The 57,671-nt window shown below is 72.5% G+C and carries 52 protein-coding genes (1 of these 52 running past the window's edge); 33 read left to right on the forward strand and 19 right to left on the reverse strand.

Going from position 1 to position 57,671, the window contains the following annotated elements:
- Positions 1-146: 146 nt before the first annotated feature.
- The 3 genes from IEZ08_RS32975 to IEZ08_RS32985 all read right to left on the reverse strand — a co-directional run bounded on the left by IEZ08_RS32975 (position 147) and on the right by IEZ08_RS32985 (position 5,276).
- Positions 147-1,769, reverse strand: a complete 1,623-nt coding sequence (locus IEZ08_RS32975; RefSeq protein ID WP_141703593.1) for an acyltransferase family protein — start codon at positions 1,767-1,769, stop codon at positions 147-149.
- A gap of 210 nt (positions 1,770-1,979) precedes the next feature.
- Positions 1,980-3,572 (reverse strand): LCP family protein, encoded by a 1,593-nt coding sequence (locus IEZ08_RS32980; protein WP_068921417.1) that lies wholly within the window; start codon positions 3,570-3,572, stop codon positions 1,980-1,982.
- A 213-nt stretch (positions 3,573-3,785) separates the two neighbouring features.
- The gene (locus IEZ08_RS32985; protein WP_229803772.1) at positions 3,786-5,276 is read right to left on the reverse strand and encodes a glycosyltransferase family protein; all 1,491 of its coding nucleotides are present in this window, start codon (positions 5,274-5,276) and stop codon (positions 3,786-3,788) included.
- A 115-nt stretch (positions 5,277-5,391) separates the two neighbouring features.
- Here IEZ08_RS32985 and IEZ08_RS32990 point away from each other — a divergent pair, with 115 nt between their 5' ends.
- The 8 genes from IEZ08_RS32990 to IEZ08_RS33025 all read left to right on the forward strand — a co-directional run bounded on the left by IEZ08_RS32990 (position 5,392) and on the right by IEZ08_RS33025 (position 12,548).
- On the forward strand, positions 5,392-7,608 hold the full coding sequence (locus IEZ08_RS32990; protein WP_068921418.1) for a hypothetical protein: 2,217 nt from the start codon (positions 5,392-5,394) through the stop codon (positions 7,606-7,608).
- A gap of 7 nt (positions 7,609-7,615) precedes the next feature.
- Entirely contained in the window at positions 7,616-8,557 is a 942-nt protein-coding gene (locus IEZ08_RS32995) for a permease-like cell division protein FtsX (protein ID WP_068921419.1), read from the forward strand.
- A gap of 263 nt (positions 8,558-8,820) precedes the next feature.
- Positions 8,821-9,093: a type II toxin-antitoxin system HicB family antitoxin gene (locus tag IEZ08_RS33000; RefSeq protein ID WP_068921420.1), complete on the forward strand. Its 273-nt coding sequence runs from the start codon at positions 8,821-8,823 to the stop codon at positions 9,091-9,093.
- On the forward strand, positions 9,090-9,497 hold the full coding sequence (locus IEZ08_RS33005) for a PIN domain-containing protein (protein ID WP_068921421.1): 408 nt from the start codon (positions 9,090-9,092) through the stop codon (positions 9,495-9,497). The genes IEZ08_RS33000 and IEZ08_RS33005 overlap by 4 nt, the downstream gene beginning before the upstream one ends.
- Positions 9,498-9,545: 48 nt before the next feature.
- On the forward strand, positions 9,546-9,731 hold the full coding sequence (locus IEZ08_RS33010) for a hypothetical protein (RefSeq protein WP_068921422.1): 186 nt from the start codon (positions 9,546-9,548) through the stop codon (positions 9,729-9,731).
- Positions 9,732-10,031: 300 nt separating this feature from the next.
- On the forward strand, positions 10,032-10,331 hold the full coding sequence (locus IEZ08_RS33015) for a permease-like cell division protein FtsX (protein WP_268249389.1): 300 nt from the start codon (positions 10,032-10,034) through the stop codon (positions 10,329-10,331).
- 153 nt (positions 10,332-10,484) lie between these two features.
- Entirely contained in the window at positions 10,485-11,414 is a 930-nt protein-coding gene (locus IEZ08_RS33020; protein ID WP_141703597.1) for a glycosyltransferase family 2 protein, read from the forward strand.
- Positions 11,415-11,417: 3 nt separating this feature from the next.
- On the forward strand, positions 11,418-12,548 hold the full coding sequence (locus IEZ08_RS33025) for a glycosyltransferase family 4 protein (RefSeq protein ID WP_084779581.1): 1,131 nt from the start codon (positions 11,418-11,420) through the stop codon (positions 12,546-12,548).
- On the opposite strand, the gene IEZ08_RS33030 is transcribed toward IEZ08_RS33025, so the two are convergent.
- Entirely contained in the window at positions 12,446-13,447 is a 1,002-nt protein-coding gene (locus IEZ08_RS33030) for a lysylphosphatidylglycerol synthase domain-containing protein (RefSeq protein ID WP_068921425.1), read from the reverse strand. The genes IEZ08_RS33025 and IEZ08_RS33030 overlap by 103 nt on opposite strands.
- 67 nt (positions 13,448-13,514) lie before the next feature.
- Here IEZ08_RS33030 and IEZ08_RS33035 point away from each other — a divergent pair, with 67 nt between their 5' ends.
- The 7 genes from IEZ08_RS33035 (at position 13,515) to IEZ08_RS33065 (ending at position 19,759) form a co-directional block, all read left to right on the forward strand.
- Complete coding sequence (locus IEZ08_RS33035) at positions 13,515-14,354, forward strand: class I SAM-dependent methyltransferase (RefSeq protein ID WP_141703599.1); 840 nt, start codon at positions 13,515-13,517, stop codon at positions 14,352-14,354.
- Positions 14,351-15,436: a lysylphosphatidylglycerol synthase transmembrane domain-containing protein gene (locus tag IEZ08_RS33040; RefSeq protein ID WP_189243728.1), complete on the forward strand. Its 1,086-nt coding sequence runs from the start codon at positions 14,351-14,353 to the stop codon at positions 15,434-15,436. Before IEZ08_RS33035 ends, IEZ08_RS33040 begins: the two co-directional genes overlap by 4 nt.
- A gap of 90 nt (positions 15,437-15,526) precedes the next feature.
- A complete protein-coding gene (locus IEZ08_RS33045) occupies positions 15,527-16,648 on the forward strand; it encodes a glycosyltransferase family 4 protein (protein ID WP_068921426.1) in 1,122 nt (373 codons plus the stop codon).
- Between the two features lie 17 nt (positions 16,649-16,665).
- On the forward strand, positions 16,666-17,760 hold the full coding sequence (manB, locus tag IEZ08_RS33050) for a mannose-1-phosphate guanylyltransferase (RefSeq protein WP_084779583.1): 1,095 nt from the start codon (positions 16,666-16,668) through the stop codon (positions 17,758-17,760).
- Between the two features lie 7 nt (positions 17,761-17,767).
- Complete coding sequence (locus IEZ08_RS33055; RefSeq protein WP_229803775.1) at positions 17,768-18,694, forward strand: DNA-3-methyladenine glycosylase family protein; 927 nt, start codon at positions 17,768-17,770, stop codon at positions 18,692-18,694.
- A gap of 59 nt (positions 18,695-18,753) precedes the next feature.
- Positions 18,754-19,359 (forward strand): cysteine hydrolase family protein, encoded by a 606-nt coding sequence (locus IEZ08_RS33060; protein ID WP_068921428.1) that lies wholly within the window; start codon positions 18,754-18,756, stop codon positions 19,357-19,359.
- Positions 19,360-19,522: 163 nt separating this feature from the next.
- Positions 19,523-19,759, forward strand: coding sequence for a hypothetical protein (locus IEZ08_RS33065; protein WP_068921429.1), 237 nt, complete (start codon positions 19,523-19,525; stop codon positions 19,757-19,759).
- 22 nt (positions 19,760-19,781) lie between these two features.
- On the opposite strand, the gene IEZ08_RS33070 is transcribed toward IEZ08_RS33065, so the two are convergent.
- Together IEZ08_RS33070 and IEZ08_RS33075 are read right to left on the reverse strand one after the other, a co-directional pair.
- Positions 19,782-20,585, reverse strand: a complete 804-nt coding sequence (locus IEZ08_RS33070; RefSeq protein ID WP_189243729.1) for an alpha/beta fold hydrolase — start codon at positions 20,583-20,585, stop codon at positions 19,782-19,784.
- Positions 20,586-20,705: 120 nt separating this feature from the next.
- A complete protein-coding gene (locus tag IEZ08_RS33075; RefSeq protein ID WP_189243730.1) occupies positions 20,706-20,909 on the reverse strand; it encodes a hypothetical protein in 204 nt (67 codons plus the stop codon).
- A 169-nt stretch (positions 20,910-21,078) separates the two neighbouring features.
- Here IEZ08_RS33075 and IEZ08_RS33080 point away from each other — a divergent pair, with 169 nt between their 5' ends.
- Together IEZ08_RS33080 and IEZ08_RS33085 are read left to right on the forward strand one after the other, a co-directional pair.
- Positions 21,079-23,676: a bifunctional FO biosynthesis protein CofGH gene (locus IEZ08_RS33080; protein ID WP_084779584.1), complete on the forward strand. Its 2,598-nt coding sequence runs from the start codon at positions 21,079-21,081 to the stop codon at positions 23,674-23,676.
- A gap of 76 nt (positions 23,677-23,752) precedes the next feature.
- A complete protein-coding gene (locus IEZ08_RS33085; RefSeq protein WP_068921433.1) occupies positions 23,753-25,513 on the forward strand; it encodes a substrate-binding and VWA domain-containing protein in 1,761 nt (586 codons plus the stop codon).
- Positions 25,514-25,604: 91 nt separating this feature from the next.
- Here IEZ08_RS33085 and IEZ08_RS33090 read toward each other — a convergent pair whose 3' ends face one another.
- Together IEZ08_RS33090 and cofD are read right to left on the reverse strand one after the other, a co-directional pair.
- Entirely contained in the window at positions 25,605-26,927 is a 1,323-nt protein-coding gene (locus IEZ08_RS33090) for a coenzyme F420-0:L-glutamate ligase (protein ID WP_068921434.1), read from the reverse strand.
- Positions 26,924-27,943 carry a 2-phospho-L-lactate transferase gene (gene cofD, locus IEZ08_RS33095; RefSeq protein ID WP_229803776.1) on the reverse strand — a complete coding sequence of 340 codons (1,020 nt, stop codon included), beginning with the start codon at positions 27,941-27,943 and terminating at the stop codon, positions 26,924-26,926. The genes IEZ08_RS33090 and cofD overlap by 4 nt, the downstream gene beginning before the upstream one ends.
- Positions 27,944-28,244: 301 nt before the next feature.
- On the opposite strand from cofD, the gene IEZ08_RS33100 reads away from it, so the two are divergent.
- From IEZ08_RS33100 to IEZ08_RS33115, 4 genes are all read left to right on the forward strand, one after another.
- Complete coding sequence (locus tag IEZ08_RS33100; protein WP_189243731.1) at positions 28,245-30,329, forward strand: hypothetical protein; 2,085 nt, start codon at positions 28,245-28,247, stop codon at positions 30,327-30,329.
- 246 nt (positions 30,330-30,575) lie between these two features.
- Complete coding sequence (locus IEZ08_RS33105) at positions 30,576-30,836, forward strand: WhiB family transcriptional regulator (RefSeq protein WP_084779585.1); 261 nt, start codon at positions 30,576-30,578, stop codon at positions 30,834-30,836.
- 414 nt (positions 30,837-31,250) lie between these two features.
- The gene (locus IEZ08_RS33110) at positions 31,251-34,196 is read left to right on the forward strand and encodes a glycosyltransferase family 2 protein (protein ID WP_189243732.1); all 2,946 of its coding nucleotides are present in this window, start codon (positions 31,251-31,253) and stop codon (positions 34,194-34,196) included.
- Complete coding sequence (locus IEZ08_RS33115) at positions 34,193-35,614, forward strand: DUF5719 family protein (RefSeq protein ID WP_189243733.1); 1,422 nt, start codon at positions 34,193-34,195, stop codon at positions 35,612-35,614. The genes IEZ08_RS33110 and IEZ08_RS33115 overlap by 4 nt, the downstream gene beginning before the upstream one ends.
- A gap of 81 nt (positions 35,615-35,695) precedes the next feature.
- On the opposite strand, the gene IEZ08_RS33120 is transcribed toward IEZ08_RS33115, so the two are convergent.
- Positions 35,696-36,154: a metallopeptidase family protein gene (locus IEZ08_RS33120; protein ID WP_084779586.1), complete on the reverse strand. Its 459-nt coding sequence runs from the start codon at positions 36,152-36,154 to the stop codon at positions 35,696-35,698.
- 189 nt (positions 36,155-36,343) lie between these two features.
- Between IEZ08_RS33120 and IEZ08_RS33125 the strand changes: the two genes are divergently transcribed.
- From IEZ08_RS33125 to IEZ08_RS33145, 5 genes are all read left to right on the forward strand, one after another.
- Positions 36,344-36,712, forward strand: a complete 369-nt coding sequence (locus tag IEZ08_RS33125; protein WP_068921439.1) for a DUF3499 domain-containing protein — start codon at positions 36,344-36,346, stop codon at positions 36,710-36,712.
- 65 nt (positions 36,713-36,777) lie between these two features.
- The gene (locus tag IEZ08_RS33130) at positions 36,778-38,154 is read left to right on the forward strand and encodes a phosphomannomutase/phosphoglucomutase (RefSeq protein WP_068921440.1); all 1,377 of its coding nucleotides are present in this window, start codon (positions 36,778-36,780) and stop codon (positions 38,152-38,154) included.
- 4 nt (positions 38,155-38,158) lie between these two features.
- On the forward strand, positions 38,159-38,332 hold the full coding sequence (locus IEZ08_RS33135; RefSeq protein WP_084779587.1) for a Trm112 family protein: 174 nt from the start codon (positions 38,159-38,161) through the stop codon (positions 38,330-38,332).
- Positions 38,329-39,435: a bifunctional phosphoglucose/phosphomannose isomerase gene (locus tag IEZ08_RS33140; protein WP_068921441.1), complete on the forward strand. Its 1,107-nt coding sequence runs from the start codon at positions 38,329-38,331 to the stop codon at positions 39,433-39,435. Before IEZ08_RS33135 ends, IEZ08_RS33140 begins: the two co-directional genes overlap by 4 nt.
- 44 nt (positions 39,436-39,479) lie before the next feature.
- A complete protein-coding gene (locus IEZ08_RS33145; protein WP_068921442.1) occupies positions 39,480-40,415 on the forward strand; it encodes a cation diffusion facilitator family transporter in 936 nt (311 codons plus the stop codon).
- A gap of 59 nt (positions 40,416-40,474) precedes the next feature.
- Here the strand turns inward: IEZ08_RS33145 and IEZ08_RS33150 are convergent, their stop codons facing one another.
- From IEZ08_RS33150 to IEZ08_RS33160, 3 genes are all read right to left on the reverse strand, one after another.
- Entirely contained in the window at positions 40,475-41,113 is a 639-nt protein-coding gene (locus tag IEZ08_RS33150; RefSeq protein ID WP_229803788.1) for a response regulator, read from the reverse strand.
- A 107-nt stretch (positions 41,114-41,220) separates the two neighbouring features.
- A complete protein-coding gene (locus tag IEZ08_RS33155) occupies positions 41,221-42,414 on the reverse strand; it encodes a sensor histidine kinase (protein ID WP_084779589.1) in 1,194 nt (397 codons plus the stop codon).
- A gap of 34 nt (positions 42,415-42,448) precedes the next feature.
- Complete coding sequence (locus IEZ08_RS33160) at positions 42,449-42,859, reverse strand: MerR family transcriptional regulator (RefSeq protein ID WP_068921444.1); 411 nt, start codon at positions 42,857-42,859, stop codon at positions 42,449-42,451.
- 102 nt (positions 42,860-42,961) lie between these two features.
- On the opposite strand from IEZ08_RS33160, the gene ahcY reads away from it, so the two are divergent.
- Both ahcY and IEZ08_RS33170 read left to right on the forward strand, forming a co-directional pair.
- On the forward strand, positions 42,962-44,389 hold the full coding sequence (gene ahcY, locus IEZ08_RS33165) for an adenosylhomocysteinase (protein WP_068921445.1): 1,428 nt from the start codon (positions 42,962-42,964) through the stop codon (positions 44,387-44,389).
- 97 nt (positions 44,390-44,486) lie between these two features.
- Positions 44,487-45,728: an adenosylhomocysteinase gene (locus IEZ08_RS33170; RefSeq protein WP_068921446.1), complete on the forward strand. Its 1,242-nt coding sequence runs from the start codon at positions 44,487-44,489 to the stop codon at positions 45,726-45,728.
- 29 nt (positions 45,729-45,757) lie between these two features.
- On the opposite strand, the gene IEZ08_RS33175 is transcribed toward IEZ08_RS33170, so the two are convergent.
- The gene (locus tag IEZ08_RS33175; protein ID WP_068921447.1) at positions 45,758-46,414 is read right to left on the reverse strand and encodes a DUF305 domain-containing protein; all 657 of its coding nucleotides are present in this window, start codon (positions 46,412-46,414) and stop codon (positions 45,758-45,760) included.
- A 351-nt stretch (positions 46,415-46,765) separates the two neighbouring features.
- On the opposite strand from IEZ08_RS33175, the gene IEZ08_RS33180 reads away from it, so the two are divergent.
- Entirely contained in the window at positions 46,766-48,118 is a 1,353-nt protein-coding gene (locus IEZ08_RS33180) for an LVIVD repeat-containing protein (protein ID WP_068928394.1), read from the forward strand.
- Positions 48,119-48,240: 122 nt separating this feature from the next.
- On the opposite strand, the gene IEZ08_RS33185 is transcribed toward IEZ08_RS33180, so the two are convergent.
- Positions 48,241-49,167, reverse strand: coding sequence for an RDD family protein (locus IEZ08_RS33185; RefSeq protein ID WP_229803778.1), 927 nt, complete (start codon positions 49,165-49,167; stop codon positions 48,241-48,243).
- Positions 49,168-49,247: 80 nt separating this feature from the next.
- Here IEZ08_RS33185 and IEZ08_RS33190 point away from each other — a divergent pair, with 80 nt between their 5' ends.
- The 3 genes from IEZ08_RS33190 to IEZ08_RS33200 all read left to right on the forward strand — a co-directional run bounded on the left by IEZ08_RS33190 (position 49,248) and on the right by IEZ08_RS33200 (position 51,018).
- Positions 49,248-50,240 carry a stage II sporulation protein M gene (locus tag IEZ08_RS33190; RefSeq protein ID WP_068921449.1) on the forward strand — a complete coding sequence of 331 codons (993 nt, stop codon included), beginning with the start codon at positions 49,248-49,250 and terminating at the stop codon, positions 50,238-50,240.
- Positions 50,241-50,377: 137 nt separating this feature from the next.
- Complete coding sequence (locus IEZ08_RS33195; RefSeq protein WP_068921450.1) at positions 50,378-50,653, forward strand: type II toxin-antitoxin system RelE/ParE family toxin; 276 nt, start codon at positions 50,378-50,380, stop codon at positions 50,651-50,653.
- Positions 50,650-51,018, forward strand: a complete 369-nt coding sequence (locus IEZ08_RS33200) for a helix-turn-helix domain-containing protein (protein ID WP_068921451.1) — start codon at positions 50,650-50,652, stop codon at positions 51,016-51,018. Before IEZ08_RS33195 ends, IEZ08_RS33200 begins: the two co-directional genes overlap by 4 nt.
- A 60-nt stretch (positions 51,019-51,078) precedes the next feature.
- On the opposite strand, the gene IEZ08_RS33205 is transcribed toward IEZ08_RS33200, so the two are convergent.
- The 5 genes from IEZ08_RS33205 to IEZ08_RS33225 are packed head-to-tail and all read right to left on the reverse strand — an operon-like array spanning position 51,079 to position 56,770.
- Complete coding sequence (locus IEZ08_RS33205; RefSeq protein WP_189243736.1) at positions 51,079-52,401, reverse strand: DUF58 domain-containing protein; 1,323 nt, start codon at positions 52,399-52,401, stop codon at positions 51,079-51,081.
- Positions 52,401-53,429: an AAA family ATPase gene (locus IEZ08_RS33210; RefSeq protein WP_189243740.1), complete on the reverse strand. Its 1,029-nt coding sequence runs from the start codon at positions 53,427-53,429 to the stop codon at positions 52,401-52,403. The genes IEZ08_RS33205 and IEZ08_RS33210 overlap by 1 nt, the downstream gene beginning before the upstream one ends.
- A 52-nt stretch (positions 53,430-53,481) precedes the next feature.
- Positions 53,482-54,732 (reverse strand): DUF4350 domain-containing protein, encoded by a 1,251-nt coding sequence (locus IEZ08_RS33215; protein WP_229803782.1) that lies wholly within the window; start codon positions 54,730-54,732, stop codon positions 53,482-53,484.
- A complete protein-coding gene (locus IEZ08_RS33220; protein ID WP_229803784.1) occupies positions 54,729-55,358 on the reverse strand; it encodes a DUF4129 domain-containing protein in 630 nt (209 codons plus the stop codon). The genes IEZ08_RS33215 and IEZ08_RS33220 overlap by 4 nt, the downstream gene beginning before the upstream one ends.
- Complete coding sequence (locus tag IEZ08_RS33225) at positions 55,355-56,770, reverse strand: DUF7847 domain-containing protein (RefSeq protein ID WP_189243737.1); 1,416 nt, start codon at positions 56,768-56,770, stop codon at positions 55,355-55,357. Before IEZ08_RS33225 ends, IEZ08_RS33220 begins: the two co-directional genes overlap by 4 nt.
- A gap of 341 nt (positions 56,771-57,111) precedes the next feature.
- Here IEZ08_RS33225 and mtrA point away from each other — a divergent pair, with 341 nt between their 5' ends.
- Positions 57,112-57,671, forward strand: partial view of an MtrAB system response regulator MtrA gene (gene mtrA / locus IEZ08_RS33230; RefSeq protein ID WP_030509347.1) — the 5' portion only. Its footprint extends 118 nt past the window's final position; the window shows 560 of its 678 coding nt (coding positions 1-560); the start codon lies at positions 57,112-57,114; the stop codon falls past the right edge of the window.

The following is a 57,671-nucleotide window of genomic DNA, read 5'->3' on the forward strand; positions in this document are numbered from 1 at the left end:
GGCTGGAGAACCCGCCCGCACAGCACGACCATGTCCCCACCGAAGCCCCACCGAAGCCCCCACCGGAGAAGCACCCGCCCAGCCCGAGCCGGGCACCGCACGGCGGCGCCGTGCGGTGGTGCTGTGGGGGGTGGGTGTGCCGGGAGTTATCGGGGTGCTGGTGCGCTTTCCTTGGCGGAGTCGGGGGTGTCCTTGTTGTCGGGGGGAGTGGAGGGGCGGCGGTAGAGCCAGACCAGGCGGGGCTCCAGCAGCCACTTGAAGGCCTTGCGGGTCTCCGGCAGGCACAGGACGATGGCCAGGGCCACCGAACTGGACATGATGGCCAGCACGCCCAGCGGGCCGTGCAGCCAGGAGAAGTTCAGCCAGCCCTGGTCCTTGGCGATGAGCACCACGACGCCGTGGAGCAGGTAGGCGTAGAGCGTGCGGGTGCCGAGGTCGGAGAACCAGGTCTCACGCCGGGGGACCAGCGCCAGCAGCGCGAACGCCAAGATCAGCGCGGCGGCCAGCAGGGCGCCGCGGACGCCCAGGCCGATCCACCAGTCCATGTCCATCTTCTTGAAGCTGTAGCGGAAGTAGACCGGCTTGAGGTTGACGTGCGGGGCGATGAAGATCGCAACGGCGGCGGCGCCCGCCATCACGACGCCCGCGGTGATCCTGACCCAGAGCGGCCTGAGCAGGTCGAAGTGCTCCGGCTTGAGCATCATGCCGAGCACGTAGAACGGGAGCAGCCCGAAGAAGCGGTCGAGGCTGAAGTCACCGGCGATCTCCGAGAACCCGGCCATCATGTAGATGATCACGGCGACCAGCAGGGGCTGCCGCATGCGGGTCCAGATGGGGGAGGAGATCCGCCAGAGCACCAGGGCCAGGAGATACCAGTTCAGCCAGGCCGGGTCGATGATCGTCAGGGTCCACTTCTGGCCCAGCCCGTAGCGGAGCAGCGCATAGCCGATCTCCACGATCACGTACGGCACCAGCATGGTGTCGACGAGCTTGTTGATCTTCGCGTTGGAGTTCCAGAAGTTCCGTCCCAGGTAGCCGCTGATCAGCACGAACGCCGGCATGTGGAACGTGTAGATGAACAGATAGGCGGACTTGGCCGAATGGGCGTCGAGGGTGGGCACCAGCGAGTGACCGGCCACGACCAGGGCGATCAGGACGAACTTGACGTTGTCGAGGTACGGCTCGCGCTTCTTCTTGACCGGAGGCGGCTCCGGCGCCTCCTCGGGGCGCTGGTCCTCCTCGGGGAACCGCCCCCAGGCGCTGCCCCACGAGGAGCGCTCCGGCTCCCGTGCCTGGCCCCAGAACGAGGGCTCGGCCTCCCGTGCGGCGCTCCGGTGCGTGGGAGCCGGCGCGGGCGCGGGTACGGGCGCAGCGGGCGCGGGTACGGGCGCAGGTGCGGGCTCCGAGGCCGGGGAGCTCTCCCAGTAGGAGAAAGGCCGTTCCTGCTGCCGGCCGGGGAGGTCTCCGACGTCCAGCGGGCCGGACGGCCGGGGCTCCTGGTAGACCGGGTAGCCCCAGGCGGTGACCTCGCCGGGCGCTTCCTCGTCGAGATCCCGGTGACGCTCCCGGCCGGAGACGGCCGGTCCGGCGTCCGGCAGCTCCGGCCAGGAGGGCTGGGGCGGCCGGGGAGCCGGGGGCTGCGCGTGCTCGGGCATCGGCCACGGGGCGGGTGTCCGGCCCGGCCCGTCGGCGGGCCCGCCCCGGGGGGCGCCGGATGAACCGTCGTCCCAGGGGGCCGGAACCGGGAAGGGGGATCGGGGGTCGCTCACGAGGGAAACGCTCAGCTATCTGTCGGAGATTGAAAAGGTCGTCGGACACACAGGCGAGGACGGCCCGGGACGGCCATGCGGAGTTCGCGGCACCGACCTGACCACCTTAAACCGACGGCGCCGCGGCTGTCGCACGCGTCCGGAGGTTTGAGCCGGTTATCGGGAAATTGTGATTCTCCGATTGCCGGATCCCGCCACCGCCGGGTGGCGTCACTGGCAGGGGTTGGTCTTGGTGTCGACCACGGAGTCCTTGATGGAGTCGGGGATCTTGGTGGGAACCCGGACGCCCTTCCAGTCGTCGCCGATGACCAGCTGGATCACGGGACCGGTGGGGGTCTCGGTGATCGGGGTGGCCGGGGTGTACGCCGTGGTGTTGAGCGGCTTGATCTTGCCCGAGGTCGGGGGGAGCTTGTCGCCGGAGAGCCGCGCGGCCAGCGCGTCGGCGTAGGCCGGGCCCTCGGTGTCCTTCTTGGCGTGGCGCACCGTGGTGTTCGGCAGGTTGCCGGTGGCGGGGCGCGCGTCACCGACGTGGGTCACCACGAATCCCTGGGCGGCGAGCTTGCCGGCGACCTCCGTGGCCAGCCCCGCCTTGTCGGTGCCGTTGAGGACCTGGACCCGGACCTGCTCGTGCTTGACGGCCGGCTTGGCGGGGGCGCTGGCGCTCGGGCTGGGGGTGACCTCGACGTCGTTCTTGATCGCCTCGAAGAGCTCGCCCGCCTGCGGCTGCTTCCAGACGACGCGGTTCTTGTCCGCGGGGTCGGCGCCCCAGGGAACGGTGATGAACTTGACGCCGTTCGCGGTCAGCTCCTTGGCGCTGGAGGCGATCTCGATCAGGGTCTCGGTGTTCTTGGCCAGCTCCGAGTCCATGCGGACCGACTTGGCGGTCGCGGTGATGAAGGACCGGAGCTTGCCGAGGTCGGTGAGCAGCTCGCTGCTGGTGGCCTTCTGCACCACCTTGGTGAGGAAGACCTGCTGGCGCTTGATGCGCTGGATGTCGCTGTTGTCGCCGTAGTCGCGCAGACGTACGTAACCCAGGGCCTCCTCACCCTTGAGGGTGTGCCAGCCCGCGGGGAGGGTGAGCTTGGCCTTCTTGCTGTTCACCGGGTTCTTCAGGCAGATCTTGACGCCGCCGAGGGCGTCCACGATGTTCTTGAAGCCGGTGAAGTCGACCTCGACGAAGTGGTCGATGCGGATGTCGGTGAGGTGCTCGATCGTGGCGATCGTGCAGGTGATGCCGCCGTCGTTGTAAGCACTGTTGATCATGGCGTACCGCGCGGGGATCGCGGCGCCGGCCTCGCTCTTGCACGCGGGCATGTTCACCATGGAGTCACGGGGGAAGCTGACCAGCATCGCCTTGTCGCGGTTCGGCGAGATGTGCATGAGGATGATCGTGTCGGTGCGCTTCCCCCAGTCGGCCATCTTCTGTCCGTACTTGAGGTTGTCGCCCTCCCGGGTGTCGGAGCCGACGAGCAGCACGTTGAGCGCTCCGGTCTGGTTGACCGGGCGGCTCGCGCCGATCGTGTCGTCCGAGATCTTGACATCCCTGATGTCGCCGAAGGCGTCCCGGTAGACCTTGTAGCCGCCCAGGATGACGGCCACCATGACGATGGTCATCGCGATGCTGATCCAGCCGCCCACGCTGACCCGCGCGGCCGGGCCCCCCTTGCCGCGGGGCGAGCGGCCGGGGGCGTGGTCCGCCGGGGACGTCCCGCCGTCGCCGCCCACGCGTCGGGAAGCCCTGCGGCCCGGACTCGTCGTCTCGGTCCGGCGGTCCTCCACGGCGACATGCCGGTGGTCGCTCATGCGATCTCCTCGCTCGGCGGCGACGTGCTGCGTCGCCCAAGCCGGCTCATCGCCCCAGGAGAGGACGTGCCGCGCCGCTTGGGCTCGCTCATTGCGCCCAAAGAGTAGGTCACGTGGCGAGTTCGGGGTGCCAAGATGGGCTGAATTTGGCCATGGCGTCCCCCGCTGCCGTCGTGATGATCTGGCCGCCCAGCATACTCAAATTCGGACATTTCATGGAATCTTCTTGGGGGAAGCGTTGCCCGTGAGCAGAGCGAGAGCCAGGCAGGCAGCCGGTACGGCGGGCAGGACGTACCGGTAGTCGAACTCCGCCACCGCCGGCGGGACGGCCAGCAGCACCACCGCCGTGATCCAGGGCAGCGCCCACGCCGTGGAGCCCGTCTCCGCCGTGGAACTCGCCTCCGCCGTGCTCCTCCCGGCTCTCCACCGCCGCGGGCCCGTCTCCCCGCCGCCCTTCCCGGCCCGCCGTCGCCGCAGGCCCGCCATGACCGGCGCGGCCGCCAGGATCACCAGCAGCACCGTGCCCGGGAGCCGTACCGCGTCCTGGTAGGCCCGCATCCATCCGGCGTACGGCTCGACGATCGTGGTGGTGATCGGCCCCCGCTCGTAGCGCTGCGCGAACTCCGCCCCGACCGTGGCCGGATAGCGACCCGGAGGCGGGGGCGCAGTCGCGGGGAACCGGTAGTAGGCGTAGACCTCCGGGTCCGGGTAGACGGGGCGGCCCCAGGTGAAGGACCGGCCCAGCTCCGAGATCACCGAGCCCAGGTAGTCGAGGGGCTGACTCCGGATGGCCAGCGAGGCGAACCGTCCGGCGAGGGTGTCGGCCTCCTCGGTGAAGGTGATACCGGGCAGTTTCACCAGGGGGGAGTCCGGGCTCCAGATGTACTCCTGCGCCACCGGCCGCCGCTCCGGGGGCCGGGGATCGCAGAGCACGGCCAGGTCCGCAGGCGGGTCCATCACCGCGCAGTCGGCGAACGTCATCGTCTTGGAGTACAGGAACACCCCGTTCGCGCCCACCAGGCCGACCCGCTCGTAGGTGGCGTGGAACCAGGCCCCGTACCCCAGGATCGGGACCACGGCCGCCGCGAGCATCACCCCGGCCGTCAGGACCCGGCCGCGCTCCCGGTAGAGCAGCCAGGCCGCGAAGACCGCCACCATCGGCAGGCCGACGGTCCTGGTGAGCGTCGCCGCCGCGAGCAGCAGGCCGATCGCGCACGCCGTACGCCATCCCGGGCGGGGGGAGACGGCGAGACAGACCGCGGCCGTGACCAGCACGGTGAACAGGGTGTCGGAGACCAGCAGGTGTTCCAGCTCGATCTGGTAGGCGTCCAGCAGCGCGGGGACGGACGCGAGCGCCGCGGCCCAGCCGGGGGCGCGCAACCGCCGGGCGGTGAGGTAGACCAGCACGCCTGCCAGGAGCCCCAGCAGATGCTGCGCCAGGACGACGGCGGCGAAGCTGTGCAGCGGCTCCAGCAGCCGCAGGAACACCGAGTATCCGGCCGGGCGGACCAGGTCGGGACGGAGCTTCAGCGCGGTGACCACGTAGGTGTAGGAGTCGGGGAACCAGAGCGCGGGCCGGTAGCCCAGCATCGTGACGGCCCGCAGCGCGGCCGCGAGCGCCAGCACCCCGAGGAACCACCGGTGCTCGCGGATGCGCGCCGCCGCCCCCGCAACCGCCCGGAGCCCGCGTGCCTGCCCGCCCACCCGCCGCTCCCTTCGCACGTCCCGCGTACGTTATCGGCTTTCCGGCGGGCGGGGCGTCCGGCCGGGCGGATCGCGGTGAACCGCACCGGGGACTGCCGCTACCCTCGTGGCAATCATGGGAACCGGCCTGCTGGATCGCGCGCGGAGGCCCTCGGCGGGGCGGGTGCTCGCCGTGGCGTCGGCCGCGCCCGCGCTCATCCTGGCGGGCTGGCTGGCGGCGGGGCTCCCGCTGCTCCTGCTCGGCTGGTTCCGCCCGCTCGCCGCGGTCCCGCTGGGCCTGGCCGCCGCCGGACTGCTGTGCCGGTACGGCCTGCGCCGCCTGCCCGAGGTCCCCGCCGCGAGCAGGTGGCAGGCGGCCGCGGTGGTCGCGGCGGCCCTCGGCTCGGCGATCTTCAACCTGGTCTTCCACGGTGAGCAGCTCATCGTCCGGCGCGACCCCGCCACCTACACGCAGTACGCCGTCTGGCTGGCCACTCGCGGCTCGCTCCCGATCCCGTACGGCGAGGCCGCCTTCGGCGGTCCCGACCCGGCGCTCCGCTTCGACAGCGTGGGCTTCTACGACCACGACGGCGCGGTCGTGCCGCAGTTCATGCCGGGGCCGCCGATGGTCCACGCGATCGGCCACTGGCTGGGAGGCCTGCCGGGGCTCCTGCCGGTCCCGCCGGTGCTGGGCGCCCTGGCGGTGCTCGTGTTCGCCGGGACCGTCGCCCGGCTGGCCGGGGGCCGCTGGGCGGCGCTCGCGGCGCCGGCGTTCGCGGTGAGCCTGCCGATCCTCTACACCTCGCGGACCGCCTTCAGCGAGATCCCGTCCCTGATCCTGCTCTTCGGCGGGATGTCCCTGCTGCTCGACGCCCGCGCCCGGCTGCGCGCGGCCCGGGAGGCGGCGCCCGGAACGGCGGCCGGGGACGCCGGGGCCGGGGCGGCGGTGGCCGGGCTGGTCTTCGGCCTCGCCGTCCTGGTCAGGATCGACGGCCTGCGGGACGTGCTGCCCGTGCTGGTCTACGCGGGCGCGCTGGTCGCCCTGCGCCGGGTCGAGGGCCGGGCGGGGACGGCACCCGGTGTCCGGGAGGCGGAGGAATCCGGCGTCCGGGGGGCGGGGGCGCCCGACGCTTCCCCTCCGGAGGCGTCCGGTGTCCGGGGGGACGGGAGACTCGGCGCGCCGCTGCTGGCCGGGCTGCTGGCGGGCGCGGGTCTCAGCCTGCTCGCCGCCGTCCTGCTCGCCGCGCCGTACCTGGACTACCTCTCCGGATCCCTGGTCCCCCTGCTCGCCGTCTGCGCGGCCGTCCTGCTCCTCACCGCGATCGCCGCCGCGCTCGCCCCCCGGCTCGCGGACCCGCTGCGGCGGCTCGCCCGGATCCGGTGGCTGCCCGGCCTCGCGGGCGGCGCGGTCGTGCTCGTCATGGGCCTGTTCGCGGCCCGGCCGCTGCTGCAGACCGTGACCCGCCACGCGACCACCCCCGAGGACCTGCTGACCTCGGATTTCATCGAGAAGACCCAGGCGGCCAACGGGCTGCCGGTGGACGGCTCCCGGCTCTACTACGAGGACGCGCTGCACTGGGTGGCCTGGTACATCGGGCCCGCGGCCGTGGTGCTCGCCACGGTCGCCGGGGCCGTACTGGTGCGCGGGCTGATCCGGGGGACCGCGTCCGAGTGGCTGCTCCCGCTGATGATCATCGGCTGGACGACGGTCACCACGCTCTACCGCCCGGCGATCACCCCCGACCATCCCTTCGCCGCCCGGCGGCTGGTCCCGGTGATCATTCCGGGTCTGGTGCTGCTCGCCGTCCGGGGGCTGCGCTGGATCGGGGAGAAGGCCGAGAACCGGGCCCCCGCCCGCCTGCGCCGCGTCGCGACCCCCGCCCGGCTCACCGCCCTCGGCGCGGCGCTCCTGCTCGTCCCACCGGCCGTGACCTCCATCGGGACCGCCTTCACCCCGGTCGGCCGGGGGGAGCGGGCGGCGGTCGAGGCCATGTGCGCCGCCCTCCCGCAGAACGCCTCGGTCCTGCTCGCGGAGCGGGTCACCGCCGACCGGCTCACCCAGCTCGTCCGGGGCGTGTGCGGCGTGCCCGCCGCCCGGGTCGCGGTCGTCCCCGGCACCAGTCTCCCGGCACCGGCCGACGTCACCCGCCTGACCGGCCGCGTCCGGGCGGCGGGCCGGGTCCCGGTCCTGCTCGCCGCCGAGCCGGGCCAGCTGGCGCCGTACGGCACGCCGGTCCAGGTGATGACCCTGCGCACCCGCCAGGACGAGCGCTCCCTGGTCAAGGCCCCCGACGGCACCTGGTCCCTCTCGGTCAACGTCTGGATGGCCGTTCCGGGAGGGGATTTGGCATAGTCGCCTCATGTCCTTCCGCGATCGCCAGGAACCCGCTTCCGGGTACGAGGAGCTCTCCTTCGGCGGCGGTGACCCGGACCGGGAGCCACGGCTCCAGGTGTGGCTGAGGGCGCACGTCCGGTTGCTGACCGCCTGCGCCGTGGTGCTGGCGCTGCTCGGGGCCGCCGGGATCGGGGGCCGGTACCTGTACGAGCGCTCCCGCGAGCCGCTGCCCCCGCCCGACGTCCCGGCCTCCGCGCGGATGCGCATCGTGGTCCACCTCTGCGGCCAGTACGTGGAGGCGTGGAGCTGCATCGGCAGGGATGAGGCGACCGACGCCGACGGCAGGGCGATCGCCGCGCGGATGCGGGCCATGCCCGAGCTGACGGACGTCACCTTCGTGAGCAAGGAGGAGGACGGCCGCAGGGCGCTGGCCTACTACACCGCCATCGGTGAGCCGGAACGGGCGGACGAGCTGTTCTTCCATGCCAGCGTCGAGGCCACGCTCCGCCGTGGCGGGGACTTCGCGGCGGTGTCGGCCCGGTTGCGGGAGATCCCCGGTGTCGTGACGGTGCTCCGGGAGCTTCCGGACGTCTGGGCGGGGAAAGCCGATCTCGCCGTCGCCCTGTGCGCGGAGGAGGAACGGCAGCCGCGGGGATGCGGCCGGGAGGACCGGAGGGCGCTGGCCGGGGCCCCGGCCAGCGAGGCGGAGAAGAAGGCGGTCCTCGACCGGCTCTGGGATCTGCCCGGCGTCGAGAGGGTCTACCTGCGGGACCGGGAGGACCTCACCTGGCTGAAGCGCCAGTACGAGCCGCAGGACCCGGCCGAGCACGTGACCCCGAGGACGGAGCGCACACGCCAGACCTTCTACGTGAAACTCTCCGACCCCGCCGGTCTCGCCGCGGTCGCCGGGGCGGTCAAGCACCTGCCCGGTGTCGGGGGCGTGTTCCCCATCGGGCTCTCGGGATGACGCCCGCCCCGCCGGGGAGCTGAAATCCCTGCCCGATGTCGGGAGGGGCGCTTCCCGTACGGCACGCCGGTCCAGGCGATGGCCCTGCGCACCCGCCAGGACGAGCGCTCTCTGGTCAGGGCCCCGGACGGCACCCGGTCCCTCTCGCTCGCCGTCTGGATGGCGGTGCCCTGAGCAGAGAGGACCCACTTCTCGGGGAGGCGGGGAGTGATTTCCCGGAGTTCCCCCTCTCGTGATTCCTACCATGGTGGCATGATGGGAGTATGGCTGTAAGAAAAGTGTCGGTCTCCCTGCCGGAAGAAGTCCTGGAAGCGATCGGAGCCGCCGCTGAGCGGGAAGGGCTCAGCGTGTCCGCGTGGCTGGCCCGTTCTGCCGCTCACTCCATAAGGATCGAGGCGGGCCTGGCGGCGATCGCCGAGTGGGAGAGGGAGCACGGCGCCTTCACCGCCGCGGAGCTCACGGAGGCCGCCGCGGAGCTGGCGGAACTCGACGCCCGGATGCTCGGAGGTATCCGTCAGGACCGGCTCGCCGGATGAGAGCGACCGCGACGCGGCTGCCGTTGCTCTACGACGCGGGTGCTTTGATCGCAGCCGAAGCTGACGACCGCCTTTTCCTGCGGCTTCATCGCCAGGCGCTCGACGAGGGACGAAAGATCGTCGTTCCTGTTCCCGTGCTCGCGCAGGTGTGGCGCGGATCGGCGAAGCAGACGTCGCTGGCACGGATGCTCCACGGGTGTGAAGTCGTGGACATGACCGAGGCGATCGGTCGTGCGGCAGGTGCGCTCTGCGGGAGGAACGGCACGTGCGATGTCGTGGACGCGACCGTGGTGGTGATGGCGATCGATGCGGTGGCGGCTGTCGTGACCTCGGACCCCGAAGACATAACCGCTCTGATCGACTCCGCGAACCCCCCGATCCGGCCCGCGGTCAAGGTGGTATGAAGCGGCATCCGGATGGTCATCCCTGAGGGGATTTGACATAGTCCTCCCATGCCGTTTCCTGACCGTGCGGAGCCGTCTTCCGGGGACGAGGAGATCCCGCCGGAGCAGCTGTACGAGACCTTCTACGTGAAGCTCTCCCGCTCCGCCGGGCCCATGGAGACGGAGAGGACGGTCAGGTCGTTGGCGTCCCTGCCCGGCGTCGGAGAGGCGTTTCCCGTCACGCCCGCCGGATAGGCCCGGACGGGGTTGCCGGGCGAGGAGGAAGATCGGCATAGTCTGGCACGTGGAATCTGAGGAACGGCCCCAGAGAACAGCGGTGCGCAAGCGGGCCGGTGCGCTGCGGGCCGTTCTCGCCGTCGTCGCGGTGCTGGCCGTGGTCACGGGCGGGGTCGCGGGGATCGCCGGAGGCGGGCGCCTCCACACCCGCTCGCTCCAGCCGTCGCCGCCTCCGGCACTCCAGAGGGGCTCCCGGCCGTCGCGACCGCGTACTCGTTCGGAAACAGCTTCTGGCAGGGCAAGGCGGATGTGTCGATCGTGCTCTGCCAGGACGTGGACGGATCCGAAGCCTGCGAGGGGAGAGGCGCCGCGACCCGGGCGGAGAAGGACGCGGTGATGGCCGCGCTCCGGGCCGTGGACGGCATCGAGAAGATCTACTTCGAGGACGTGGCCCACGCCCGGCAGGTGATGTCCCACGCGTGGGGACACGGCAGGGACGAGGAGTTCCGTACCGCCCCGAGATCGGAGTCCTTCCACGTCAAGCTGGTGGATCCGGCACGGAAGCAGGCGGTCGCCGACGCGGTCGAAGGACTGCCGGGCGTGGGGGCCGTCCAGTAGGCGATCCGGCATGGTCGCCCCGCGCCGCTTTCCGATCATGAAGAACCGTCCTCCCGCCGCGAGGAACCGTCCTTCGTGGTTGAGACGTCCGCGGACGGCCGAACCCGGTGATGTGGGTACGGCTCCCGCCTGGGCAGAGTATCCTCGCCCGTCGTGAGCACGCCCGAGACCCCCGAGAGTGGATCAGCTGTGGACGCAACGCCGTACGTCACGATCGTCCTGCCCTGTTACAACGAGCAGGACCACGTCATCGACGAGGTCGAGCGCATCTGCCGGGCCATGGACGACAGCGGCTACACCTATGAGCTCGTGGCCGTGGACGACTGCTCCACCGACGAGACCCTCGCCCGGCTGAAGGAGGCCGCGCCGCGGTTCCCGAACATGCGGATCAGGGCGTTCCACCGCAACGGCGGCTCGGGCACCGTGCGCAGGATCGGCACGCAGGAGGCGCGCGGCGAGATCGTCGTGTGGACCGACGCGGACATGACCTACCCGAACGAGCGCATCCCCGAGCTGATCCGGATCCTGGAGAAGGACACCGCGGTCGACCAGGTCGTGGGCGCGCGGACCAGCGAGGAGGGCTCGCACAAGTTCCTGCGGGTCCCGGCCAAGTGGTTCATCCGCAAGGTCGCCGAGCGGCTGGCCGGGCAGAAGATCCCCGACCTCAACTCGGGCCTGCGGGCCTTCCGCAAGTCGGTCGCCCGGCCGTACCTCCGGCTGCTCCCGCCCGGTTTCTCGTGCGTCACGACGATCACGCTGTCGTTCCTGTCGAACCAGCACGACGTCTACTACCTGCCGATCGAGTACAGCAAGCGGGCGGGGAAGTCGAAGTTCAGCTTCGTCTCCGACGCCTACCGCTACATCCTGCAGGTGCTGCGGATGGTGATGTACTTCAACCCGCTCAAGGTCCTCATGCCGCCGGCGATCTGGCTGGTCGGCATCGGCCTGGCGAAGGGGGTCTACGACAACATCAAGACGCCCTTCTACCTGGCCAACAACACGATCATCATCTTCGTGACCGGGCTGCTGATCGGGTCGCTGGCGCTGCTGGCCGACCTCATCGTGCGCTCCAGGGGCGAGTAGCCCGTGCGGATCGCGATCGTCGGGCCGACCTACCCCTACAAGGGCGGCGGTGCCGCGCACACCACCGAGCTGGCCCACCGCCTGGCGGCCGCCGGGCACGACGTCGTCATCGAGTCGTGGAGGGCGCAGTATCCGTCGTTCCTCTACCCCGGCCGCCAGACCGCAGACAGCCCCGACGGCGAGCCGTACCCGAGGTCCTTCCGGCGGCTCGACTGGCGCCGTCCGGACGGCTGGGTCGAGTGCGGGCGCCGGCTGCGCACCGCCGACCTGGTGATCCTCGCGGTGCTCAGCCCGGTGCAGGTCCCGCCCTACCTCGGCATCCTGTACGGCCTGCGCCGCCGGACCCGGGTGGTGGCGCTCTGCCACAACGTGCTGCCGCACGAGCGCAAGCCGTACGACGCGCCGCTGATGAGGGCGCTGCTGCGCCGGGTGGACGGGGTGCTCGCGCACTCCGAGGCGCAGGCCGCGCTGGCCCGGGAGCTGGCGCCCGCGCCGGTGACCGTGGCCCGGATGGCCCCGCACCTGCCGGCCAGGGCCGTGAAGCGCCCGGAGCCGATCGGGGCGCGGGGGCGGCTGCTGTTCTTCGGGCTGGTCCGCCCGTACAAGGGGCTCGACCTGCTGATCCGCGCGCTGCCGGAGGGCATCTCGCTCCGGGTGGCGGGGGAGTTCTGGGGCGGCCTGGAGGAGACCGAGGCGCTCGTCGCCGAGTTGGGGCTCACCGACCGGGTGGAGCTGCGGCCCGGGTACGTCGCGGCCGAGGACGTGCCCGCGCTGTTCGAGGACGTGGACGCGCTCGTGCTGCCCTACCGGAGCGGTACGGCCAGCCAGCAGGTCTGGCTCGGCCACGAGCAGGGCGTGCCGGTGATCGCCACCCGCGTCGGGACGCTGGGCGAGCACGTCACCGACGGGGTGGACGGGCTGCTGGTCGAGCCGGGGTCGGTGGAGGCGCTGCGCGAGGCGCTGGCGCGCTTCTACCAGCCGGGCGAGCCCGAACGGCTGCGCGCCGGGGTGAAGGCCGTGGACCCCGAGCCCTACTGGGCGGCGTACGTCGAGGCGTTGGTCTCCGGGGGTCCCGGGGGTCCCGGGGGTCCCGGGGGTCCCGGCGGCTCCGCGGGCCCGGCCGCCGGGCGCTGAACCCCGCGGCCCAGCAGGAACCCGAGCCCGGCCCAGGCCACGTCGGCGAAGGTGAAGGCCAGCCGGGAGATCACGGCGGCGACGATGGCGTTGTCCATGCCGATCGACGGCGCGAGCACCAGGACCATCGCGCCCTCGCGCACCCCCACCCCGGCGGGGATGAACGCGAACAGCAGGCCGCCGGCCCACGCGAAGGCGTAGGCGCCGGCGCCGAGCAGGTAGAGCGAGAAGTCGCCGGTCAGGTCGCCGATGACCAGCCACAGGTGCAGGCCGTACACCAGCCAGCCGGCGATCTTCCACGCCGTGGTCTCCAGCAGGGTGCGGCCGGAGAGCAGCTCGTCGAAGGGCTCCCGGCGGGCGATCCGCAGCGCCAGGTTCAGGCCCCAGGTGAGGATCCTCGGGTGCAGGCAGACGATGATCACCGGAATGATCAGCGCGAGGTACCAGGTCTGCTCGGCCACCGCCCGGGCGGTGAACGGGAGGGTGGCGGCGGCGAGGGCGACCGCGCAGCCGAGCGAGATCACCAGGTCGATCGAGGTGCCGCCGAAGGTGCGCCTGGGCGGGCAGCCGTGGTCGCGTCCCAGCTCCATCATCGCGGCGTAGGCCCAGACCGACCCGGGGACGTACTTGCCGAGCTGGCCCACGAACAGTACGCGGGCGGCCGTGCGGAGCGGGAACGCTGAGCCGAGCCCGGCCAGGACCCGCTGCCAGGCGACCATCATGAACCAGATGCCGGTCATCACCGCGGCGACGGCCCCGGCCACCGACCACCACGACAGCCGGGCGAGCGCGGAGACCGTGCCGTCCCAGTTGCGGGCCAGGCCGTACCCGACGAAGGCGAGGGCGACCAGCGCCAGCAGGACGCGGAGCAGGCGGCTCGATCGCAGACGGCTGAGCATCCGCCAAGGGTACGACGTGACGGTTACCCGGCGGTAGGGTCATGCCGCGCCGGTACCCTAGGGCCCCGTGAGCACGAAACGAGTGGCGCAGCTTGAATACTCCGAGTTCCAGGCGGCGATGCTGGACGAGGAGAAGCGCCGCAGGAAGGCCGCGAAGATCGTGGCGGTGCTCGGCCACTTCCTCGGCCGGGACAAGGACGTCCTGGCGGGCCTGACCGTGGCCGACATCGGCTGCTCGGCCGGGTTCATCGCCGACGAGCTGGCGAACGCAGGCGCGGCCCGCACCTTCGGCGTGGACATCGACGTGCCGGGTCTGCGCAAGGCGTCCGCGCGCTTCGGCGAGCGGGTGGAGTTCCTGTGCGCCGACGGCACCGCGCTGCCCTTCCCCGACGGCTCGATCGACGTGCTGGTCTTCAACCACATCTACGAGCACGTGGTCGACCCCGACGCGATCATGGCCGAGATGCGCCGGGTGCTCGCCGACGACGGCGTGCTCTACCTGGGGCTGGGCAACCGGCTGGGGGTCATGGAGCCGCACTACAGGCTCCCGTTCCTGTCCTACCTGCCGCCCGCGCTGGCCGACCGCTACGTACGGCTCTCCGGCCGCGCCGACAGCTACTACGAGCGCTACCGGACCCGGCGCGGCCTGCGGAAGATGGCCCGGGGGTTCCGGGTGTGGGACTACACCTTCCCGGTGCTCGCCACCCCGGCGGCCTTCGCCGGGTCGGAGCTGTTCCCGGGCGTGGTCGGCCGCCTGGCCGGGGGCGTGCTGTCCCGGCTGCCCCGCGCCGTGCTGCGCGCGCTGCTGCCGGTGGTGCCGACCTACCTGTGGGTGGCGACCAAGGGCGCCCGCCGCCCGGCCGGTCCCGTCCTGCCCCAGCCTCCCGACCCCGTCCAGACCCTGTGAGCCCCGTCCCCCCGGATCCCGGGCCTCCCGCGTCCCCGGAGCCCACGCGTCCGTCCCGGGCCAGGCGGCTGGTCCGGGTCGCGTTCCTGCTGATCGCCCTGGGGTTCGGGACGTGGGCGGTGGCGGGCCAGTGGGACGCCGTGCGCGCCGGGTTCGCCCGGCTGTCCTGGCCGTCGCTGGCGCTCTCGCTGCTCGCCGTGGTGGCGGCGCTGGGCGGCGGCATGCTGACCTGGCGGGCGCTCCTTGCGGACCTCGGCTCGCCGCTCCCGCTCCGCCCGGCGGCCCGGGTCTTCTTCGTCGGCCAGCTCGGCAAGTACATCCCCGGATCGCTCTGGCCGGTCCTCGCCCAGATGGAGATGGGACGCGAGCTGGGCGTCCCCCGTTCACGCAGCGCGGCGGCGTTCTTCCTGACGATGCCGGTCCAGCTCGGCAGCGGGTTGCTGGTCTCGGCGGTGACGCTGCTGGCCGCCTCGGGCCCCGCGGCGGCGGCGCCGTACGCCTGGGTGTTCCTGCTCATCCCGGTCCTCGCTGTGGTGTTCGAGCCCAGGGTGATCAACGCGGTGATCGGGTTCGGACTGCGCAGGCTCGGGCGTGAGCCGCTGGAACGCCCGCTGACCCGGCGCGGCATGCTCACCGCGCTGGGCTGGGCGCTGCTCGGCTGGACCGCGTACGGCCTGCACCTGGCGGCGATCGTCCACGAGCTCGATCCCTCCGGCGTCTCCGGCGTCTCGACGGCGGTGTTCTCCGTCGGGGCGTTCGCGCTGTCGTGGTGCCTGGGGATCATGACCTTCGTGGTCCCCGCCGGGGCGGGGGTGCGCGAGGTGGCCATGGTGGCCGTGCTGGCGCCCGTGCTGGACAGCGGATCCGCCATCGTGGCGGCGCTCTGCTCCCGGGTGGTGATCATCCTGGGAGACCTGGCGTGCGCGGCCGCGGGAGGCGCGGCGGCCCGCCGCCCGGCCGGTCCCGGGCGCGGCCCCGCCGGGTCGCCGGCCGGGGACCCAGCGGGGGACTCTGTCGAGGACGCCGCCGGCGACCCGGACGCCGCCCGGGAACGGGATCCCGCCGATCGAGAAGGGGTGTGATTCGGCCCACGTTCCGGACCGTTCTGGCAATAGGGTGAAGTGGAGAGGGGACCGTCGGTCCCGCGTGGTCCTTGAGGGGAGCGATCCTTCGTGACGCCTCGTGTGCTCGTTGACGCGGCCGCGGTCCCGGCCGATCGCGGCGCGCTGATCAGGTATGTCGACGGACTCGTCGCCGCGCTCGGACGGGCGGGCGCGGACGTGGCGGTGGTCTGCCAGCGCGCCGACGCCGAGCGGTACGGACGGCTGGTGCCCTCGGCCCGGATCCTGTCCGGGCCGCCCGCCATCACCAACCGGGCCGCCCGGCTGGCCTGGGAGCAGACCGGGCTCCCGGTCGTCGCCCAGAAGGCCGGCGTCCAGGTGATCCACGCCCCCTACTACTCGATCCCGCTCGACACCCGCCTTCCGGTCGTGGTGACCGTGCACGACGTCACCTGGTTCACCGAGCCCTCGCAGCACAGCACGGACAAGGCGTCCTTCTTCAGGAACGCCACCCGCACCGCCGTCCGGCGCGCCACCCGGATGATCGTCCCGTCCAAGGCGACCAGGGACGAGCTGATCCGGGTGCTCGACGCCGACCCCACCAGGATCGACGTGGCCTACCACGGGGCGGATCCGAAGCTGTTCCACCGGCCGTCCGAGCAGGAGGTCAAGCGCGTCGCCGACCGGCTCGGCCTGCACGGCACGCCGTACGTCGCCTTCCTCGGGGCGCTGGAGCCCCGCAAGAACGTGCCGAACCTGATCCGGGGGTTCGCCAGGGCCGTCGCCGACATCGCCCGGCCGCCCGCGCTGGTGCTGGCCGGAGGGGTGCACGACACCGAGGTGGACGCCGCGGTCGCCGAGGTGTCCTCGCACGTGCGGGTGGTCCGCCCCGGCTACATCCCGTTCGGCGACCTGTCGGGTTTCCTCGGCGGGGCCCTCGTGGTGGCCTACCCCTCCCGGGGCGAGGGCTTCGGGCTGCCGGTCCTGGAGGCCATGGCCTGCGGCGCCCCGGTGCTCACCACGCCCTACGCCTCCCTGCCGGAGGTGGGCGGTGACGCCGTCGCCTACACCGAGCCCGACATCGAGGGAATCGCCGCCGGGCTGCGGGCGCTGCTGGAGTCCCCGGAGCGCCGCGAGGCGCTCTCCTCTGCGGGAATGGCCCGGGCCAGGGAGTTCACCTGGGAAAGTTCGGCCGAGGCACATATGCTGGCCTACCAGCGAGCCGCCGAATAGTGGGTTAACCTCACCAGGTGACAGAGACCTCTGTGCGGGAACTCGAGGCGATCCTCCTTGTCGGCGGGCAGGGGACGCGCCTGCGCCCGCTGACGATCGGCACGCCCAAGCCGCTGCTTCCCACGGCAGGGGTGCCCTTCCTCGCCCACCAGCTGGCGCGGGCCCGCTCGTTCGGGGTGCGCCGCGTCGTCTTCGCCACCTCCTACCGCGCGGAGATGTTCTCCGACGCGTTCGGGGACGGTTCGGCGTTCGGGCTCTCCCTCGAATACATGACCGAGGACACCCCGCTCGGCACCGGCGGCGCGATCCGCAACGCCGCCGAGGCGCTGACCTGCGGTCCGGACGCGCCCGTGCTGGTGCTCAACGGCGACATCCTGTCCGGGCACGACATCGGCGACCAGGTCGCCCGGCACGTCGCCCGGGAGGCCGCCCTCACCCTGCACCTGACCGAGGTGGAGGACCCCTCGCGCTTCGGCTGCGTGCCGACCGACGAGACGGACCGGGTGACCGCCTTCCTGGAGAAGACCCCCAACCCGGTCACCAACCGGATCAACGCGGGCTGCTACGTCTTCACCCGCTCGGTCATCGACACGATCCCGCAGGGCGAGGTCGTCTCGGTCGAGCGGGAGACCTTCCCCGGGCTGATCGAGGCCGGGGCCCTGGTGCTCGGCTACCCCGACGCCTCCTACTGGCTCGACGTGGGCACCCCGGCCGCCTTCGTCAAGGGCTCCTGCGACCTGGTCCTCGGCCGCCTGCCCTCACCCGCCCTGCCCGGCCCGACCGGCGACCTCCTCGCGCTGCCCGGCGCCGTGGTCTCGCCGGAGGCGAAGGTGTCCGGCGGGTCGGCGATCGGGGCCCGCGCGGTGGTGGAGGCCGGAGCCAAGGTCACCGGGAGCGTGCTGGGTGACGACTGCGTGATCGAGTCCGGCGCGACGGTGGCCGACTCGGTCGTCGGGGCCGGGGCGCGCGTGGCCTCGGGGGCGGTCCTGCGTGACGCGGTGATCGGTGACGGCGCGGTGGTCGGCCCCCGCAACGAGCTTGTCGAGGGCGCCCGCGTCTGGCCGGGCGTCACGCTGCCCGAGTGCGCGATCCGCTTCTCCGGCGACGTCTGAGACGCCGGTGAGCCTGGCGTACGGCCCGCCGCTCGCGGCCGGGGAGCGGCGCTGGCGGCCGGACGGGCCACTGGACGTTCTGCTCGTCCTGCGGCCGCACCGCCGCGGGAGCGGGGACCCCACCTGGCAGCGGACGCCCGACGGGGCGATCTGGCGGACCTGCCGGACGCCCGACGGACCGGGCACCCTCCGGATCGGGGTGCGGGACGGGCAGGTGCTGGCCTCCGCCTGGGGGCCGGGCGCGCGGTGGTTGCTGGAGACGGTGCCCTCGCTGCTGGGCGCCGGTGACGACGTCTCGGGGTTCACGCCCGGGCACGAGGCGGTGCGCCAGGCGGTCCGGCGCCATCCGGGCCTGCGGATCGGGCGGAGCTCACGGGTGCTGGAGGCCCTGGTCCCCGCCGTCCTGGAGCAGAAGGTCGTGCTCGCCGAGGCCCGGCGGGCGTGGCGGTGGCTGCTGATCCGGTACGGCGAGCCCGCGCCGGGCCCGGCTCCCGAGGGCATGCGGGTCTTCCCCGGGCCCGAGGTGTGGCGGTCGATCCCGCCGTGGGACTGGCACCGGGCCGGGGCGGAGGCCGTACGGGCTGAGACGATCATGAATGCCGCGTGGCACGCCGAGAAGCTGGAGGCGGCCGCCGGCAGCGCGGAGCTGGACCGGCTGCTGCGGGCCCTGCCCGGCATCGGGGTCTGGACGTCGGCGGAGGTGCGCCAGCGCTCGCACGGCGACCCCGACGCGGTCTCGGTGGGCGACTACCATCTGCCGTCGCTGGTCGGCTGGTCCCTGACCGGGCAGCGCACCGATGACGCGGGGATGTTACGGCTGCTCACCCCCTACCGCGGGCACCGCCACCGGGTCAGCCGGCTGCTCGCCCTGACCGGCCGCAGGCCTCCCGCCCGGGGTCCGAGGATGGCCCCGCGCGACTACCGTTCGTTCTGAGGGCCCGGGTGCGGGACCGCCGCCCGTTCCGGGGGACCGGGTCCCCGTAGGATCTGGCCATGGCTCTCGACGCACGGCGCACCGCCGTCCTGGCCCTGCACTGGCAGGTCAACGTGATCAAGCCGGAGGGATTCTTCGGCGGGATGCTGGCCGGGCCCGTGGCCCGCAGCGGCGTGGTGGAACGCGCCGTGCGCTTCCACGACGCGGTGGCCGCGCTGGACGTGCCGGTCGTGTTCACCCGGTTCACCGTGCCGGAGGGCGAGGGCGGCCTGGTGCGCAACACCCGGTTCATGCAGGCTGTGGGAGAGGCCCAGGAGGCCTTCCGGCCGGACGCCCCGGGCGCGCAGGTGATCCCCGAGATGCTGGGGCAGGCGGAGGCCGGGCACGTCGCCGACAACCAGCGGCTGTCCGGGCTGGCCGGCGGCGACCTGCCCGTATGGCTGGCCGAGCGCGGGATCGACACCCTGCTCGTCACCGGCGTCGCCACCAACCTCACGGTCGAGCAGACCGCCAGGCACGGCACCGACCTGGGCTTCCACGTGCACCCGGTCTCGGACTGCGTCGCGGCGGCGGCCGAGGACGTCCACGCCGCGTCGCTGGCGAACCTGGAACTGGCCACGGCGGGCTGCCTGACCGCCGATCAGGCACTCGCCGGTCTCGCCTGACCGCCGATCAGGCACTCGCCGGTCTCGCCTGACCGCCGATCAGGCACTCGCCGGTCTCGCCTGACCGCCGACGGGCGCCCGCCGGTCTCGCCTGACCGCCGACGGGCGCCCGTCGACCTTTCCTGACCGCCGGGCCGCCGTCACGTCAGCGTATATTGACGCCATGTCCGACGAAGCGCTTCACGACCTGCTGCGACGCAGCTCCGGGACCGACCCCCTGGACAGCCTGCGTGCCGTGGCGGAGCTGCGTCGCCATCTCGAACGCACGGAGGCGACGCTCGTCCGGCGGGCCAGGGTGGCGGGGGCGTCATGGACGCAGATCGCCGACTCTCTCGGGGTGACCAAGCAGTCGGCCCACCGCAAGTTCGGCGGCGGAGGGCTGTTCCGCAGCGAACCCTGACCGTCCGGTCACCCGGTGACGGTCACCGCGAGCGGGCCTGGACGGCCACGCGGGTGACGAGTTCGGCGACCTGTCCGGGACGGCGCACGGGGATGGCGTGGTCGCTGTCCAGCCACGTCACCGGGACGTGGGGCAGCGCGGCGGCGAGCCGGTCGCCTCCCGCGCGCCATCTGGCGTGGGCCGCCTGCGGGTCGGGCGCCGGTCCCGGACGCTCCCCGAGGGCGACCGCCACCGGGCAGGAGAGGGCGGCGTAGGCGTCGAGGACGTGCTCGCGCCGCCGGTCGACCTCCCTGCCCAGGTGCAGGAGCTGCTCGACGGGAACGCGGACGTCCATCTTCATTTTCCGGCTGATCCACTCCCCGATCCGTGCCACGACGCCGTTCATCCTGCGCCCGGCCCAGGCGTCGTCATCGTCGTCGGGGTCCACCGGCTCCGTCGGGATCGCGCCGTCGAGGGCGACGATTCCGGCGCACGTCTCCGGGGCGCGGGCGGCGTGCCAGACCGCCAGGTCGGCGCCGAGCGACCAGCCGCACAGGATCGGGCGTCCGCCCGCCGTCGCCCGCAGCACCGCCGACACGTCACCGAGGAAATCGTCGAAGGTGTGGGAGTCGGCGGGACCGGACCGCGCGTGGCCCCGGTAGTCGAAGGTGACGACACGGTAGTCGCCGACGAGGCGGGAGGCCACCCTGTCCCAGACCTGCTGGGGGGCTCCCAGCCCGGTCAGCAGCACGACCGTCCGCCTGCCGTCGTCGGGGCCGCTGCTGCGGACCGACAGGGTGACTCCGTCGTGGTCGACCGCCGTCCAGGTCCAGCGCTTTCGGCGCATGCCGGTGTGTCCTTCCGCGAGGCGTGCGTCAGCGCATGCTGACGACCGATGGCCGTCAGCATATGCTGACGGCCCGAGGTCTCGTCAACTCGTGCTGACGGAGATGCGGAGGAGTCCGGGTCACCCGGCTATCGGCCTGGGGTGGTGGGCGGCGACCCGTCCACGGGCGATGGGCGCGGATACGGGTGCGAGGCCGCGGTCCGCTCTGAGGTCGCCGAACGGGTCGGGCTCGCTGGGTTGCCAGTCACGACCGTCGCGCGTGTCGGCCCCGATCAGCGGGACGAGGACGGCGAGGGCGACGAGGGCGAGGAGGAACCAGATCATTTTCGTCTCCAGGGATGGGCTCCGGTGGGATGTCTCCAATCTATGTAGATGCAAGCATTTACGTCTATCGAGACTTTCTTCAGGGTTTCCTTTAGTAGATCTGAAACGTCGCGCTGTCCAGCGGGACCCGGATGCCCGGCCAGTGGACGAAGCACCGTAATGTGCGCACATGAGCGCACACCCCACCGACGCCGCGATGCGCCGAGCCCTCGCCCGGGCCCGCGACGGCAAAGCCCTCGACCAGGCCGAAGCCACCGTCCTGCTGCACGCCCGGGACGCGGATCTCGACGCTCTCATCGGCCACGCGGGGCGGGTCAGGGACGCGGGACTGGAGGCCGCCGGGCGTCCGGGGACCATCACCTACAGCCGCAAGGTCTTCATCCCGCTGACCCGGCTCTGCCGCGACCGCTGCGGTTACTGCACCTTCGCCACCGCCCCGCACAAGCTCGACAGCGCGTTCCTCAGCCCGGACGAGGTCCTGGAGATCGCCCGGCAGGGCGCCGCGATGGGGTGCAAGGAGGCGCTGTTCACGCTGGGCGACCGGCCGGAGGACCGCTGGCACCAGGCCCGCGAGTGGCTGGACGCGCACGGCTACGACGACACGCTCTCCTACGTGCGGGCGATGGCGATCCGGGTGCTGGAGGAGACCGGCCTGCTGCCGCACCTCAACCCGGGGGTCATGACCTGGCGCGACCTGCAGCGTCTCAAGCCGGTCGCGCCCTCGATGGGAATGATGCTGGAGACGACCTCACGGCGATTGTTCGAGGAGAAGGGCCTACCGCACTACGGCTCCCCGGACAAGGACCCCGCCGTACGGCTGCGCGTGCTGGAGGACGCGGGGCGGTCCAACGTGCCGTTCACCAGCGGCATCCTGATCGGCATCGGCGAGACCGTCGAGGAGCGTGCCGAGTCGCTGTTCGCGCTGCGGAAGGTCTCCCGGGAGTACGGCGGGCTCCAGGAGGTCATCATCCAGAACTTCCGCGCCAAGCCGGACACCGCGATGCGCGGCATGCCGGACGCCGACCTGCAGGAGCTGGCCGCCACGATCGCGGTGGCCCGCCTGGTGCTGGGACCGAAGGCACGCCTCCAGGCGCCGCCGAACCTGGTGGGGACCGAGTATGACCTGATGATCCGGGCCGGGATCGACGACTGGGGCGGGGTGTCCCCGCTCACCCCCGACCACGTCAACCCCGAGCGCCCCTGGCCGCAGATCGACGAGCTCGCCGAGCGCACCGCCGCCTCCGGGTTCACGCTGCGGGAGCGCCTGACGATCTACCCCGAGTACGTGCTCGCCGGCGAGCCCTGGCTCGACCCCCGGCTGAACGCCCACGTCGCCGCCCTCGCCGACCCGGAGACCGGGCTCGCCCGCCAGGACGCCGAGATCGTCGGCCGCCCCTGGCAGGAACCCGACGGCGGTTTCGCCTCCGAGGGCCGTACCGACCTGCACACGGCGGTCGACGCCGAGGGCCGCACCGCTGACCGCCGCGACGACTTCGACCACGTCTACGGCGACTGGGACGCCCTGAAGGACCGCCTGCCGGAGACCGGGGGGACGGTCGCGCTGCGGCTGGGAGAGGCCGGCGAGGCGCTGCGGCGGGCGGAGAGCGACCCCGCCGGTCTGACCGAGGCGCAGGCGCTGGCCCTGCTCGGGCTGGCCGGGGACCACAACGGCGCCGGAGCCGACGACGCGGCCCTGGACGAGCTGTGCCGGATCGCTGACGACCTGCGCGCGCAGGCCGTGGGGGACGACGTCACCTACGTCGTCAACCGGAACATCAACTTCACCAACGTCTGCTACACCGGCTGCCGGTTCTGCGCCTTCGCGCAGCGCCGTACCGACGCCGACGCCTACACCCTCTCGCTGGAGGAGGTGGCGGACCGGGCGCAGGAGGGCTGGGAGGCCGGGGCGACCGAGGTGTGCATGCAGGGCGGCATCCATCCGGACCTGCCCGGCACCGCCTACTTCGACATCGCCAGGGCGGTCAAGGCGCGGGTCCCGGAGATGCACGTCCACGCGTTCTCCCCGATGGAGGTCGTCAACGGCGCGAGCCGGACGAACCTCTCCATCGAGGACTGGCTGATCGCCGCCAGGGAGGCCGGGGTGGACTCGCTGCCCGGCACCGCGGCGGAGATCCTCGACGACGACGTGCGCTGGGTGCTCACCAAGGGCAAGCTGCCCGCCGCGGAGTGGGTGGAGATCATCTCGACCGCCCACCGGCTGGGCATCCCGACGACCTCCACGATGATGTACGGCCACGTGGACACCCACGCCCACTGGGTCCGGCACATCCGGCTCATCCGCCGTATCCAGGAGGAGACCGGCGGGTTCACCGAGTTCGTGCTGCTGCCGTTCGTGCACCACAGCGCGCCCATCTACCTGGCCGGGATCGCCCGTCCGGGCCCGACCGCGCGGGAGAACCGGGCCGTGCACGCGCTGGCCCGCATCCTGCTGCACGGCGCGATCTCCAACATCCAGTGCTCCTGGGTGAAGCTCCGCGACGACCTGTGCCGCCAGGTGCTCCGGGGCGGGGTCAACGACCTGGGCGGCACGCTGATGGAGGAGACGATCAGCCGGATGGCCGGGTCGGAGAACGGGTCGTTCAAGACGATCACCGAGATCGCGGCGATGGTCGCCCCGACCGGGCGGCCGCTCCGGCAGCGGACCACCTCCTACGGCGTGCCGAGTGAGGAGCGGCTGGCCGCGGCTGCGGCGAGTGATGGAGTTTGTCAAAGCGTGCGTAACTTTGTGCCGCTAGAACGTCTATAACATGTTCTATACATACTTGCGCTCCGCAAGGGGTTCGCTGGGAGAATCGTCACCCCCCTGACGAGAGGTCCAAGCGTTGTCCACCACCCCCGGTCGGCACCGCGTGGCCGCCGGCGCCGAGAGGCGTCGCCGGCAGGCGCGTCAACGTCTCACGCTCATCGTGGTCGCGGTGATAGTCGCCCTGTCGGGGACCGTGGTACTCACCCTGGAGCAGGTGGACGGCCCCTGCTCCGGTGACCCCGTCCTGGTCGACGTCGCCGCCGCGGTGGACATCGCGCCGACCGTGATGGAGGTGGCCGGGCGGTTCAACGCCGCCCGGGTCGAAGCCGACGGCCGCTGCGTCCTGGTGCAGGTCACCGAGCAGCCGCCGGCCACCGTGCTGCGGACGTTGATCGGGGGCACCGCGGGCGTGCTCGCGGCGCGCCCCGACGGGTGGATCTCCGACTCCTCGGCCTGGATCCGGCTCGCGCGCAAGCAGGGCGCCGAGGACATGGCGGGCACCGAGACGGTGGTGGCCACCTCACCGCTGGTCTTCGCCACCCGCAAGTCCCTCGCCGATCGTTTCGCGGTCGGCAGGACCGAGATGAACTGGAGGATGGTCTTCCCGGCGACCACCCGGGGCCGGATCGCGCCCAACGAGAACGAGCCCGACGTGGTCCGCGTCCCGGACCCGTCGCTCGCCGGGGCCGGCATCGCCACCGTGGCCGCCGCCCGGGACGTGGTGGGCTCCGGGCCCGAGGCCGACCAGGCGCTCACCGCCTTCGTCCGGTGGGCCCAGGCCGGTGCGGCGCCCGACTACCGGAGCATGGTCGAGGCGATCGACGAGCGCTCGTTCTGGCAGCGGCCGGTGGTGATCGTCCCCGAGCAGTCGGTGTGGTCCCACAACCGGCAGCCGTCCGCCGACCCGCTCGTCGCGCTCCACCCCCGCGAGGGGACCATCAACCTCGACTACCCGTACGTGGTCACCTCCGGCGACCCGGCCAAGGCGAGCGGGTCGCGGGCCTTCGCCAACTGGCTCCGCTCCCCGGAGACCCAGGACGCGGTACGGCGGGCGGGCTTCCGCTCGGCCGACGGGACCAAGGCCCCCTACTCGCCCGGCGTGGAGATCCCGACCGAGGCCCCCCGTACCCGGCCCACCATCGTGCCCGCCCGGGTCGACGAGGCGCTGGAGGCGTGGAGCAGACTGGCCCCGCCGACCAACATCCTGGTGCTGGCCGACACCTCCCGGCACATGGCCGAGCCGATCGAGGGGGAGAAGGGCAAGACCAAGCTGACCGTCGCGCTCGACGCCGCCCGCATGGGCCTGCAGCTGTTCCCCGCCTCGACCCACATGGGCATGTGGGAGTTCGCCGACGCCAAGGGTTCCGGCGGTGACCAGCGGGAGCGGGTGAAGATCGGCCCGATCAACGAGCCGGACGGCGGACAGGTCGTCCGGCGCAGCCGGCTGGAGGGGTTCACCCGGACCCTGCGCGCCGACCGCGACCGGTCCAGCTCCCTGAACGACTCGATCCTGGCCGGGTTCCGCGAGGTGACCAACGCCTACGACGAGAAGATGAACAACACCCTTCTGGTCATCACCGCGGGCAAGGACGACGGCAGGGGGATCTCCAGCACCGAGCTGCTGCAGACGCTCCGCGACGAGTGGGACCCGCAGTACCCCGTCCAGATCGTCGTCCTCGCCTTCGGCGACGACCTCGACCGGTCCACGCTCTCCCAGGTGGTCACGGCCACCAACGGCTCGCTGCACGTCGCCACCCAGCCCGGCGAGATCATCGACGTCTTCCTGTCCGCCCTGGCCCGCCGCCTGTGCCACCCCACCTGCCGCAAGGCCTCCTGACCCCGCGGACTGACCCCGCGGACGACGTCCGGGTCCGCCTCCCGGCGACCACGCCGGGGCCGGCGCACGAGGTCCGGGAGGGGCCGGGCGGTCAGCGGGTGACGATGAAGTCGGCGGCCTTCCGGGGGGCGCGGTCACGGGGCGGGGCGGCGGGGCGGCCGATGGCGACGGCGCCCATGGGGTCCCAGGCCGCCGGGAGGTCGAGGACCTCGCGGACCACGTCGCGGCAGAACATCGTGGACGACACCCAGGCGGATCCGAGACCCTCGACCGCGAGCTGGACCAGGAAGTTCTGCACGCCCGCGCCGGCGGCGACCACGAACATCTCCCGCTCGGCGGCGTTGCGGCGCTCGTCGCGGTAGGTGTGCGAGCCCTCCATGACCAGGCAGGGGATCGCCAGGTAGGGCGCGTTGCGCAGGACGTCGCCGCGCCGGACCCGCTTGGCGATCGACTCCTCGGTGAAGCCGTCCCCGCGCAGGTCGGCGATCCACGCCTCGCGCATGGCGTCGAGCAGCTTCTCGCGGACCTCCGCCGACTCCAGCAGCACGAACCGCCACGGCGTCGTGTGGTGCGGGGCGGGTGCGGCGATCGCGGCGTCCACCGCGCGGCGGACCTTGGCGCCGTCGACCGGCTCGGGGGAGAACTCGCGGATGGTACGGCGGGCGAAGACCACGTCGCGGGAGCCGTACCGGAACATGTCCTCCTCGGACTGGCGGACGACCTCGCGGATGCCCGGCCCGTCCTCCCGGGTGGTGTACTCGGCCATGCCCCGCACCACCGCCACCGGGGTCTGCGCGAGCTTGCCCTTGACCAGGTCGCCGGCGGCGGCGAACTCGTCGGCGATGGCGGTCAGGGTGACCTCCAGCGCGTTGCCGTGGTCGTCGGACAGGCCCCGGTAGTCGAGCATGGGAGGCACCCCGGCGACGCCGATGGCCATGTCGGTCTGGCCGTTGCGCCAGGGGCGGCCGAAGGTGTCGGAGACGACCACGCCCACCCAGACGCCCAGGCGCTCGGTGATGCCCGCGCGCAGGGTCCGGGCGGAGGCGTCGGCGTCGGCGGGCAGCAGCACGACGGTGCCCGGCTCGGTGTTGGAGGCGTCCACCCCGGCGGCGGCCATGACGAAGCCGTGGGAGGTCTGGGCGATCACGGTCTCGCCGCGCCGGGCGACGACCCGCTCGGTCTCGGCCGCGATCGCCTCGGCGCGGCCGGTGCCCCGGCGGATCCGGCCCTCGGCCTTGCTCATCACCTTGGAGGTGACCACGAGGACGTCGCCATCGCGCAGATCGGGCTGGGCGGCGGCGATCAGCGCGGCGAGGTCGTCGCCCTCCTGCACCTCGGGGATGCCGTTGACCGCGAAGACCTCGATGCGGACCTCGGCGGGGTCGTCCTTCCGGAAGCGGCGGATCCTGCTCATCGCGACTCCTCCGCGGCTCGCGGGGCCGCGGCCGGAGTCCCGTCCGTGGTTCCGGTGGTTCCGGCTGCGGTCCCGGTGGCCGCGGCGATCTCGGTGGCCAGGTCGAGCGCGGCGCGGGCGATGGCGGCGGCGGACTCGGCGTCGTGCATGATCAGCGGGCGGGCCTGGACCCGGACGCCGTCCAGGGCGACCCCGGCGTCCTCCTCGGCGACCAGCCATCCGTTCACCAGCGGCGAGCCGTACAGCTCCAGGACGGCCTGGGCGGTGGTGTCCACTCCGATCGCGGTCAGGCAGGCGTCGGCCATGCCGCGGACCGGGGCGCCGCCGATGATCGGGGAGACGCCGACGACGGTTTTGCCGTCGAGGGCCTCACGGATGCCCTTGATCTGCAGGATCGTGCCGATGCTGACCACCGGGTTGGACGGCGGCAGGATCACGGCGTCGGCGTCGGCGATCGCCTGGAGCACACCGGGGGCGGGCCGGGCCTCGTCGGCGCCGACGAGGATGATCTGCTCGGCCGGGACCGAGGCGCGCAGGCGGACCCACCACTCCTGGAAGTGCACGGCCCGGCGGCCCCGCTCATCGGTGATCACGACGTGGGTCTCGGTCCGGTCGTCGCTCATCGGGATCAGCCGCACGCCCGGCTCCCACCGCGCGCACAGCGCCTCGGTGACCTGGGAGAGGGGATATCCGGCGTCGAGCATCTGGGTGCGCACGATGTGGGTGGCGAAGTCGCGGTCGCCCAGGCCGAACCACTGCGGTTCGACGCCGTAGGCGGCCAGCTCCTCCTTGACGACGTGCGACTCCTTGTCGCGCCCCCAGCCCTGCTCCTCGTTGATGCCGCCGCCGAGGGTGTACATCACGGTGTCGAGGTCGGGGCAGACCCGCAGGCCGAACAGGGTGATGTCGTCACCGGTGTTGCCGATGACGGTGATGTCGGCGTCGGGGGCCGCGGCGCGGAGGCCGCGCAGGAAACGGGCGCCGCCGATGCCGCCGGCGAGGGACACGATGCGCATGGCGACCAGTCTCCCACTGCCGGGGGGCGGGACTGCTCGAAGGGGCTTGCGGGGTTCGCCCGAAAGGGCGGAGACGACGGTGACGGCGACGGTGGTGGCAACGGCTGGAGAACCATCTTTTCGTGATCGTTATATGGGGTGTCTCCGCTGGCAGGGTTGGTTCACCTTGTGCCCAAATTGTTCCCTGATGTGGTTGATGGGATACTTGCGCGACTAATGAGCTTGTGGGTCCCCCCGACACCAAAGTCGGCCATGTGCAAAACTTGGCCCGGGTTTACCCGAGGACCCTATGGGGGTAGTTGTGATCAATGTCGAGGCTGGACGGCTCCGTGAACCGGCGGCGTGGCTCATGGTCGCCGCGTCGTCCATCGGCGTCCTCATAGACATCAAGCAGCTGCTCTTCGGGGAGTCGACGTTCGGTGAGGCCTCCTTCGCCCTCCGCGCGGCCGTGTACCTGCCCCAGCTGGTCTCGCCGGTGACCATCGCCCTGCTCGTGGGGGCGGTCCTGCTGGCGAGCCACCTCGGCCCGGTGATCGCACGGCTGAGGATCATGGTCTACGTGGCGGCGGGCACGCTCGCGCTCGCGGTGCTCTTCGGCACGATCGGATTGCTGGGCGGGCTGTTCGGCGGTTCGACCGATTTCCTGGAGAAGATCGAATTTCTCCTCAGAAGCCTCCCCCTCCTCGGGCTGGGCGCGATCGCACTGCTCTACCTGCTTCCCAAGGCGGTTCCGGCCGCGCCCCGGTCCGGCGAATTCTCCTTCTCGGGGCCGGTGGGCTTCCGCCCCGACGGCGGTCTCGGTGGTCTCGACGGCCCGAACGGGCCCGGCGGGCACCCGCAGCAGCCCCCGCAGCCCCAGCACCAGCAGCCCTACGTCCCGGAGGCCGGGGGGCCGGTCCCCGGTCAGCCGCAGCCCTTCCACGGACCGCGGGGTCAGGCCCCGCAGGGTGCTCCCGTCTTTCCCCAGGAGCCCGCGGCCTACTCGCAGGAGCCCGCCACGACGGCCTTCCGGCAGCAGGAGCCGGCCGCTCCGGCTCCCGCCCAGCCCTACAGCCCTCCCGCGCTCCCGCCCGCGCCGTCTCACGCCACCGCCGATCCGTACGGCGCGCAGCAGCCCGGTTACGGCCAGGCCCCGGCGGAGTCCCCGGAGCGGGTGGAGCCGCAGACCTACACCCCGAGCCCGTACGTCCCGGCGGATGTCCAGCCCCCGGCCCCGGCCAAGCCGTACGAGCCCCCGATGAGCGCGTACGGCGCGCCGGTCGAGCAGGCGCAGCCGGCCGTCCAGCCGCAGGGGTACGCCGAGCCGCAGAGTTACGTCCCGCAGGCCGAGCCGCATCCGGGCTACGCTCCGCAGGCCGAGCCGCAGGTCTCCCCCTACCAGCCGTCCTCGACGGAGCCGCAGCTTTCCGGCTACGCGGCGCCGCAGGCCGACTCCTCGTTCTCGTCTCCCTACACGCCGTCGCCGACGGACCCGCGGGCTCCGCAGCCGTCGTCCTACGGGTCGCACGAGTCCTACGGATCGCACGAGTCGTACGGGTCCTCGAACGAGCAGCAGGCCCCGTTCCGCCCGTCGCAGCCCGAAGCGGCCCCGGCGCAGCCGTACACGCCCGCCGACAGCCAGCCCCGCCTGTCCTTCGACAGCCAGGCGCAGGCGTCCTTCCCGCAGCCGCCGGAGAACTACGGCCAGCCGCTGACCGGGTACTCCGGCGCGGAGTTCGCACGGCAGGCGGCGGACGCGGCCCCGCAGTATCCGGACGCGGCCCCGCACTACTCCGTGCCCGACCCGATGGACGCCCGCTCCCAGCAGATCGCCCACGCCTACCAGCAGGCGGAGAGCTACCAGCAGCAGGCGTACGGCACCGCCGAGCCCGCCTACGGGTCCGAGCCCCAGTACGGCGGCACCGAGCCGCAGCTGCGCCTGCCGGACTACACCGCCTCCCAGCAGGGGACGGGGTACGACCAGCAGGCGGCCGGCTACGAGCAGCGGCAGCCCGGCGGCTACGAGCAGCAGTCCGGAGGGTACGAGCAGCAGCACTCCGGAGGGTACGAGCAGCAGCACTCCGGGAACTACGACCCGCCCGCCTTCGGGCACGCGCAGCCGCAGACCGCCCCGCAGTGGGAGCCGCCCGCCGACACGACGCTCCGGTTCGACCCCGGCGCCTACCAGTCGGATCCGCTCAACGGCCCGGCCCCGGCCGGTCACGCCGCGCCGGCCGCGCCGGCCGCGCCGGCCTGGGACTCGCCGCAGCCCATCGACCCCACGGCGATCTACGCGCCGGAGCGTTCGGGTCAGGCAATGGGTGAGGAAACCGCTGACAGAGAAAGGGTGGGCCCCGGTCAGGAGCAGAGCACGTCCTGGTACGGTTCCGACCGCAGGGAGCACTGAACATTCCAGGTGGTCGTCACGATCACCTGGAAGGGCCGCCGCAGTCGCGGGCACGCGATTCAGTACCGGGGAGAGCGGGTCTTTCCCCGGATACCGGCATGCCGCTTGACGTCACGCCCGGTGCACGCGTGTAATTAGGCGCACGCGTGAAATTACAAGCGTGTTGTTACGTCTCCCTCCGGGTGGGTAAGGGGGAGGCGTTCATAAGGGGGGCTCCATTGCGGGCGGGCGGCAGGGAGGTGTGCAGTGGCCGACCTGGTCATCGCACAGGACAGCATCGCTGAAGAGCAGCTTGGCTGGCAGGAACGTGCGCTGTGCGCACAGACCGATCCAGAGGCGTTCTTCCCGGAAAAGGGAGGATCCACTCGGGAAGCCAAGAAAGTATGCCGTTCGTGCGAGGTTCGTGCTGAGTGTCTGGAATACGCACTTGAGCATGATGAGCGGTTCGGCATCTGGGGTGGGCTTTCCGAGCGGGAACGCCGCCGGATCAAGCGTCAGGCCGTCTGAGGGCGGTGTCTGAGGGCTGAAGGCATCCGGGAGGACGCCCCGTGAGGGTGCCCGGAGATATCTCGATGAGGTCACGCGGCCGGTGCCGCGTGGCCTTTTCCGTTTTGTCCGCCTCGGGGCTCCGTCTGGTCCTGGGACTCCGTCCGGGGTCCCCGCCTGGGATGCCGTGCGGCTTCATCCTTCATCGGGGATGGGGAGACTTCATCTGGTTCATCCAAGATGGGAGCTTCGTGGGTGATGGACGGATGGCGGGGATTTCGGGAGATGGTGCCGGCTGGGGAGATAGTGAGGATAGCTGGGATAGAAGGAGATGGTGGGGATTTCGCCTACGAGATTTCATCCGGGAGATATAGCCGGATATAAGGTGACGTATGGTAGTCGTCCTGATCACCCCCTTCGCGAACCTCGGGACGCATGTCCAGCACCGACTCCTTCCCCCTCCACCACACCGTCACCGCGATCGTCGTCTCCCATGACGGGACCCGCTGGCTGAGGGAGACGCTCGACGCGCTGTTCGGGCAGACCCGGCCGGTGGACCGGATCGTCGGAGCGGACAACGGCAGCCGTGACGGCAGCGCCGCGCTGCTGAAGGAGGTCCTCGGCCCGCAGGCGGTGCTCACCCTCCCGCGCTCCACCGGGTTCGGCGAGGCCGTCGCGGAGGTGCTCGACCGGCTGGACCCGGCGGGAGGGCGCGAGTGGATCTGGCTGCTCCACGACGACTGCGCCCCGGACGAGCGGGCCCTGGAGACCCTCCTCCACGCCGCCGACGCCGACCCCGAGGCCGCGGTGCTCGGGCCCAAGCTCCGCGACTGGCTGGACCGGCGGGTCCTGCTGGAGGTCGGCGTCACCGTCGACCGCACGGGACGCCGTGACACCGGGCTGGAGCCCCGCGAATACGACCAGGGGCAGTATGACGGCGTCCGGGACGTGCTCTCCGTCTCCACCGCCGGGATGCTGATCCGTCGCGACGTCTGGGAGGAGGTGGGCGGGCTCGACCCGTTCCTGGCCATCTTCCGGGACGACCTGGACCTGTGCTGGCGGGTCAGGTCCGCCGGGTACCGGGTGCGCAACGTCACCCGCGCGATCGCCTGGCACGCCGAGGCCGCCCATCGGCGGCGCCGCCGCATCACCGTCAGCGGCGACCATCCCCGCCGCCTGGACCGCCGCAACGGCATCTTCGTGGTCCTGGCGAACCTGCCGTTCTGGCCGATGGCGCGGGCGCTGCTGCGCAACGCCGCGGGCTCGTCCTTCCGCGCGCTCCTGTTCCTGCTGGCCAAGCAGCCCGCCAACGCGCTGGACGAGATCGTCGCGCTCGGCTCGGTGCTCGCCCACCCGGTACGGATGATCAGAGCCCGCAGGGCCAGGGCCCGGGGCAGGAAGGAGAACCACCTCGCGGTCAGGCGGCTGCTCACGCCGCCGGGCACGGGTTACCGGCGGCTGGCGGACCGGGTCCAGAGTTACCTGGCCGGGTCGGGGTTCGTGGAGTCCACCGGACGGCACCACGCCGTGGGCCCCGCGGACGAGGGCGACGAACTGCTGGCCGACGGCACCGGGAACGCCGGGGTCCTGTGGCGCGTCCTGCACAACCCGGGCACGGTGCTCTTCCTGGTCCTCCTCGTGATCACGCTGGTGGCCGAGCGCGGCCTGGTCGGCGGGTCCCGGCTGGGCGGCGGGGCGCTCGTCCCGGTGATCGGCGGGGCGGGGGACCTGTGGACCCTCTACACGGAGGGGAACCCCCGGACGGGCCTGGGCGGAGACGGCTGGGCCCCGCCGTACGTGGCGGTGCTGGCCGTGCTGTCCACGGTCCTGTTCGGCAAGACCTGGCTGGCGGTCTCCGTTCTGCTGCTCGGCTGCGTCCCGCTGGCCGGGGCCACGGCCTACGCGGCGACCCGGTCGCTGGTCCGCGGCCGGTGGACCCGCGTCTGGTTCGCCTCGTCCTACGCGCTGCTCCCGGTCGCCACCGGGGCGGTCGCCGCCGGGCGGCTCGGCACCGCGGTGGTGTTCGTCCTGCTTCCCGTCTACGCGGCCCTGGCCGTCACGGTGTTCACCGGCGAGGGCCGCGGGGCCCGCCGCGCCGCCTGGGCCCTCGGTCTCCTCCTCGCGGTCGGCACGGCCTTCGTCCCCCTCGTCTACCCGCTCCTGCTGCTTCCCGGCGTCCTGGCCGTGCCGATCCTCCGGCGCAGGGGGACCGGGCTCTCGACGGCGATCGTGTTCGGCGTGCCGGTGGCGCTGCTGCTGCCCTGGCTGGCCGGGGTGGTCACGGAGCCCGGACGGCTCCTGCTGGAGGCGGGTCTCCACCTGCCCGGCCTGGCGGACCCGGCGTTGCCCGCGGCCTCCCTGCTCCTGCTGAACCCCGGCGGCCCCGGGACGCCGCCGCTCTGGGCGACCGGCGGCCTCGTCGCCGTCTGCCTGGCGGCCCTGTTCGTCCGGGGGAGCCGGACGGTCATCGCGATCGGCTGGGGTGTGGCCCTGTCCGGTGTGCTGGCGGCCGTCCTGGTCAGCCGGATCCCGGTCGCCCCCGTCGGCGGCGACGCCGCGGAGGACACGGCTCCGGCCTGGCCCGGCGTCCCGCTGGCGCTGGCCGCCCTGGGGATGTCGCTGGCGGCCGCCTTCGCCGCGGACCGCATCCGCGGCTTCCGCGAGCTCCGTGAGCTCCCCGGGTTCCGCGCGCCCCGCCGGGCGCGCGCAACCCGGGGCCCCGGCGGGGCGCGTCGGGCCGCCGCGCTGCTGGTCGCGGCCGTCGCGGCCGCCACGCCGCTGCTCGCGGCGGGTCTGTGGGCCGCCACCGGCGTCACCGGGCCGATCAGCGGGAACGTACGCGATGTGCTGCCCCCCGCTGCCGTCTCCGTCTCCGTCTCCCGGACCGGGGAGCGGATCCTGCTCCTGCGCTCGGGAGCACCCGGCGGCGGCCTGGCCTTCACCGTCCTGCGCGGCCGTACCCCGATCATCGGGGAGACCGACATCCCCTCGCCCGCCGGTCCCCGCGATCTGGTCAGCGTGGCCGCGGCGGGGCTGGTCTCGGGCCGGGGCGGCGACGACGCCCGGGTCCTGGCCGCCCACGGCGTGCGGCTCGTGGTGGTGGCCGCGCCGGTGGACCCGGCGGTCAGCGGCGCCCTGGACTCCCAGCCCGCGCTGGCGAGGGTGAGCCTGTCCGAGCGGGGCGGGGTGTGGCGGCTCACCCAGCCGATCGCGGCCCCGGCCGCCCCGCAGGAGGACCCCTGGCGGGCCCGCTGGCTCTGGGCCCAGGCGCTGATGGTGTCGCTGGTCGCGGTCCTGGCCGCACCCGGCTCGCGAGCCGCCGACCGCGAGGTCGTCCCGCAGGAACCGCCCGAGACCACGAGGAGACTGGCACCCCGGTGAAGTCCCTGATCGAGAACCGGTTCGGCCTGCCGGTCCTGGTGCTGGCAGCCCTGCTCGCCCTGTACGGCGTGGCCGCGGCCACCCGGCCCGCCCCGGCCGCCGAGCCGCCGCCGGGCCCGCGGAAGGTCCCCGTGGCCGCCGTGACGACCGTCTGCCCCGACTCCGCCGGCGCGCAGATCGGCGTCGTCACCCCGCCCGGGGGCGAGGCCGTCACCCCGGGCGAGACGAGGGTCGCGGCCGGGGACAAGGTTCTGGACACCCTGAGGGAGCCGGGGCGGCTCTGGCACGAGACGGCGCCCGACGGGACCGGCCCGGTCACGGTGACCGCCACCGGGAGCGGCGCGGCGGGACTGGAGTCGGCCCAGACGCGCAGGGAGACCTCCGGACGACACCGGGGCCTGGCCGGGACGCGGTGCGTGGAACCGGCCGCGAGCACCTGGCTGGTCGGTCCGGGACCGGCGGCCGCCGACGTCACGCTGCACCTGACCAACGCCGATCTCGCCGGGGCCGTCGTGGAGATCCTGATCTACTCGGGTGAGGGCCAGGTGGTGAACGAGACCGGCGGCATCCTCACTCTGGACCCCGGCGAGAGCCGTACCGTCGACCTCGCGGACCTGGCTCCGTCCCCGCTGGTGATGGCCGTTCAGGTACGGACCGGTCCAGGCCGCGTCACCGCCGGGGCCCGCGCGGTCATGGACGACGGCAGGGGCGTCGACTGGCTGCCCGTCTCCGCGCCCCCGGCCACCCGCGTCGTGGTGCCGGCCGTACCCGGCGGCGGGGGCAGGCGCGAACTGCTGGTCGCCACCCCGGCCGATACCGACACCCTGGTGGAGGTCAAGGCCCTCACCCCGGACGGGACCTACGCCCTCAAGGGCCGCGAGCTGGTCGAGGTGCCCGCCGGGTCCGTCGCGACCGTCGATTTGTCCACCGGCATCGGCGGCCAGCCCGCCGCGCTCGTCCTCACCTCCGAGACGCCGATCGTGGCCGGCCTGGTCGCCACCGGGACGGGCAAGAAGCCCGACGTGGCCTTCACCGCCGGGGCGGCCCCGATCGACCTGGGCAGCGTCGTGGCGGACAACCGCACGGGCGGGGGGAGGAGCTCCCGGTTGCTGCTGGCCGCTCCGGACACGCCCGGCAAGGTGAGCGTGCAGGTGCTGCCGCGCTCGGGTGAGACGCCCGAGCCGTTCGAGCTGGCCGTCGCCGCCGCCCGGGTCAAGGAGGTCAAGCTGCCCGAGGCGGACGGCGCGTTCGCGGTGGTGGTGCTGCCGCTGCCGGGCTCGGGGCCGGTGTACGGCGGGCGGGTGATGGACGAGAAGCTCGACGACGGGCTCGCGCTGACCGTCCAGCCGCTGGCGGCCGCCCGCATGTGGGCGATGGTCCCGCCGGTCACCGAGTCCGCGGCGGTCGTCCTGCCCTGAGCCGGGAGCCGGGAGCCGGGAGCCGGGGGTCGGGCGGTCGGCCGCGATCATCCTGCCCCGGGCCGGGGCGGGGCGGGCGGGTCAGTCGTGGTCGCCGCCGTACCCGGGGTCCACGGAGTCGGGAGAGAGGCCGAGCAGGCCGGCGACCTGCTCCACCACGGTGTCGTGCACCATCGCGCCGAGCTGGTCGCGGTCGCCGGCCCGGGCCTCCAGCGGGCGGCGGTAGACGATGACGACGGCGGGGTGCCGGCCGTCGGCGGGCTCGGTCCGGCCGAACGGGATGGGATCGCCGCTCAGCAGACCGGGGCCGTCGCCCAGGTCGGCCGCCGGCGGCACCTCCTCGACTGCGAACTCCACGGAGGCCAGCTGCCGGCCCCAGCGGGGCTTGAGCCGGTCCACGGCGTCCAGGACGAGGTCGTCGAAGCGCTCGCTGCGGGACTTGGCGATCGGCACGTGGGAGGGCGCCAGGGGGCCGCGCATGCCCCGCCCGTGGCGGTCGCGCCTGCGGGGGGAGCGGGGTCTTCCGGGTGCCGGGCTCACGAGCCCAGCTTAGGGTGTGCCCCCTGGATCTTCAGCCTCCCCGGTGGCGCGGGGGACGGTTCGGAAGCGGGAGCCGTACGGGAGGAAAGGGGGAGGAGAGCCCCGATGGGTGTCCGAATTGTGGCGACACGCTCGTTAAGAGCGCTCAGATAGTGGCGCCCTGGACGCTTACCGGATACGGTCACCACCGTGAGCCCCGTCCGCCGCTGTTCCCGCACCGCGTGCAGTCAGCCTGCCGTTTTCACGCTCACGTACGTCTACGCCGATTCGACCGCTGTTCTCGGGCCCTTGGCAACGTACGCCGAGCCGCACTGCTACGACCTGTGTGCCGAACACGCCGAGCGGCTGACCGCACCGCGCGGCTGGGAGGTGGTCCGCCTGCCCACCGAGGGCGTGCCGCCGAGCACGGACGACCTGGAGGCCCTCGCCAACGCGGTGCGCGAGGCCGCCAGGCCCGCTCCGGCGGGGAAGGCCGAGCCGGTCGGCCAGGCGGTCGAGATCGGACGGCGCGGACATCTGCGGGTGCTCCGCTCGGCGCAGCCCCAGCGCGACCGCTGAACCCTCTAGGCTGGGTTCGACCTAGGCAGGGTTCGGCAGAGACGACACCGAGGGGCGGAGCTGGAGTGGGCGACCTCGCCAAGATCTTCAAAGCGTATGACGTGCGCGGCGTCGTGCCGGACGAGTTCGACGAGGCGACCGCGGAGGCGGTCGGAGCCGCTTTCGTCGAGGTGATCGAGGCGGGCAAGCTCGTTCTGGCCCACGACATGCGCTCCTCGTCGGGGCCGCTGGCCGCCGCGTTCGCCCGGGGGGCGACCTCGCGGGGCGCCGACGTGATCCACGCCGGTCTGGGCTCCACCGACCTGCTGTACTACGCGAGCGGCAGCCTGGGGCTGCCCGGCGTGATGTTCACCGCCAGCCACAACCCGGCCCGCTACAACGGGATGAAGATGTGCCGCGCCGGCGCCGTCCCGATCGGCGGTGACACCGGGCTCACCGAGATCCGCGACCGGGCCGCCGAGATCCTGGCCTCCGGCGCGGCGGGCGAGGGCGCCGGAGGCTCCGGTACGGCCTCCGGGGGCTCCGTCGAGCACCGCGACCTGCTGCGGGGCTACGCCGAGCACCTGCGCGGCCTGGTCGACCTGTCCGGCATCCGGCCGCTGAAGGTCGTGGTGGACGCAGGCAACGGCATGGGCGGGCACACCGTCTCGGCGGTCTTCGCGGGCCTGCCCGTCGAGCTGGTCCCGCTCTACTTCGAGCTGGACGGCACCTTCCCCAACCACGAGGCCAACCCGATCGAGCCGGAGAACCTGCGCGACCTGCAGAAGACCGTCACCGAGACCGGCGCGGACATCGGCCTGGCCTTCGACGGCGACGCCGACCGCTGCTGGGTCGTGGACGAGCACGGCGCGTCGGTCTCCCCGTCCACCGTCACCGCGCTGGTCGCCGCGCGCGAGCTGGTCAAGCATCCGGGCTCCGTGATCATCCACAATCTGATCACCTCGCGGGGCGTCCCCGAGATCGTCGCCGAGCGCGGCGGCACGCCCGTCAGGACCCGGGTGGGGCACTCCTTCATCAAGGCCGAGATGGCCAGGACCGGCGCGGTCTTCGGCGGTGAGCACTCCGCCCACTACTACTTCCGTGACTTCTGGTTCGCCGACTCCGGCATGCTGGCCGCGCTGCACGTGCTGGCCGCGCTGGGCGAGCAGGACCGGCCGCTGTCGGAGGTGCTGGCCGGCTACGCCCGCTACGCCGCCTCCGGCGAGATCAACAGCACCGTCGCCGACCAGGCGGCCGCGACGGCCCGGGTCCGGGAGGTCTTCGCCGTCCGTGACGGCGTCACCTTCGACGAACTGGACGGCCTGACCGTGTCCGGCCCCGGATGGTGGTTCAATCTTCGTCCGTCCAACACCGAGCCGCTGCTCCGGCTGAACGCCGAGGCGGCCGACGAGATTCAGATGGCGGCCATCAGGGACGAGGTCCTGGCCGTCGTGAGGAGCTGACCGAGTGAAGATCGACGACTGGCTGCTGGAGATCCTGGCCTGCCCCGGTTGCAAGTCCCCGTTGCGTGCCGAGCCGGAGTCGGACGAGCTGGCCTGCACCTCCGCCTCCTGTGGGCTGGTCTATCCGGTCCGCGACGACATCCCGGTGCTGCTGGTGGACGAGGCGCGAAAGCCGTGACCTGGGACGCCGACCGGCTCGACGACTTCGCGGGGCTGGACGACGGCGATCCCGGAGGGATGCTGCGCGCGGTCGCCGGCTCGGCGGCGCAGATCCGCACCTCCTACCGGGCCGCCCGGGAGGCGGGCGTGCCGTCGCTGGCCGAGGGCGGCCGTCCCCGGGCGATCGTGATCGCGGGGATGGGCGGTTCGGGCATCGCCGGAGAGGTCCTGGACGCGGTGTGCGGCAACGGCACGCCGCTGCCGATCGTGACGGTGCGCTCCTACCGGCTCCCGGGCTGGGTCGGGGTGGCCGACCTGGTCGTCGCCGTCTCCTGCTCGGGGACCACCGAGGAGACCCTCGCGATGGCGGTCGACGCCGCGCGCCGCGGGTGCCGCCTGCTGGCGGTGGGTGCCGCCGGCTCGCCGCTGGAGGAGGTCGCCCGGCAGTCGGGCGCGTCCTTCGTGCCCATCGCGAGCAACGGCCAGCCGCGCGCCGGGATGTGGGCGCTGTCGGTCCCGCTGATCGTGGCGGCCGCGGGGATGGGCCTGGTCCAGGCCGACGAGGCCGTGTTCGAGTCGACGGCCGCGCGGCTGGAGGAGATCGCCCACCGTTGCCGTCCGGCGAGCGAGTCGTTCATCAACCCGGGTAAGACGCTGGCCGCGGAGATGGCCGAGTCGGTGCCGATGATCTGGGGGTCCTCCCGGCTGGCCGCGGTCGCGGCCTACCGCTGGGCCTGCCAGCTCAACGAGAACGCCAAGTACCCGGCGGTCTGGGGCGAGATCCCGGAGGCCAATCACAACCAGGTGGTGACCTTCGACGGCCCGCTGGCCCAGCGGGACGTCTTCGCCGACGACCCGGGGCGGACGCTCCGGCTGTTCGTGCTGCGCGACCTGGAGGAGCACCCGCAGGCCACCCGGCGGCGCGAGGTGTCGGTACGGCTGGCGCAGGACCGTGGCGTGCCGGTCACCGAGATCGTGGCGGAGGGGTTGCACCCGCTGGAGCGGGTGGCGACCCTCATCGGCCTGGGCGACTACGCGAGTACCTACCTCGCGCTGGGGTACGGCATTGATCCGACCCCGGTGTCGGCGATCAATGAGCTCAAGGCGAGAATTTCCCAATAGGATCCTGTCTTGATTTTTCCTGAATTGACGGAGTGGAGGCTGCCGTGAGCGCGAGCGGCGGTACAAAGGCGATCATCGCGGCACTCGCCGCCAATCTCTCGATCGCCGTGGCCAAGTTCGTGGCGTTCGCTTTCACCGGCTCGTCGGCCATGCTCGCGGAGGGCATCCACTCGGTGGCCGACTCGGGCAACCAGGCGCTGCTGCTGCTCGGCGGCAAGCGGGCGGCCCGGGAGCGCACCCCCGAGCACCCCTTCGGCTACGGCCGCGAGCGCTACTTCTACGCGTTCGTGGTGGCGGTGGTGCTGTTCACCATCGGCGCCCTGTTCTCCCTCTACGAGGGCGTCCACAAGCTCAGCAGCAAGGAGCCGATCGAGTCCCCGCAGTGGGCGTTCGGCGTGCTGATCTTCGCGATCATCGCCGAGATCTTCTCCTTCCGCACCGCGATCAAGGAGTCGAACGCGGTCCGCGGCGACCAGTCCTGGGTCGCCTTCATCCGCCGCTCGAAGTCTCCCGAGCTCCCGGTCATCGTCCTTGAGGACCTCGGTGCGCTGCTCGGCCTGATCTTCGCGCTCTTCGGTGTGACCATGGCCGTCGTCACCGGCAACCCCGTGTGGGACGCCATCGGCACCCTGATGATCGGCGCCCTGCTCGGGATCATCGCGGTCATCCTGGCGATCGAGACCAAGTCGCTGCTCATCGGCGAGGGCGCCGGCCCCGAGGTCGAGAAGAAGATCTGCGACGCCCTGCAGGGCGCTCCCGAGGTCACCCGGATCATCCACATGCGCACGCTCCACCTGGGGCCGGAGGAGATCCTGGTCGCCGCGAAGATCGCGGTGGAGCACGACGACACGGCCGCCGACATCGCCCGCGGCATCGACGAGGCCGAGCGCCGCGTCCGCGAGGCCGTACCGGAGGCCCGCGTCATCTACCTGGAGCCCGACCTCTACCGGTCCAGCGCCGCTCCCGCCGGCTCCGCCTGACGCGCGCCGGGCGGCGGCTCGGGGCGCGGCGGCTCAGGGCGTGCGGCGGCTCGGGGCGCTCAGGGACGCGGCACGATGAGGCCGGTCTCGTAGGCGTGGATCACCGCCTGGGTGCGGTCGCGCAGGCCGAGCTTGGCCAGCAGCCGGGCGACGTGGGTCTTCACCGTGTGCTCGGTGACCACCAGCGCGGCGGCGATCTCGGCATTGGACAGGCCCTGGGCGATCAGCCGGAGCACCTCGACCTCACGCGGGGTCAGCGAACCGCTGTCCGCCCGGGGCCGCCGCTGCCGGGCGAACTCCGCGATCAGCCGCCGGGTGATCTTCGGGGCGAGCAGCGCGTCGCCCCGGGCCACCGTACGGACCGCCTCGGCCAGGTCGTTCGCCCGGACGTCCTTGAGCAGGAACCCGCTCGCCCCCGCGGTGAGCGCGTCATACACGTAGTCGTCCAGGTCGAACGTGGTGATCATGATGATCCTGGTCGCCTCGGTCTCCAGGATCCTGCGGGCCGCCTCGATCCCGCCCATCTCCGGCATCCGGATGTCCAGCAGGGCGACGTCCGGACGGGTGTCCCGGGCCAGCAGCACGGCCTGCGCGCCGTCCGGGGCGGTGCCCACCACGGTGATGTCGGGCTGGGCGTCGAGCACCGCCGCGAACCCGCGCAGCACGATCGGCTGATCGTCGGCGACGAGCACGCGGATCGGACCGCCCGCAGTCGCGGGCCTGACGTCCGCGCTCGCCCCGGGGGCCGTCCCGGGAGTTCTGGGGCGGTCGGCGGCGGATCCGGCCGGAGAACGGTCTGCGGCGGTCATTCGAGAGGGAGCCCCGTCTGGATCAGGAAGCCGCCGTTCGGGCCCGCTCCGGCGGTGAACCAGCCGCCGAGGGCGAGCGCCCGCTCGCGCATGCCGACCAGCCCGTGCCCGCCGTCGGGCTCCCCGGCCTTCTCGGCGGGGCCGGGGCCGTTGTCGGCGATGCGCAGGACCAGCAGGCCCGGGCGGTAGGCCAGCTCGATGGAGACGCGGGCCCCCGGCGCGTGCACGCGGGCGTTGGTCAGCGCCTCCTGAATGATCCGGTAGGCCGAGACGTCCACGGCCTGCGGCACCTCGACCGGCTCGCCGACCACGTCCAGGTCGACCTCGCCGTCGTGCTGCGCGATCAGCTCGGGAAGCCGGGCCAGCCCCGGTTGCGGCGCGGTCTCCGGGGCGGAGGGGATGTCGGCGCGGAGCACGCCGAGCAGGCGGCGCATCTCGGTGAGGGTGCCGCGGGCGCTGGCCGCGATCTCGGCGAACTCCTGTTTCGCCCGCTCGTCGAGGCCGGGGAGGGTGTAGGGCGCGGTCTCGGCCTGGACGGCGACCATCGAGATCGAGTGGGCCACGATGTCGTGCATCTCCCTGGCGATCCTCGCCCGCTCGGCCATCGCCGCCTGCTCGCGCAGGGCCTCCAGGTTGTCCGCCCGCACCTCCTTGATCTCCGTACGGCTCCGCCGCACGTCCGCCACGAGCGCCGTCGCCAGGAGCGCGCCCGGCAGGACGACCAGGATGAGGCCATGGTCCCGCAGGTACCAGGACGAGGACGAGAACGGGTCCGAGGCGAAGAGCAGGAAAGCTGCGACGGCGGCGACGAGGAGCGCGCCGATGCCCGCGGTCAGGACCCAGGCGACCCCGCGGCTGAGCCGGCGCAGGATCGTGTAGAAGGAGATGACACCTGAGATCGTGACGGCGACGGGCGGGATGTTCACGCCCGCCAGCACCAGCCCGACGGCCCCGATGAAGGTCAGCGTGACGGCCAGCCACGGCTGGGACCGGCGGATCGCCAGCGGGGCCGTGGCCAGCACGGCGGGCAGGGTGGCCGGGGCCGAGTGGTCCGCTGCGACCTCCAGAAACGCGGCCACCGTGAGGACGGCCGCCACGACGAGGTTGGTGAGCGGCGAGGCGATGACACGCCCGAGGTCGAAGGCGGCCAGCTCCTCTTCGGCCCGGCTCAGCTTGGTGGTGACGTTCATGGATGAATCCTCCCGATCCCGGTGGAAGCTGTCGTCACTCCCAAGAGCGATCCGGCGGGCGGCGGTCCGCGTGGCCGGCGGGTTCGGCGCCGTGACCGGGCCGGGCCGGGCCGGTGCGGCCCTGGAGCAGGCGCAGGGCCTTCTCCTTCTCGAAGTCCAGGGCGCGGCGCGGGGCCTGCAGGCGGCCGATCCGCAGCCCCAGGTCCCGTACGGCCTGCGCGACGGCGGGCTCGCTCAGCACGCGCAGGGCGAAGGCCAGTTCGCCGGGGGAGATGTCGAAGCGCCGTTCCAGCTCCACGCCCTGGGCCACGGCCGACAGCTCCTCGGGGCCGAAGCGGCGGTGCGCCCCCTGCTCGCGCACCGGGGGGAGCAGGCCCAGCGACTCGCGGTACCGCAGCATCCGGGGGGACATGCCCAGCCGCTTCGCGGCCTCGGTGATTCGCATTCTGACAATTCTATGTCAGTTTAGGCCCCGGAATTGTGCGCCGGGTGGTCCGGCGAGTCTAGACTCGCATGCGTCGACTTCCGGGTAGAGGGGTAACCACACATGGACTTCAAGGTCGCCGACCTTTCGCTTGCGGCCTTCGGGCGCAGGGAGATCCAGCTCGCCGAGCACGAGATGCCCGGTCTGATGGCCATCCGCAAGGAGTACGCCGCCGCGCAGCCGCTGGCCGGGGCGAAGATCATGGGCTCGCTGCACATGACCATCCAGACCGCCGTGCTCATCGAGACGCTGGTCGCGCTCGGCGCCGAGGTCCGCTGGGTGAGCTGCAACATCTTCTCCACCCAGGACCACGCGGCCGCGGCCGTCGTCGTCGGCCCCGAGGGCACCGTCGACGACCCCAAGGGCGTCCCGGTCTTCGCCTGGAAGGGCGAGACCCTGGAGGAGTACTGGTGGTGCACCGAGCAGGCCCTCACCTGGCCGGGCGGCGACGGCCCCAACATGATCCTCGACGACGGCGGCGACGCCACCCTCCTCGTCCACAAGGGCGCCGAGTACGAGAAGGCCGGCGCCGTCCCGAGCGCCGCCGAGGACGACCCGGAGGAGTGGAAGATCATCCTCGATCTGCTCCGCCGTACGGTCTCCGAAGAGAAGAAGTGGACCGAGATCGCCTCGCGTATCAAGGGCGTCACCGAGGAGACCACCACCGGTGTCCACCGCCTGTACGAGATGTTCAAGGCCGGCACGCTGCTCTTCCCGGCGATCAACGTCAACGACTCGGTGACCAAGTCGAAGTTCGACAACAAGTACGGCTGCCGCCACTCGGTCATCGACGGCCTCAACCGCGCCACCGACGTGCTGATCGGCGGCAAGGTCGCGGTCGTGTGCGGCTACGGCGACGTCGGCAAGGGCTGCGCCGACGCGCTGCGGGGTCAGGGCGCCCGCGTGATCGTCACCGAGATCGACCCGATCTGCGCGCTCCAGGCCGCGATGGACGGCTTCCAGGTCACCACCCTGGAGGACGTCGTCGAGATCGCCGACATCTTCGTCACCACGACCGGCAACTTCAACATCATCACGGCCGAGCACATGGGCCGGATGAAGCACAACGCCATCGTGTCCAACATCGGCCACTTCGACAACGAGATCGACATGGCCGGTCTGGCGAAGATCCCCGGCATCGTCAAGCAGGAGGTCAAGCCGCAGGTCCACACCTGGACCTTCCCCGACGGCCACGCCATCATCGTGCTCGCCGAGGGCCGCCTGATGAACCTGGGCTGCGCCACCGGCCACCCGTCGTTCGTCATGTCCAACTCGTTCACCAACCAGGTGATCGCTCAGATCGAGCTGTTCACCAAGACCGAGGACTACCCGATCGGCGTCTACGTGCTGCCCAAGCACCTGGACGAGAAGGTGGCCCGCCTCCACCTCGACGCGCTGGGCGTGAAGCTCACCGAGCTCACCAAGGCCCAGGCCGACTACATCGGCGTCCCGGTCGAGGGCCCCTACAAGCCCGACCACTACCGCTACTGAGCCGTAGCCGGCATCGGACCGCAATCACGCCGGGGCCCTCGCAGACCTGCGAGGGCCTTCGGCCTATCAGAGGGCTGCAGGGCCGTAGGGAGACGACGTGGACGACGCGCTGCGGGAGGCCGGGGAACGCCGGATCGACTGGGCGACGCGGGCGATGCCGGTGCTCACCGCGATCGGGGCGCGGTTCGCGGCCGACCGGCCGCTGGAGGGTCTGCGGATCGCCGCCTGCCTGCACGTGACCGCGGAGACCGCGGTGCTGATGGGCGCCCTGCGGGCCGGGGGCGCGCAGATCGCGCTGGCCGCCTCGAACCCCCTGTCCACCCAGGACGACGTCGCCGAGGCGCTGGGCGACTACGGGATCGCCGTCCACGCGCGGGCGGGGGTCGACCGGGAGACTTACTACCGGCACATCCACCGGGCGCTCGACATCGCCCCGCAGATCGTCCTGGACGACGGCTGCGATCTGGTGAACATCCTGCACACCGAGCGGACCGAGCTGCTCGACGGGGTCGCCGGGGGGTGCGAGGAGACCACGACCGGCATCATCCGGCTCCGGCAGATGGCCGCGGAGAAGGCGCTGCGGTTCCCGATGGTCGCGGTCAACGACACCCGCACCAAGCGGATGTTCGACAACCGGTACGGCACCGGCCAGTCCACCCTGGACGGCATCATGCGCGCCACCAACACCCTGCTGGCGGGCAAGACCGTGGTGGTCGCCGGGTTCGGCTACTGCGGCCGGGGCGTGGCCGAGCGGGCCAGGGGGCTGGGCGCCCGGGTGGTGATCACCGAGATCGACCCGGTCAAGGCCCTGGACGCCTCGCTCCAGGGCTACGAGGTGCGGCCGATGGCCGGGGCCGCGTCCCTGGGGGACGTGTTCGTCACGGTCACCGGGAACCGGGACGTGATCAGGGGTGAGCACCTGGCCGCGATGAAGGACGGTGCGATCCTGGCCAACGCGGGCCACTTCGACGTCGAGATCGACGTGCGCGCCCTGGACGAACTGGCGCAGGCCGTCCACCGCGGGGTGCGCCCGAACACCGACGAGTACGTCCTCGCCGACGGCCGCCGGCTCCTGCTGCTGGCCGAGGGACGCCTGGTCAACCTGACGGCCGCGGAGGGGCACCCGGCCGCGGTCATGGACATGTCCTTCTCCGCGCAGGCGCTGGCGGTGGCGTGGCTGGCCCGGGAGCACCCGCGGCCGGAGCCCGGCGTCTACGACGTCCCGGAGGAGGTGGACGTGGAGGTGGCGCGCCTGAAACTGGCGGCGACCGGGATCGAGGTGGACGAGCTGACCGGCGAGCAGGAGCGGTATCTCCACTCCTGGCGGGCGGGGTCGTAGCCGCTCGCCGGGCCGTTCCCCGGGGCGGCTCAGAGCGCCGCCTGCATCCTGAGCATGCGGCGGATCTCGGCGGCCTGGGTGGAGGCGACGTCGTTGGCGAGTTCCCAGATCTTGATGTCCGACCCGCCGGTGAGGACCTGCTGGGACATCGTGATCGCACCCTGGTGGTGGGCGATCATCAGCTGGAGGAAGAGCCGGTCGAAGCCCTCGCCCGAGGCGGCCTTCAGCGCCTCCAACTGCTCGGGGGTGGCCATTCCGGGCATGCTCCCGTGCCCGGCGTGGTGGTCCGGCACCCGCTGTTCCCGCTGCTGCAGCCAGGAGGTCATGTACTGGATCTCCGGGGCCTGGGCGTCCTTGATGCGGGAGGCGAGCCCCTTCAGCTCCGCCGTCCGGGCCCGGGAGGGGGCCAGCAGGGCCATGTCCAGGGCCTGCCGATGATGGACGATCATGTCCTGGACGTACTTCACGTCCGCGGCGTTGACGGCCGGGGTGGGCACGAGCGTGGCGGCCTCCTCGGGGGCGGCCGTCCGCGCGGGTTCGCCGGGCCTGCCGGGGACGATGATCGGCGCGGTGGACCCGGTGGCGGAGCGGCGCCCGGGCTCGGCGCTGCAGGCGGACAGGGACAGGGCGAGGGCCGCGGTGAGAGTCAGGGCGGTGATGGACACGGGGATGAGCGCCGCGCGCACCCGGCCTCCTTCGGGGGTGGGGTCCGTGCCCAGCAACCTAACCCCGGAGGATCCGGCGGGTAAAGACGGGGGACGCACAAGCTTTCGCGGCGGGAGACGCCTGGCCGCGAGCATGATCTCCACCAGGGCGTCCGCCCGCCCGAAGGAAGATCATCTTCTGGTTTGCCGTCAACCCTATAGCTCTCAGTTGTCAGGGTAAAGACGTCAAAGTAGATGTTTCCCCTTACAGGGTGATGTCTGGCCGATTTGACCGATGGGACTGACAATTTGGGTCGTTTCTGCGTGCCTTCTTCTCGCTCTCTCAGGAGGCTCCGAGTGCTCACCCCTCGAAGAATCGGCCGTACGCTCATCATGGCGGTGGCCGCAGTCGCGCTACTCGCGCCCGCCGTACAGGCGTTGACGGCGGAGATCCCGCCGCCGGACCAGATCGTCACCAGCCCCAACGTCACCCACGTGAAGACGGTGCCCAAGCCCGACGGGCTGACGACCACCATCAACACCGACATCGCCTTCCAGGACGGCTACGCCTACGTCGGCAACTACGGCGGCTTCGCCATCTACGACATCCGCAACCCGAAGCAGGCCCAGGTCGTCAGCACCGTGGTCTGCCCCGGCTCGCAGATGGACGTGTCGGTCTACGGCGACCTCCTCTTCGGCGCCGTCGACTCCTCCCGCAACAACGACTCCTGCAGCAGCACCGGGCAGGACGCCTCGATCAAGGAGTCGTGGGAGGGCGTCCGGATCTTCGACATCAGCGACAAGGCCAACCCGAAGTACATCAAGTCCGTCGAGACCAACTGCGGCTCGCACACCCTGACCCTGGTCCCGGGCAAGGGCTCGGACCGGCGGCGCAACGTCTACCTGTACGTCTCCTCCTACCGGCCGGCCGCCAACTTCCCGGACTGCCAGCCACCGCATGACAAGATCTCCGTCATCAAGGTGCCGCTCAGGAACCCGGAGGCCGCGGCCGTCGTGGCCACCCCGGTGGTCTTCCCCGACGGGGGCAACGAGACCCAGCCGGGCCTGCTGCTGCCCACCAGCGGCTGCCACGACATCACCGTCTACGCCGAGAAGAACATCGCCGCCGGTGCCTGCATGGGCGACGGCGTGCTCTTCGACATCTCCGACCGGCTGAACCCGGTGGTGACCGCCCGCGTCACCGACCCGAACTTCGCGTTCTGGCACTCGGCGACGTTCAACAACTCCGCCACCAAGGTCGTCTTCACCGACGAGCTCGGCGGCGGCTCCGGCGCCACCTGCAACGAGGCCACCGGCCCGAACCGCGGCGCCGACGCCATCTACGACATCGTCGAGGGCCAGCTCGTCTTCAAGAGCTACTTCAAGATCTCCCGTCACCAGGCCGACAACGAGAACTGCGTCGCCCACAACGGCTCGCTCATCCCGGTCAAGGGCAAGGACATCATGGCCCAGGCCTGGTACCAGGGCGGCGTGTCGATCTGGGACTTCACCGACTCGGCCAACCCGAGGGAGATCGGGTTCTTCGAGCGCGGACCGGAGACCACCCCCGGCGGGGGCGGCATCTGGTCGGCCTACTACTACAACGGTCACATCTACGGCAGCGACTTCCACAAGGGACTCGACGTCATAAAGATCAATGACAGACTCACCGATCCGGCCCGCTGGGTCCGGATGGACCGGCTGAACGTGCAGACCCAGGAATCCTTCCACGGCCGCCACTGGTAACCGGTCACGCGGAATGTGAGGGATGACGAGGGGGCGGCGGGATTCCCGCCGCCCCCTCGGCGTGCCCGCCGCCGGGGAGACGGGCGGGAGGAACGGAATGGCTCAGGCCGGAAACGAGAGGCTCAGGCCGGAGGGGTGAAACCTCCGCCCGCGGGGCCGTGCGGCCGAGGCGCGGGGCCGTTCGGCTGGGACGCGGCGGCGTAGGGCTGGGCGGCGGCGTAGCCCTGATGGGGCCGGGGCGCGGCGGTGTGGGGCTGGGCGGGGAGGTACGGCGCCGCGGCCGGGGTGGTGGCGCGGGCCGCGGCGCGGCGCAGCAGCCGCTGCAGATGGCGCTCGCGGCGCTCGGCCAGGACGGCTGAGAGGTAGGCGTGCGGCGGCACGCCCGGCGGCGGGGGCGGGGCGACGAACGCGGTCATCCGGGCCGCGATGCGCGTCCCCATCTCGTGCTGGACGGCGGGGGACAGGTCGCGCCAGCGCGCGAGGTACTGCCGGGCGGTGTGGATCAGCTCCTCCGGCAGCTGGGACAGCTCCAGCGTCGCCGCCCACCCGGCCAGCTGCGGCGGCATCTGCGGGGGCGGGCCGGCGTTCCGCGGACCGCGCTCGGAGATCACCATCGTCCCGGCGAAGACGTCGCCGAGCCGCTTGCCCTTGGGGGAGATGAGCGAGCAGATGACGGCCGGGCCGCCGCTGAGCGTGTAGATCTCCACGAATCCCGACAGCGCCCGGAACAGCGCCTGCCGGAACAACTCGGGGCTGCCGTCGTCTCCGACCACCCGCAGCCCGCAGGCGATCTTGCCCAGCGTGCGCCCGCGGGTCAGCGTCTCCGTCAGCACCGGATACCCGACGAACACCAGCACGGTGAACAGGATCAGGAGCGCTGTCAGCAGCGCGGGGTCCACGACGGTGATGGTGTTGGACAGGAGGAGGTAGATGGCGATCATCGACCCCGTCTGGACGAGGAAGTCGAGCAGGAAGGCGGCCGCCCGGATCGGCAACTGCGCGATCTGCACATCGACGACGACCGCGTCACCGGTTACCAGATCGGACACACCACCGACCCTACCGCCTGCCGCCGACCGGTAGGGATGCCGCGTGGCGGTTTCCGGAGCGCGGACAATAGGCTCGGGACGTGGACATCGACGCATTCGTGACCGCCCATCAGCCGACGTGGGACCGCCTGGAGCAGCTGGTGAAGCGGCGCCGGTCACTCGACGGGGCCGAGATCGACGAGCTGGTCGAGCTCTACCAGCGGGTCGCGACGCATCTGTCCATCGTGCGCTCGTCGTCACGTGACCCGCTGCTGGTCGGACGGCTCTCGTCCCTGGTGGCCAGGGCACGCTCGGCCGTCACCGGGGCGCACGCCCCCGCCTGGCGGGAGTTCGTCCGATTCTGGACGGTCTCCTTCCCCGTCGTCGCCTACCGGGCCTGGCGCTGGTGGCTGGGGGCGACGCTCGCCTCGACGGCGGTCGCCGTGGCCATGGGGGCGTGGCTGGTGAGCAGCCCCGAGGCGCAGGCGGCCGTCGGCACCCCCGAGGAGATCCGCCAGCTCGTCGAGCACGACTTCGCCGACTACTACAGCGAGAACCCCGCGGGCTCCTTCGCCGCCCAGGTGTGGGTGAACAACGCCTGGGTGGCGGCGCAGGCCATCGCGTCCGCGATCCTGCTGGGCCTTCCCATCCTGTACATCCTGCTGCTGAACGCGGTCAACGTCGGGGTCACCGGGGGCGTGATGGTCGCGGCGGGCAAGGGTGACGTCTTCTTCGGGCTGATCACCCCGCACGGGCTGCTGGAGCTCACCGCCGTGTTCCTCGCGGCCGGGGCGGGCCTGCGGCTGGGCTGGGCCGCGATCGACCCGGGGCCGCGACCGCGCGGGCAGGTCCTGGCCGAGCAGGGACGCGCGATCGTGAGCGTCGCCCTCGGCCTGGTCGCCGTGCTGCTCGTCTCGGGCCTGATCGAGGCGCTGGTCACCCCCTCCCCGCTGCCGACCTGGGCGCGCATCGGCATCGGGGTCGTCGCCGAGGCCGTCTTCATCGCCTACGTCGTGTACTTCGGCCGCCGGGCCGCCCGGGAGGGCGAGAGCGGCGACGTGGAGCGGGCCCCCGACGTCGTCCCCGCCGCCTGACGCCGTCCCACTCCCGCCCCTTCGCCTGGTGGCGGGCTGAGGGGAGCGGATCGATCCTGCGGGTGCCGTAGAGCCCATGGACCGTACCTGGCTCTGTGTCCTCGACACCTCGCTATATCGATTTTTGTATAGTCGGCATGCTCGCCTCCCAGGCGACCACCCTCGGTGAGCCGTACTCCCGCCACCTCGGCGGCAGAGTCCGCGAACTGCGCTTCAACCTGGACGGCAGCGCCGTCCGCATCACCTACTGGCTCGCCCCCGGACAACGGATCGTGCTCCTCACGGTGTTCCGCAAGACCCGGCAGCACGAGGAAGCGGAGATCGAGCGGGCACGACAGACGCAGAAGGCGTGCGAAGCCGAACACGGCCCCGCCGCGCACGCCTACGACCGGGCAGAGGAGTCGAAATCATGAACCACTCCCAGTGGAAGACCCGACGGACCAGGAGGCTCCTGGGGGAGACGGTCGAGGAATCTCCCGCCTACGTGGAGGCCGGATACGCTCTGGCACTCGGGCAGGCCGTCTACGACCGCCGGACCGCTCTCGGTCTCTCCCAGACCGAGCTGGCCCGCCGGGCGGGCATGACCCAGCCGCAGATCTCCACCATCGAAGGCGGTGACTCCGTCCCCACCCTGGCCCTGCTGACCCGCCTCGCCGGGGCTCTGGACGCCTCCCTGAGCATCCGGCTGGACGACGGCGACGCGGCTTTCGTCTTCACCCCGCACCACCGTCCCCAGCCGGATGAGACATCCACCGGCGGCCACTCTTCGGCGGCCTGAGCCGTACGGCACCCTCCGCGCCGCCCGAGCTGTCCGCTCTGCGGAGTGGCCGCCGTACGGTCAGAGCCGGCCGGCGGCCTTCAGGGCCAGGTAGGCGTCGGCGAGGGCCGGGGCGAGCTGTTCCGGGAGGGCGTCGACGACCTCGACGCCGTGCTGCCGCAGCCGCGCCGTCATCCGCCGCCGCCCGCTCCGCAGGTACTCGGCGGCGGCCGCGTCGTAGACCTTCTCCGGCGTGTCCCTGCCCTCGGCCATGGCGGTGATCCGCGGGTCGGAGACCGCGGCGAGCAGCACCAGATGCCGGGAGGCGAGCTGCGGGAGCACCGGGAGCAGGCCCTCCTCCAGCGCCGCCGGGTTCAGGTCGGTGAGCACCACCACCAGGCAGCGGTGCGCCGCCCTGGCCAGGATCGCCGCGACCATGCCCTCGGCGTCGGCCTCGACCAGCTCCGCCTCGATCGGAGCCATGGCGTTCACCAGGACCGAGAGCAGCTCGGTCCGGGACGCGCCGGACACCCAGGCGCGGACGGTCCGGTCGTGGGCGAGGAAGTCCACCCGGTCCCCGGCCCGGGCCGCCAGCGCGGCCAGCAGCAGGGCCGCGTCCATCGACCAGTCGAGCCGCGGCCAGCCGGACGGGTCGCCGGAGGCCGGGTCCACCCCGACGCGCCCCGCCGAGGTGCGGCTGGTGTCGAGCACGATCAGCACGCGCCGGTCCCGCTCCGGACGCCAGGTCCGCACCACGACGTCGTGGCGCCTGGCCGTCGCCCGCCAGTCGATGGAGCGCACGTCGTCACCGGCCACGTACTCCCGCAGGGAGTCGAACTCGGTGCCCTGCCCCCGGATCAGGACGGGGTTGCGGCCCTCCAGCTCGCGCAGCCGGGAGAGCTTGGCGGGCAGGTGGGTCCGGCTCAGGAACGGCGGCAGCACCCGCACCGTCCACGGCACGGTGTGCGAGCCCTGCCGCGCGGCCAGGCCCAGCGGGCCCACCGAGCGGACGGTGACCGCGGCGGACTCCCGGTCGCCCCGCCGTGACGGGACCAGCGTGGTGACCACCCGGCGGCGCTCGCCGGCGGGAACGTCCAGGGCCTGGTGCCGGGGCTGCGCGCGGGCGCTGGGGGGCCAGGCGTCCCTGATGAGCCCGCGCACCCGCCGGCGTCCGGGGTTCGCCACGGTCAGCGTCACCCGCACCGTGTCGCCGAGCCGTACCCTGTGCTCTCCCGAGCGCTCCAGCCGCAGCTCGCGGACGCTGCCGGCGAGCAGCAGGTCCACCACGACCAGCGCCGCCAGGACCAGCAGCAGCCCGGCCACGGCGAGGCCCGGCCTGGGGGCGAACAGCACCACGATCGCGCTCAGGGCCGCCACCAGCCCCGTGCGTCCGGTGAGTGCCATCAGCGCGGGACGGGGACGGCGGTGAGGATGCCGTCGAGGACGCCGTCGGGGGTGGCTCCTTCCAGCTCGGCCTCCGGGCGGAGCTGGATCCGGTGCCGGAGCGCGGGCAGCACCAGCGCCTTGATGTCGTCCGGGGTGACGTAGCCGCGGCCGGAGAGCCACGCCCAGGCACGGGCGGCGCCCAGGAGCGCGGTGGCGCCTCGCGGGGAGACGCCCATGCGCAGCGACGGCGACTGGCGGGTGGCCCGGGCGATGTCCACGACGTACCCGAGGACCTCCGGGCCCACGTGGACCCGGGCGACCGCGGCGCGGCCCACGGCCAGATCCTCGGCCGAGGTCACGGCCTTGACGTGGGACAGGTCCCTGGGGTCGAACCCGAGGGCGTGCCGCTCCAGCACCGCGATCTCCTGCTCGCGCGAGGGCAGGGGCACGCTGAGCTTCAGCAGGAACCGGTCGAGCTGGGCCTCGGGGAGCTGGTAGGTGCCCTCGTACTCGATCGGGTTCTGGGTGGCGGCCACGATGAACGGGTCGGGCAGCTTGCGGGCGGCGCCCTCGACGCTGACCTGCCGCTCCTCCATGGCCTCCAGCAGGGCGGCCTGCGTCTTGGGCGGGGTGCGGTTGATCTCGTCGGCGAGCAGCAGGTTGGTGAAGACCGGTCCCTCGTGGAACTCGAACTCCGCGGTCTTCGCGTCGTAGACCAGCGAGCCCGTCACGTCGCCCGGCATCAGGTCCGGCGTGAACTGCACACGTTTGAAATCCATGGACAGCGCGGCGGCCATCGTGCGCACCAGCAGGGTCTTGGCCACGCCGGGGACGCCTTCGAGCAGCACGTGGCCCCGGCAGAGCAGGGCGATCACCAGACCGGTGACCACGGCGTCCTGGCCGACGACGGCCTTGGCGACCTCGGCGCGCAACGCCCCCAGCGAGGCGCGGGCCCCGTCGCCCGCCGGGTCCGGCTCCGCGCCGGGCGCGCGGCCGGGGTAGGCGATGGTCTGCTGGAGGGCGGGATCGGACCCCGGACCGGGCATGTTCACGGGGCCCCCACCCCGGCGGAACCGTACCCGACGATGGTGTGCTCGATCACGAGTCTCGTACCTGCCTTTCGAGGATGTCGAGGTCTCCGGCCAGCGCCACGAGCCCCGCGTCGTCCAGGGGCGCCGCACCGTACAGTACGGCCCCCGCCTGCTGAGCATCTTGCCCCGTCCGCGTGGCGACGGCCGCCACGACCCCCGCGGGCGTGATCTCCCCCGCCAGCCCGAGGCGCGGCACGATCCGCTCCAGCGCCGCGGACCGCAGGGCCGCCGCCGCGCGGTCGCGGGCCTTGCGGGACCGGTAGAGGCGTCCCCGCCCCTCCGCGGTCTCGGACGCGCGCACGACGACCGGCAGCCGCTCGGCCACGACCGGGCCGAGCCTGCGGCCCCGCCAGAGCGCCACCAGGAGGGCGGCGACCAGCAGGTGCAGGGCGGCCCAGCCGATCCCGGCGGGGAGCAGGTCCTGCAGGGACGCCCGCTCGCCGCTCCCCTGGATCTGCGGCACCGAGGGCACCAGCCAGACCACCACCGGGCGGCTCCCGGCCAGGTTCATGGCGAGGGCGGCGTCACCGTCCCCGGCCAGCCGCCGGTTGGTCATGAACTCGCCGGAACCGAGGACGGTGACCGTCCTGCCGTCGGCGGTGCCGGAGATCAGGCTGCCGTTGTAGCAGCCGGTCCAGCCCTGGGGCGGGTTGTAGGAGATTCCGCCGATCATGGCGGTGCCCGCCTTCACGGCGGCCGGGATCCGGCATTCGGGGGCCCGCGACTTCACGTCCGTCAGCGCCCCGGCCGAGACGCCGGGGGCGAGCTCCTGCAGGGCCTGGGTCACGGGCTCGACGAGCAGCCGGTCGCCGGGCAGCGAGGCGATCTCCCGCAGCAGGCTCTCCTCGGCGAGGAACTCGGTCCGGCCCACCAGCAGCAGCGAGCCGGGGACGGCCTGGGCGCGGGCTTCCCCGGCGGTGCGCGCGGGCCGTACGTCGACTCCCTGGTCACGCAGGAGCTGGACCAGGGCGTGCGCGCCGCCGGGGGTGGTGGCCTCGGGGTCGAGATAGCCGCCGGGGCGGGGCTGGGAGAGCAGGACGGTCGCCGTGGCGATCAGGATCATGGCTGCCAGGACGCCCAGCACCCCTCGCCAGCGCCGCCAGATGTCCGCCGTCCGCGGGGACGCGGGCCTGCTCGCCGCGGCGTCGCCGGCCGGCGGGACGGGGACGCCCGCCGCGGCGGGAGAGCCCGCGGCGCCGGTCGAGGAGGAGGGCGCGGCGCCGGTCGACGGGGACGGCGCGGGCGCGTCAGGGATCACGCGGGTCCTCCCGCCGGCACGGGCCTGGCCTGGCGGAGGCGTTCGTCGAGGCCGGCCAGGTGCCGGTAGCCCTCGGCGGTGCCCGGCAGATCGCCGTAGGTGACGTCGTCGAAGAGCCGGGCTCCCCGCAGCAGCTCACCGGCGAACACGGGCAGCGCCCGGCCGGCCTCGGCCGCCAGCTCGTCCGCGGTACGGCCGGGCGCCTGCTCGACGACGGCACGGTCCTCCAGGTCGCGGGCGATCGCCCGCAGGCGCTCCCTGATCGCCTCCGCCCACTCCTGCCGCGCGGCGTGGGCCTCGGCGGCGGCGCGGTGCTCGGCCGCCGTGCGGACCCGCGCGCCGAACAGCTCGCCGGCCCGTCCGCCCGCGCGTGTGCGGGTGGCCCTGCGCGCCATCACCAGGACGGGTACGGCCACGCCGATGATGAGCAGCACCAGCAGGAGGACCGAGAACCACCCGCCGGGCAGCCCGGAGGCGGCGTCGATCAGGTCGTTCAGCCAGTCACGGGCACTCTGGAGGAGCCGGTCCCACCACGACTCCTTCGGGTAGATCGGCTTGGCCAGCTCGCGGACCGCCGCCTCCCGGGCGGCGTCCCGGGCGATGTCGACCGGAACGTCGGAGATCACTGGGGCCAGGCTCCGGGGCCGTGGGGCGGGTGGCCGTAGCCGTGGGGGTGACCGCCCGCGGCGTGGGAGGGGTGCCACAGGTCTTCGGGGGCCGCGCCGTGGACGCCGCGCTGGCGGTCCGTGGCGGCCGTCTGGAGCGCGAGGTCGAACGCCTCGGCGCGCATCCGGCGGTCGGTGTAGAGCAGCGCGTTGACGGCGGCGGAGAAGGGATTGGTGATCGTCCCGGCGATGATGCTGCCCAGCGCGCCCACGATGAGGGAGACCGTGAGCCCCGCCTGGAGCTCCGCGAGGTCGGTGGGCTCGGTCAGGCCGCCCAGGAGGGTGAACGGGACGGCCACGGCGGTGCCGACCAGCCAGACGATGATCGCGGTGAGGAGCAGGATGCCGAAGACCCGCCAGAAGTCGCCCTTGACCAGCCGGAACGACCTGCCGATGGCGGTGAACACGCCGGCCCGCTCCAGCACGATCACCGGCCCGGCGAGGCTGAGCTTGGTGTAGAGGAACACCGCGCCGGCGATGCCGCCGATGACGAGGACGAAGCCCGCCACGGCGACGAGTCCGCCGGGCGCGCCGGCCACGCCGAGGAGCACGACCAGGAGGATCGCGACGATCATGAAGCCGAAGACCATGACCGCCTGGAGCAGCGCCAGGCCCAGCAGCGGGAGGACGCGGCTCGCGGTGCGCCGCCACGCCTCCCCGATGGAGATGGACTCGCCGAACACGGCCCGGCCCAGCACGCTGGTCAGCATGCCGCTCAGCACCACGATCGAGATCATCTGGAAGACGGCGGCGACCATGGTTCCCGCGAGGAAGCCGCCGAGGGCCCCGAAGAGCTCCGAGGGGTCGTCCACGGCGGTCGGCGACACGGCGACGTCCACGAACGCGCCGAGGGCCGGGATCTGGACGAGCAGCGTGACGACCTGGGTCACCAGGGTCACCAGCGCCGCCAGGCCGAGGGTGGCCGCGGGGTTGCTCCGGATGAACTGGACCGCGCCGTTGTAGATGTCACCCAGGTTGAGCGGCCGCAGGGGGATGATGCCGGGCTTGAGCACGGGCGGGCCGCCGTAGGCCGGGGCCCCGTAGCCGTACGGGCCGGGCTGCCCGTAGGGACCGGGCTGGCCGCCGTAGGGACCGGGCTGGCCGTAGGGACCGGGCTGGCCGCCGTAGGGCTGCTGGCCGTAGGGACCGGGCTGCTGGCCGTAGGGATCGGACGGCGCGCCGTACGGACCGGGCTGGCCGCCGTAGCCCGGCTGGCCGCCGTAGGGCTGCTGGCCGTACGGCTGCTGGGGAGATCCGGGAGGGGGCGCTCCTGCGGAGCCGGGCGTGGCCCATGAAGCCGGTCCGCCGTGCGACGGAGGCTGATCGGACGCCCAGCCGGGTGTGTCGGGGCTGGAACCGTGGCCGTCTGACATATCCCAATCCTGGCATGAGAGCGCGCGGATCGGGCTGTTCGGGGAGGCATGTCAGGGTTCCAAGCGCGGGGACGGATGGAAAGCCCCGGTGGGGATGGCCGGGATACCGCTGTTTACCGCAGACTGTGACGGTGGCCACCTTCGGCCCGGCGCCCGGTCCGCCGCGGCCGGAAGCGGCCATTCGGGGGCGTCGCCGCATGTTTCACGGCGCGCGGGCCTAAAATTCGGCACCCGAGCGCCGATCACAGGAGTGTGTCATCCGGTGGTCGAGCAAGGGTAACCTTCAGTAATCATGCGGTTTGCCGTGAAAATCCCTAGCTGCGTAAAACGAATGAGGGGCCATGAAAGGACGCGTGCTGGTCGTCGATGACGACGCCGCTCTCGCCGAGATGCTCGGCATCGTGCTGCGCGGAGAGGGCTTCGAACCTTCCTTCGTGTCCGACGGGGACAAGGCGCTCGACGCGTTCCGCGACACCCGGCCGGACCTGGTCCTGCTCGATCTGATGCTGCCCGGCGCCGACGGCATCGACGTGTGCCGCAGGATCCGCGCCGAGTCCGGCGTCCCCATCGTGATGCTGACCGCCAAGAGCGACACCATCGACGTGGTGCTCGGCCTGGAGTCCGGGGCCGACGACTACATCGTCAAGCCGTTCAAGCCGAAGGAGCTCGTGGCCCGGGTCCGCGCGCGGCTGCGCCGTACCGACGAGCCGACGCCCGAGATCCTGCAGATCGGCGACATCACCATCGACGTCGCCGGGCACTCGGTCAAGCGCGGCGAGGAGACCATCAACCTCACCCCGCTGGAGTTCGACCTGCTGGTGGCGCTCGCGCGCAAGCCCCGCCAGGTCTTCACCCGCGAGGTCCTGCTGGAGCAGGTCTGGGGCTACCGGCACGCGGCCGA

The organism is Planobispora rosea, assembly GCF_014648175.1.
Lineage (GTDB): Bacteria > Actinomycetota > Actinomycetes > Streptosporangiales > Streptosporangiaceae > Planobispora > Planobispora rosea.

Coding starts and splice junctions, on each gene's coding strand:
- IEZ08_RS32995 (WP_068921419.1), top strand. CDS start 7,616: ATGTCCTTCCGCGATCGCCAGGAACCCGCTTCCGGGTACGAGGAGCTC.
- IEZ08_RS33070 (WP_189243729.1), bottom strand. CDS start 20,585: ATGCGCCGAAAGCGCTGGACCTGGACGGCGGTCGACCACGACGGAGTC.
- IEZ08_RS33030 (WP_068921425.1), bottom strand. CDS start 13,447: ATGCTCAGCCGTCTGCGATCGAGCCGCCTGCTCCGCGTCCTGCTGGCG.
- IEZ08_RS33195 (WP_068921450.1), top strand. CDS start 50,378: ATGCTCGCCTCCCAGGCGACCACCCTCGGTGAGCCGTACTCCCGCCAC.
- IEZ08_RS33200 (WP_068921451.1), top strand. CDS start 50,650: ATGAACCACTCCCAGTGGAAGACCCGACGGACCAGGAGGCTCCTGGGG.
- IEZ08_RS33210 (WP_189243740.1), bottom strand. CDS start 53,429: ATGCCCGGTCCGGGGTCCGATCCCGCCCTCCAGCAGACCATCGCCTAC.
- IEZ08_RS33160 (WP_068921444.1), bottom strand. CDS start 42,859: ATGCGAATCACCGAGGCCGCGAAGCGGCTGGGCATGTCCCCCCGGATG.
- IEZ08_RS33180 (WP_068928394.1), top strand. CDS start 46,766: ATGGCGGTGGCCGCAGTCGCGCTACTCGCGCCCGCCGTACAGGCGTTG.
- cofD (WP_229803776.1), bottom strand. CDS start 27,943: ATGCGCATCGTGTCCCTCGCCGGCGGCATCGGCGGCGCCCGTTTCCTG.
- IEZ08_RS33005 (WP_068921421.1), top strand. CDS start 9,090: ATGAGAGCGACCGCGACGCGGCTGCCGTTGCTCTACGACGCGGGTGCT.
- IEZ08_RS33060 (WP_068921428.1), top strand. CDS start 18,754: ATGGCTCTCGACGCACGGCGCACCGCCGTCCTGGCCCTGCACTGGCAG.
- IEZ08_RS32980 (WP_068921417.1), bottom strand. CDS start 3,572: ATGAGCGACCACCGGCATGTCGCCGTGGAGGACCGCCGGACCGAGACG.
- IEZ08_RS33155 (WP_084779589.1), bottom strand. CDS start 42,414: ATGAACGTCACCACCAAGCTGAGCCGGGCCGAAGAGGAGCTGGCCGCC.
- IEZ08_RS33010 (WP_068921422.1), top strand. CDS start 9,546: ATGCCGTTTCCTGACCGTGCGGAGCCGTCTTCCGGGGACGAGGAGATC.
- IEZ08_RS33110 (WP_189243732.1), top strand. CDS start 31,251: ATGTCCAGCACCGACTCCTTCCCCCTCCACCACACCGTCACCGCGATC.
- IEZ08_RS33000 (WP_068921420.1), top strand. CDS start 8,821: ATGGCTGTAAGAAAAGTGTCGGTCTCCCTGCCGGAAGAAGTCCTGGAA.
- ahcY (WP_068921445.1), top strand. CDS start 42,962: ATGGACTTCAAGGTCGCCGACCTTTCGCTTGCGGCCTTCGGGCGCAGG.
- IEZ08_RS33225 (WP_189243737.1), bottom strand. CDS start 56,770: ATGTCAGACGGCCACGGTTCCAGCCCCGACACACCCGGCTGGGCGTCC.
- IEZ08_RS33080 (WP_084779584.1), top strand. CDS start 21,079: ATGAGCGCACACCCCACCGACGCCGCGATGCGCCGAGCCCTCGCCCGG.
- IEZ08_RS32990 (WP_068921418.1), top strand. CDS start 5,392: ATGGGAACCGGCCTGCTGGATCGCGCGCGGAGGCCCTCGGCGGGGCGG.
- IEZ08_RS33090 (WP_068921434.1), bottom strand. CDS start 26,927: ATGAGCAGGATCCGCCGCTTCCGGAAGGACGACCCCGCCGAGGTCCGC.
- IEZ08_RS33205 (WP_189243736.1), bottom strand. CDS start 52,401: ATGGCACTCACCGGACGCACGGGGCTGGTGGCGGCCCTGAGCGCGATC.
- IEZ08_RS33065 (WP_068921429.1), top strand. CDS start 19,523: ATGTCCGACGAAGCGCTTCACGACCTGCTGCGACGCAGCTCCGGGACC.
- IEZ08_RS33075 (WP_189243730.1), bottom strand. CDS start 20,909: ATGATCTGGTTCCTCCTCGCCCTCGTCGCCCTCGCCGTCCTCGTCCCG.